Consider the following 54178-nt stretch of genomic DNA (forward strand, 5'->3'; position numbering starts at 1 on the left):
CGGCGCTGCCCACCTGCGGACTGGCGATCACCGAATCGGAGCGGATCCTGCCCTCCGTGCTCGAGCGCCTCGAGGCGCAGCTGCAGCGGCTCGGCATCGAGCGTCCGGTGCTCGTGCGCATGACCGGCTGCCCGAACGGTTGCGCCAGGCCCTACATGGCCGAAGTCGGCCTGGTGGGCAGCGGCGTCGAGCAGTACCAGCTCTGGTTGGGGGGGACTCCCAACCTCACCCAGCTGGCGGCTCCTTATCTGGAACGCATGCCTCTGGCCGAGCTGGAGTCCACCCTGGAGCCCCTGCTTCTGCGCTGGAAGAGCGAGGGTGGTCGCCAGAGTTTCGGCCAGTTCGTCTCCGGCCTCGGGGCCGAGCGGATTCAGGACCTGCTCCCCGCCGCCAGCTGATGGCGGCGCCGTGCCGCCCCGGCCCTGCCGCTCTGCTGGCGGGCTTCGCCAGCCTGGCCCTGCTGGCCAGCGGTTCAGGGATCCCGCCGCTCGAGGCGCGCACGATGCCCCCACGACCGAAAACTCCCGTCAGGCTCTATCAGCCCGACGGTGACACCTGCCGGGAGGAGCACCTGCTCAAGGCCTACCGGAACCAGTTGCAGCAATTTGCGGATCAACCACCGCAGGTGCTGCAGCGCCTGCGTCAGATGCAGCTGGAGCTGGGGGAGGCCAGCTTGAAGCGCTGCGCCAACGAGGGGCTGATCAGCCGTGAGGAGGCTGACCGCATCTGGAGGGAGCTGCAGCGTCAGCCCCTGCCAGGATCCCAGCCGCCATAGATCGCGACGGCCTCCCCCTGCCGCCAGGCCCAGAGCTGATCACCATGGCTGAAATGCCACCACTCGTTGGGGTGCTGGGCGAAGCCGGCGCCGGTCATCACCTCGCGCAGCAGGCAGCGCCGCCGGTGCCACTCCAGCTCACGCTCGCCTGATCCTCTGGCGCCCTCAAGGCGTTGCTCTCGCTTCGAAGGGTCGTAGTGGTCGGGCTCCGAGACCGCCCCGATCGCATCGATCTCGCCGCCCAGGTCGAGCGGTTCGCCGTCACGGGTCGCCAGGGTGAGGTCCACGGCCGCACCGGTGCTGTGGGGAGGCGGTGTGGCCGGATTCCGGCTGGGGGGTGCCCAGAAGCGGCCCACCTCCGCCGTCACCGCCTCCAGCGCGGTGCTGTTCTGCCGAGGGTCCACGCCCAGCCGCCGGCATTCGCTGCTGATGGTGTGCTCCACCATGAACTGCTGAACCTGTACGGGCCGCCAGCCGTCGAAGATGGCCAGACACCAGCTGCTCTGCTGGCGCTGCAGCTCGATCTGGGCCCTGAGCAGGCGTTCCACCACGCCGCGACGCAGCTGGAAAGGGCTGCGGCCCTCCCCGTAGGGGGCCCCCAGCGACGCGTAGGGGTGGGGCTCGAGGCGCAGCAACGCCTCGGGCAGGGGCACCAGGGGTTCGGCGGACTCCTGGATCGGAATCGGGCTCCAGGGCCTGAGCATGGCGGAGCTCACGCGCGCGGGTGGCGGGGACGGCTCAATTCAAGCTGCCGGCTTCCGCCTGTCGCTGTCGTTGCTCGAGCAGCGCCTGGCGCAGGCCAGGGTGCTGCTCCAGCTCGGGATCGAGCTCCAGCAGCCGCCGCGCCAGCGCTCGCGCCTGCTCCAGCACCTCCCCGTCGTCGCTGAGGCTGGCCAGGGCCAGATCGGGCAGCCCCGACTGCCGGGTTCCCAGCACCTGCCCGGGGCCCCGCAGCTGCAGATCCATCTCGGCGATCTCGAAGCCGTCGCTGGAGCGCACCAGCAGCTCCAGCCGCTGCTGGGCCTGCCCTGCCTTGCCGTCGTTGATCAGCAGGCAGTGGGAGGCGGCCGCCCCCCGGCCCACCCGCCCCCGCAGCTGGTGAAGCTGGGCCAGCCCGAAGCGCTCGGCGTGCTCGATCACCATCACGCTGGCCTCGGGCACATCGACCCCCACCTCCACCACGGTGGTGGACACCAGCACATCGCAATGGCCGCTGGAAAAGGCACCGATCGCCTCCTGCTTGCGGGGGCTCGGCATGCGCCCGTGCAGCAGGCCCACCCGCAGCTCCGGGAACACCTCCTCCTGCAACTGGTGGTGGACGGCCACGGCCGAACGCAGGTCCAGGGTCTCCGACTCCTCCACGAGGGGCAGCACCACATAGGCCCGCTGGCCCCGGGCCACCTCCTCGCGGATCAGCTCGTAGGCCTCCTGGCGCTGGCCCCCCCGCAGCAGGCGGGTGCGGATGGGGGTGCGTCCCGGCGGCAGGCCATCGATCTGACTCACCTCCAGGTCGCCGTGCACCGAGAGGGCCAGGGTGCGCGGGATCGGTGTGGCGGTCATGGTCAGCAGGTGAGGCTGCAGGCCCTTGCCCATCAGCCGGTCACGCTGGCGCACGCCGAAGCGGTGCTGTTCATCCACCACCACCAGCCCCAGCCGGGCGAAGGCCACCGGATCCTCGAGCAGCGCATGGGTGCCCACCAGCAGCTGCAGCTGACCATTGGCCAGGTCCTGGAGCAGCTGGCGGCGACGCCCTGCCGGGGTGGATCCCGTCAGCAGGGCCGTGCTCACGTGCAGCGGGCTGAGCCATTCCCCCAGCTTGCGGGCATGCTGCTCGGCGAGCACTTCCGTGGGGGCCATCAGGGCCCCCTGGCAACCGGCTTCGATGGCCACGAGCAGGGCCGCGATGGCCACCACGGTCTTGCCGCTGCCCACATCCCCCTGCAGCAGGCGCGCCATCGGCTGCTCCTGCTCCAGATCGGCCTGAATGTCGGCCAGCACCCGCCGCTGGGCCTGGGTCAACTGGAAGGGCAGCAACTCGAGAAAGGAGGCCATCAGGCTCGACTGTCCCCTGGGCAGTCGAAGGGGCCGCGCCGGGCGCCGGGCCAGCTGCCGGCGCCGTTGCAGCAGGCTGAGCTGCAGCAGCAGGAATTCATCGAAGACCAGCCGGTGGCGGCTGGCCCTGAGTGCCTCGCGATCAGCGGGATCGTGCAACCCGCGCAGGGCCGTGGCTCGATCCAGCAGACCCTCCTGCTGCCGCAGGGCGGCCGGCAGGGGATCACCCCAGTGCGCCGCGGCGGAGAGCACCGTCTGGATGGCCTGGCGCAGACGTTCGGCGCCGAGCCCCTCGGTGAGGGCATAGACCGGCACCAGCCGTCCGATCCGGCGCGAGCGCACAGGGGTGCCCGGGGAGTCGAGCACTTCCAGCAGGGGATCCTGCAGGGTGGGTCCGTAGGGGGTCTGCCGTACCAGGCCGCTGGCGGCCACGCTGCAGCCGGGGGGGAACTGCCGCTGCTGGGCCTTGAGCCAGCCCGGGGAACTGAACCGCTTGCCGGCGAAGAACTTGCTGAGCCGCAACCGTCCGGTGATGTCGTGCACCTGCAGTTCCAGGATCACCAGCCTGGGGTTGCGGGGGCTGGCGAAGGCATGGCAGCGCTTCACCGTGGCCACGATCGTGGCCGTGCTGCCGGGAACCAGCTCCTGAATCCGCACCAGATTGGCGTAGTCGAGATAGTCGCGGGGGTAGTGGCGCAGCAGATCCCGGGCCAGCAGCAACCCCAGGCTGGCCAGGCGCGTGGCGGTTTTCGGTCCGATCCCCGGCACCTCGCCCAGGGGGGTGTCGGGTTGGAGGAGACCGGCCGTCCTGCGGGCTGCCGCGCCCCCGCTGCCGGAGGGCGCCGGCGAGGGGGCCAGCCTCAGTCGAGGGGGTCCGGGTGGGCGTGGAGGATTCAGGCTTCGGCGCAGGCCATGCAGCCGCTCCCGGCAACGCCGCAGCAGCGACTGGCGCTGGGCCTGGGACAGGTCGTCGTAGCGCCTGAACAGGTCGGCCAGGGTGGCCAGGGCGGCCGCTGCCTCTGGCAACCTCTGGATCAGACCCTCAGGGGGCCGGCGGCACTCGCGCTCGAGAAACACGCTGAACCGTTCCCGACGGCCCTGAAGGTTCTCGAAGCCGCGCTCCACCTCCAGCTGCAGCGCCTGCTGCAGGGTGGTGATCCAGGTCCCGTGGTCCTCGGAGGACCCAGCGGCGGGACCGGGCGACTCGCCCGGGGTCAGGCCGGGGCCTGGGGGCTGGACTGGCTGTCCTGCATCCACTGCTGTTCCGCTTCCAGGGCCCGGGCCCGCCGCTGCCAGTGGCGGTACTGCTGAGCCATTTTGCGCACGCTGGCCCGTCGCTGCTCCAGGCGCTTGCGGCAGGTGCGCAGGCGGGGTTGCTCGTATTCGATGTCGCCTGTGCGCAGCAGCACCCCAAGGGCCTGCACCTGCGCGGGAGTGTCGGGGGTGCCGAAGGGCAACTGGATCTTCAGCAGGTTGGCCGGGGCCGGCAGGGCCTCCAGCTGTCCCTGCAGGACAGCGTCGAGCAGGCTCAGGGGCAGCAGGCTGCGGGTGAGCCCCAGTTTGATCAGATCCAGGTTGATGGCGTGGGACAGGTTGCGCAGGCGCCGCTGCAGGGCACGGTCCAGGGCCTTCCACCACTCCAGCAGCTCCAGGGGCTGCCTCGGCACCAGGCCCGGTTCATTCCGGCTGCCTTCGGGCTCATTCGAGGGTGACTCAGCTGGGTCCGCGCTGTGCGGGCCGCTGAGGCCAGGTCCCTGGTCTTGGGTCTCCCCGGGGTTGGCCATCACCAGCAGGGCGCGCAGGATGTCGGTGGGATCGTCAGCCTCGCCCTCCACCGGATCTGCTCCGCTGTCGTCTTCTCTGTCCTCTTCGACTTCTTCGCCCTCCTCGAGGTCGACGTCCTGGTTCTCGTGCCCGCCGATGTCGTTGGAAGGGGCCTCGAGAAGCTCGCTGAGGCCGGCCAGCGCGGGGATACCAGCGGAGAACAGCTCGGCGGAGAGGGGCAGGTTCAGATCCAGCCGGATCGAGCCGGCCGGCTCCTCACGCTCCTCCTGATCGTCCGTCTCAGGGTCGGATCCGGCCCCGGAGGACATCTGCTCCAGGACCTGGTTGAGGCGCCGTTGCTCCAGCTCCCCCTGGCGCCTCTTCTCGGTCTGAACCTGGCGGGCGAGCACCAGGAGCTGCTCGAGGGTCAGGAGGCAGCCGCAACGGTGGACCAGTTGCTCCAGCCGCCGGGGCAGTTCCTGCCGCTGGAGGTCAGTGAGCTGCTGGTAGCGCTCGGGGACCACCTGGGTGGCCACATGAAAAACGGCCTGCTGAACAGCGTCCAGCAGGCCTTCGCGCAACACCTGGAGGTAGAGGGCCAGGTCGCGGTACAGGTCCCGATGACCCACCGCCAGACTCCGACGAATCCGATCCAGGTGCCCTCGGGCTTCGGACAACGCGGTGGCGCTGGTCTCCAATCGGCTGAGGCGTAGGGACTGAGGAAGGGGAACGCCGGCGGGGCTCAGGCCGCCTTGCCGGTGATGGCGGCCACTTCGGCGGCGAAGTCGGTCTGTTCCACCTCGATCCCTTCGCCGAGGGTGTAGCGGGTGAAGCGACGCACCTGGACGTTTTCGCCGATCTTGCCGGCCACCTGCTTGACCAGCTCGGCCACGGTGATCGAGCTGTCCTTGATGAAAGGCTGCTCCAGCAGGGCCAGTTCCTTGAGGCGCTTGCCGATGCGCCCCTCGACGATCTTCTCCTTCATCTTGTCGGGCTTGCCCGCCAGGTCGTCGCGACCCATCTCGATCTGCTTTTCACGCTCACCCACTGCCGCGGGAATGTCGGTGGTGCTGACGTATTCGACATTGGGGCAGGCGGCAATCTGCATCGCCACATTGCGCAGCAGATCCTGGAAGAGGTCGCCGCGGGCGACGAAATCGGTTTCGCAGTTCACCTCCACCAGCACACCCACCCGTGCCCCGGTATGGATGTAGCTGCCGATGGCACCTTCAGCGGCCGTGCGGCCCGCTTTCTTCTCGGCGGTGGCGATGCCTTTCTGGCGCAGCCATTCGGCGGCTTTGCCCATGTCGCCCGCGGATTCTCCGAGCGCCTTTTTGCAATCCATCATGCCGGCGCCTGTCTTCTCGCGCAGTTCCTTGACGAGCTTCGCTGAGATTTCAGCCATGGGAGGGAGAGGGAGGAAAGGAAGAGTTGGGTTGGTAATCAGGGGTCCCGAACATGCCGGGACCCAGGGGGACCATCAGTCCTGAGGGTGGAGCCGCCTGGCTCTAGCCTTCGTCGTTGTCGTCGCGCTGCTCCTGGTTGCCGTGGCGACCTTCGTTGATCGCGTCAGCAAGGCGACCCAGCACGAGCTGCACGGAGCGGACCGCGTCGTCGTTGCAGGGGATGGGGACGTCGGCGAGGTCGGGATCGCAGTTGGTGTCGAGCATCGACACCAGGGGGATGTCGAGCTTGCGGCACTCGAGCACAGCATTGTTCTCGCGGCGCTGGTCCACCAGCACCACCACGTCCGGCAGGCGGCGCATGTTCTTCAGGCCACCGAGATACTTCTGCAGGCGCTCCAGCTCACGGCGCAGCACGGCCCCTTCTTTCTTGGGGCGCATGGCGATGGCTCCGGAGCTCTCCATCCGCTCCAGATCCTTGAGGCGATCGATGCGGGCACGCATCGTGCTCCAGTTGGTGAGCATGCCACCCAGCCAGCGCTGGTTGACGTAGGCGGCGCCGCAGCGACTGGCCTCGATGGCAATCACCTCGGAGGCCTGTTTCTTGGTGCCCACGAAGAGGAAGCGCTTGCCGCTGCGGGAGGCATTGCGGGTCCACTTGTAGGCATTGTTCATGCAGACGGCGGTCTGCACGAGATCAATGATGTGAACCCCATTGCGCGCGCAATAGATGTAGCGCGACATCTTGGGATTCCAGCGACGCGTCTGGTGCCCGAAGTGGGCGCCAGCCTCCATCATCTCGGAGAGGGTGACAACAGCCATGGTTGGGAAGGGTTTCGGGTTCGCCTCCACCTGCCAGGGATCAGACGCGATGACCCGAAAGGAGGATCACCGGTGCCGACTGAGCACCCGAAACGGACAGGTGTGCGGTTTGTTAAGGACGCTCCAAGCTACCAAACGGTCAGCGAAGGCCTGCAGCGTGCGCCTCTCGGAACAGAGCTCGCACCCCCAGGCGGTTGAGGGGCAGCCGCAGCAGCTCCATGGCCAGAGCGTTGTGGCCGTGGCGAATCAGCCAGGCCAGCAGCGGCCTGAGCGTGCGCTCGTTGAGCAGACCCCCCAGGGTGAGCAGCTCCCAGAGCAGGCGGTGCCACCAGGTGAACTGAATGATGAAGCGCACCCGCCGGGTGGGGTGCTTGCGGTAGAAAACCAGCCCCATGCGGGCCCGTTCCTGCTCGATCCGCACCAGATCAGGCAATTGCTCGAGGCTGAGGGCCGGGTGCCAGTGGTATCCCACAGCCGCCGGGCAGCGCACCAGCTCAACCCCCAGTCGGCGCAGCCGCTCGCCCAGCTCCAGGTCCTCCCAGCCGTAGAGGCGGAAGCCCGTATCGAACAGGCCGGCCCTCTCCAGCACCTGGCGATCAATCGCCACGTTGCCCGTGGCGAAGTAGGCCCAGGAGTGATCGCTCAGCTTGTGGGGCTCGCTGGTGGGATCATCGAAATTGGCGGTGTTGATCACGGCTCCGTAGGTGAAGCAGAGCCGATTGCCGCTCTGCCGCCAGCGGGCCTCCAGAGCCCGGGCATGCTCCAGCAGAAAGGAGCTGGTGACCACCAGATCACTGTCGATGAACACGATCACGTCACCGCGAGCCTCATCCACGCCCCGGTTGCGGCCCTCGGCGGGCCCGCCATGGTCCTGCTCGATCAGGCGCACATGGGGGAATCGCGGGGCTTCCTGCCGCAGCCAAGCGGCGGTGCCATCGGTGGAGCCGTCGTCGACCACCACCACCTCGTAACCCTCCAGCGGAAGGCCCAGCTGCTGATCCTCGAGGGCGAGCAGGGCCTTCTCCAGGATCGGGCGGCGGTTGTAGGTGGGGATGACGACGCTGGGGAACATGGCTGGCGGCCGGTGGGAGTGGGGCATGAAAAAGGGATCCCTCAGGATCCCCACGCCCCGGAGGGCGAAACCAGCGCCAGGCTCAGTCGGCGGCGCCGCCGTTGTTGGCGGTGCCGGTGACGCCGTTGCCGGCCCCTTCACCGCGGCCGTCGTTGCGGAGCTTGCGCTTCTTGAACTTACGGGCGTAGGCGCGGTTGCGTTCCTGTTTTTCCTTTTTCAGATTCCTGCGTTTCGACATGGAATGTCTTGTGCTCTTGAGAGAATCACCAGCCTACCAAGAACGCCCGATCCTCCCTCAGGCGGTCGGCTCAGGCACCGGGGCGGCCATCAGGCGTCCGTCCTCCATCTGCACCAGGCGGTCGGCCACATCCAGGATGCGCGGGTCGTGGGTCACCATCAGCACGGCGCAGTGCTGTTCTCGAGCCAACCGCTTGAGCAGATCCACCACCTCTCGGCCACTTTGCTTGTCGAGGGCGGCGGTGGGTTCATCGGCCAGCAGCAGGCGGGGGTGGGCTGCCAGGGCCCGGGCGATCGCCACCCGTTGCTTCTGGCCCCCTGAGAGTCCATGGGGAAGTTTGTCGAGATGATCGCCGAGGCCGACGGCCCGCAGCCACTCCCGCGCCTGATCACGCCGGGCCCGGTAGCTGAGGTCAGGGAGGAGGTCGGAGCCCATCTGCACATTCTGCTCGGCGCTGAGGCAGCGCAGCAGGTTGTGCCCCTGGAAGATCATGCCGATGCAGCGGCGCAGCTGCTGCCGTTGCTTGCGGCTGGAGCCGTTCAGCTCCTGCCCCAGCACCCGCACGCTGCCCTGCTGGACCTGGCGCAGAGCTCCCACCAGGGTGAGCAGGGTGGTCTTGCCGCAGCCCGAGGGGCCAGTGAGCAGGACCACCTCGCCGGGCTGGATCGTCAGATTCACCTTCTGCAGCACCTGGCGGCGCATCTCCCCGGCGCCGTACCAGTGGCTGAGACCATCCACCTGAACCATCGGCAGGGGGGCTCCCGCCGGGGCGGCGCTCGAGCGCTGCGGTGAAACGGAGGTGGTCATGGCGGCGCCGGGCAAGGGTCAGAAGATCTCGGCTGGGTCGGCATCCGCCAGGCGGCGCATTGCCATGCCGGCGGAGCCCATGCACATCACCAGGATCAGAGTGAACACCGTCACGGCTCTCGGGGTGTCCATGCTGACCGGCAGCCGGGTGGCCGATCGGACAAGGGCGTAGAGGCCCTGGCCGGCGGCATAGGCCGGCAGATAGCCCAGCAGGGCCAGCAGCAGACCCTCCCGGGCCACCACCCCCAGGAGGGTGGACAGGCGGTAGCCCATCGCCATCAGGGTGGCGTACTCGGGCAGGTGATCACTCACATCGCTGTAGAGGATCTGGTACACGATCACGCAGCCGACGATGAAGCCCATGGCCGCCCCGAGCGTGAAGATGAAGCCGATGGCCGTGCTGCTGCGCCAGTAGTCCTTCTCGAAGTCCATGAAGCCCTGCTTCGTGAACACGTTCACGTCTTTGGGCAGAGAAGCCTTGAGGCGCCGGATCACCACCTCGGGATCCGCTCCGGGGCGCAGGCGGATCAGTCCCACTTCGATGCTGCCGGGGGGGGTGTTGGGCAGCAGCTGCAGGTAGGTCTCGCGGCTGGTGAGAATGTTGCCGTCGGCTCCGAACGAGACCCCGAGAGCCACCAGGCCTCCGACCCGGACACGCTTGCCGCCGATCTCGCTCTCCACGGTGCGGCCGTCCCGGAACCATTCGGCCACGGGACCGAACTCGGGCCGGGAGAGTTCATCGAACAGCACCCGTCCCCGCTGGTTGAGCACCTTGGCCTTGGACGCCAGGGCGGGATCGGTGAAAAGAGGATCGCCCGGCTCGAAGCCCAGGGCCAGGATCGAGCGGGTGCTGCGATCTTCAGGATTGCGCCAGATCACCAGATTCCAGTGCACCGGCGTGATGCCGGCCACGTCGGGATCGGCCAGGGTCTGGACCAGGCGCCGACGGGGGAAGCCCTCCATGCTCACCGAACTGCTGGAGCGGGGGCTTAGCAGCACCAGATCGGTGTCGAACAGCTTGTGCACCGTGACGCTGGCGTCGAACAGGCCGTCGCGGAAGCCGAACTGCATGAACATCAGGATTCCGGCGAAGCTGATGCCCGCCAGGGCCACCGCCAGCCGGGCCGGTTGCCGGGTGAGCAGCAGCCAGGCCAGGGGAATCCGGCGCCAGCTCCAGATCTCGCGCAGCCCCGGCAGCCCGCTCATGACTCGAAGCGGATCACGGTCTTGAGGCCGGCTCGGTCCCGGACCCGGGGAATGTCGGCCGGATCGAGGGCGAGGCGCACCTCGACGATGCGGGCATCGGCATCACCGGTGGGGTCGGTGGAGAGCACATCCCGTTGGCGCACCTGGGGACTGATCCGGATCACCCGGCCGTTGAGTGTGCCGCTGAAGCCTCCGTGCTCACTGGTGATGGTCGCCCGCTGACCCAGCTGAACTCGGTTGATGTCGCTCTCGTACACCTCGGCGAGCACCTCCATCTGGTCGCTGGCCCCCAGCTCGAGGATGCCGTCATCCCCCGGACGTTCACCCACCCGGGCCTGAAGGCTGAGCACGGTGCCGCTGAACGGGGCCCGCAGCTCGGTGTTGACCAGATCGGCTTCGGTTTTCACCAGTTCGTCCTGGGCTTCCCGCAGGTCTCCCTTGAGTTCCACCAGGGTGAGTTCACGGCTTTCCAGGTCGGCTGCCGGTGTGGCGCCCGCCTTGGCCAGCTGGCGGTAACGGGAGATTTCCCGCCCCAGCAGGGTCACCTGGTCCTGGAGGTTGGCGATGCGGCTCTGCAGCAGGCGCCGCTGGGCCTGCAGGGCTGGACCGGTGTCAAAGGTGGCCAGCAGCTGACCGGCCTGCACCCGCTCACCCTCCTCCACCAGCATCCGGGTGATGCGGGGACTGCCGCCGATGCCGGTGATCGGGGCGGCCAGCCTGCGGATGTCGCCTGCCGGCTCAAGCCGTCCGAGGGCCGAAACCGCTTCGAGCTTTCTGGGCTCGGAGGTGGTCTGCGGTGAGGCCACCGGTTGGTTGCCCAGCTGGCCGCGGAGGATCAGGGTGATGGGCCCAGCCAGCAGCAGGGTGACGGCGGCGCCGATCAGCAACGGTCGGCGTCCCAGCCGGGTCATGCCGGAAAGTCGGGATCGTCGAACAGCAGTTGTTCGATGTAGCGATCCGCCCAGCTCGGGTTGAACGCCTTCTCCAGCACACGGCGAGTCTTGTCGTTTCGTTTCTGTTGCTGGCAATATGAGAGCTGCCCGTGATAACGAAGAACCGTAGCGGGGTCGTCGCTGCTCCGCTCCGGCATGCTCGCCACGGCCTGGCCCATCACCCCCAGCAGACCCGCCACCTCCTCGAGGAACCAACCCTCCTCCTGGGCCGTCACAGGCCGCACGAAACGCACGTGTGGGGAAAAGATGCTGCCCCAGGCAGGCAGCTCGCGCGGCTGGCTGTAGGGGTGTCTGGGCAGATCCTCCAGGCCCGCCACGATGGCCTCAGGCAGACCCTCGCGGGTGGGGGAGAGATCGGCGATCGCGGCGGACACTCCAGCCTGGGTGGCGACGATGTCGGCCCCGAAGACTGGCAGGTCGTAGCGCGGATCCGGAAAGAACACGCAGTGCAGGATCTGCAGACCCGCTCCGAGTCGTGCGGTCTCCAGGTGCAGCTTGCGCAGGCCGCGGCAACGGCGCAGCTCATTGCGGATGAACAGCTGTTCGCCGTCGAGGCTGCCGCTGATCGCCTCCAGATCCGCCTCGATCGCCAGGGGGACCAGCTCAGGCAGATCGCTCCAGCTGCTGCGGATCCTGTCGGCCAGCGCGTCCACCAGGGGATGCAGGCCGGTTTCGGGGGGGCGCTGTTCGGGGCTGGGGGCGGGGACGGTGGAGGTCACGGGGCAGCCTCGGCCAGCAGAATGAAGATCCTGCCACGTCCGTTCGGCGCTCCCGTTGCCCCAATCTTTCCGCCCCCCGCTCCAGGCTGCCGACAGCTTCGAGGATCCCCGCCTGCTGCGTCTCCCCAACGGGGTGGAGGTGGTGAGCCTGAATCAGGAGCAGGCTCCCCTGGTGTGCCTTGATTTCTGGTGCCGGGCCGGCAGCGCCGGCGAAGGGCCAGACCAGGCGGGGATGGCCCACTTCCTGGAGCACATGGTCTTCAAGGGCAGCGAGCGCCTGGAGGCGGGGGAATTCGATCGTCGCGTCGAGTCCCTGGGCGGGAGCAGCAATGCCGCCACGGGCTTCGATGACGTGCACTTCCACGTGCTCGTGCCACCGGAGGGGGTGGCCGAGGCCCTCGACCTGCTGCTCGATCTGGTGCTGAAGCCGCGCCTCGACCCCGGCGACTTTCAGATGGAGCGCCAGGTGGTGCTGGAAGAACTGGCCCAGAGCGAGGATCAGCCCGAGGAGGTGGCCTTCCAGCGCCTGCTCTCCCTGGCCTGTCCCCAGCACCCCTACGGACGTCCGATCCTGGGGGATCGTTCGGCGCTGAAGGCTCAGAACCCCGAGCGCATGGCGGCCTTCCATCGCAACAGCTACCGGCCCAGGCGCTGCAGCCTGGCCCTGGCCGGTGCGATTGATGGCCTGGTCCTCGACGATCTGCTGGCGGGCAGTGCCCTGGCCGATCTCGAACCCGTGCCCTCTTCCGCCCTTCCCGGGGCCCTGCCACCGCCCGCCGGCCCTGACCTGGCGCTTCGCCCCGGTGTCCATGAGCTGCGGCTGCCACGGCTGGAGGCGGCCCGCCTGCTGATGGCCTGGCAACTTCCCGCGGCCGCCGATCTGGAGGCCGTGGCCGGCGCCGATCTGCTCACCAGCCTGATGGCGGAGGGCCGCCGCAGCCGCCTGGTGCAACGCCTGCGCGAGGACCGGCGGCTGGTGGAGAGTGTCGACCTGGATCTCAATGTGCTGGAGGCCGGCAGCCTGGCCCTGCTGGAGGCGGTCTGCGCTCCCGAGCAGGTGGCGGCGGTGGAGGAGCAGATCGCAGAGGTCTGGCGGGAGCTCTGTTGCACCCCTCCCGCGGAGAGTGAGCTGGAGCGCGCCCGCCGTCTGGTGGCGAATGGTTACCGGTTCGGTCTGGAGTCGGCGTCCTCGGTGGCTGGTCTGATCGGTCACCAGTGCCTCTGGGGGCGACTGCAGCCGCTGCGCCATCCCCTCGAGCTGCTGCAGCGCTGGAGTGTGGAGCGCCTCGGCGCTGAACTCCTGCCGTTGCTGGCCCCCGAGCGGGCCTGCCGTCTGCTGGCCCTGCCCGCATGAGCAGCACCACAACCACAACCCTGCCGCCCCTGCCCCAGCCCGAGCGCTTCCAGCTTCCTGGGGGCTGCCCGGTGTCGGTGCTGCGCCGCGGCGGTCCCGCGATCCTCTCCGCCAGGCTCTGGATCCGTGGCGGCAGCGCCGCCGACCCCCCGGGCCAGCGTGGTCGCTCCCAGCTGCTGGCGGGTCTGCTCAGCCGCGGCTGCGGCGAGCTCAGTGGTGATCAGCTGGCCGATCTGGTGGAGGGTCTCGGCGATGACCTCCGCTGCGAGGCCAGTGAAGATGCCCTGGTGATCAGTCTGAAGTGCGCCAGCGACGACGCGCCGACTCTGCTGCCCCTGCTGGAGGCGATGGTGCAGCGCCCCTGGCTCGATCCCGATCAGATCAGTCTCGAGCGGCAACTCAACCTGCAGACCCTCGCCCGCCTGCGCGAAGACCCCTTCCAGCAGGCCCACGACCTGCTGCAGTCCCATCTCTATGGTCAGGGCCCCTATGGCCACGACCCCCTCGGGGTGGAGGAGGAGCTGGCCGGGCTCGACCGTTCCCGGCTGCTGGAGGCCGCTGCGGACCTGGGCGGCCAGGGGGCGGCCCTGGTGCTGGTGGGTCGCCCCCCCCGGGATCTGGAGCAGCTGCTGCATCCGGCCGATGCACCGATCTGGACCGCCCGGCCCCCGCTGGCGCTGCCCGGCCAGCAGGGGGAGGCCTCCCCGGCCCTGGTGCGGGAGGAGCAGGACACCGAACAGCTGGTGCTGCTGCTCGGTGCCAGCACGGTGCCGCTGGGCGATCCCCGCTCCCTGGCCCTGCGTCTGCTGCAGTGCCACCTGGGGGTGGGCATGTCGAGTCGTTTGTTCGTGGCTCTGCGGGAAGAGCACGGCCTGGCTTACGACGTGGGGGTGCACGCCCCGGCCCGTTGTGGTGCCTCTCCCTTCGTGTTTCATCTCTCCAGTTCCGCCGAACGGGCCACTGAGGCCACCAGGGAGTTGCTCTCCGAGTGGCAGCGCCTGCTGGATCAGCCCCTGAGCGAGTCCGAACTGGCCCTGGCCCTGGCCAAGTTCCGCGGCGCCTCCGCCGCTGGCCGCCAGACCTGCGGTCAGATCGCCAGCCGTCAGGCGATGGTGCTCGGCCATGGCCTCGGTTGGTCCTACGCCGATGACGCCCTTCGACGCGCCGGGAGCCTCGATCCCGCCACGCTGCACGCCGTGGCCCGGCAACTGCTGGGCCGGCCGAGCCTGAGCCTCTGCGGACCGCCCCAGGCCCTGAACGCCGCCGCGCAGGTCTGGGGCGCTCACCCGCTGGGCCGCTCGTCACCGGAGCAGGGGGTGAGCTGATCGGAGTCCAGCAGGAAGGTGCCACGCCGGAAGCGCACCGCCAGCTGGTTGATCGCCCTGAGTCCCATCACCTGGCCGACTTCGTCGGCGTCGACCAGGTCGGGGGGACGCAGCATCGGCATCGGATCGGCCGTCTTGAGGTACGACAACCGGGCCGTGATCCGCACCAAGTCGCCAACGCTGAAGGCTTGGGCCTCCGGTTCCGAGGGCGTCACGGCGGGTTGGTCGGGGGAGCTCATCGCCACCGCTGTTCAGCTGGCCTCCACTACAGCAGGATGGGGGCAGCCAATCACCCTTCATGTGCGGGCCTTAGCCAACTGGAGCGGTGCCCTCGTGGGGTTGCTGCTGATCGTCATGGGTGGTCTGATCCAGGCCGCCATTCCCCTGCCCCTGGCCGGGGGAGGCCTGCGCCTGCTGGATCTGCCCGTCACCGCTCAGGTCCCGGCCCTGCTGCTCACGGCCCTGGTCTGCGGCCCCAGGCCGGCCCTGCTGGCGGCGGTGGCCTACCTCAGTCTTGGCCTGCTGGTGCTGCCGGTGTTCCATTCCGGCGGTGGCATGGCCTACCTGCTAGATCCGAGCTTCGGTTTCCTGGCCGGCTTCGTGCCGGCCGCCTGGGTGAGTGGTCGGCTGGCCCGCCAGGAGGGGATGGGGCAGTTGCTGGGTCTGCTGGGCGCGGCCTGCTTCGGCCTGGTGGTGATTCAGCTGTGCGGCATCGCCAACCTGTTGCTGGGGGCCCTGGCGGGGCGCTGGAGTGCCGGTCTGCCCGATCTGCTGATCGCCTACAGCCTGGGGCCGCTGTTGTCCCAGCTGGTGCTCTGCTGCGGTGTGGCGGTGCTGGCCTGGCCCCTGCGCCGGATCCTGCTGGTGGAACCATGAGCCGGGCGGTCAGCTCCGCTCGCCGCCACGCCTGGTCGGTGGCCGCGTTGGTGCTGGTGCTCGACCAGCTCACCAAGGCGTGGGCCTCGGCCGTCCTGCCGTCCGGCCTGGCGGAGCCGCTGCTGCCGGGGCTGTTGCGTCTGCGGCTGGTGTTCAACACCGGGGCTGCCTTCAGCCTGTTCACCGGTGCAGCCGTCTGGCTGGGGGTGGTGAGTCTGGCGGTGGGGCTGCTGCTGGTGGTCTGGATCCAGCGCCATCCCGAGATGCCGCGCTGGCAGTGGCTGGGGCTCGGATCCTTGCTGGGAGGGGCCGTGGGCAATGGCATCGACCGCTGGCGTCTCGGCGGTGTCGTCGATTTTCTCGAGTTCGTGCCTGTTCAGTTCCCGGTGTTCAACGTCGCCGACGTGGCGATCAACGTGGCGGTGGTCTGCCTGATCCTCGATCTGTGGGAGGGACGCCCCCGTGAGCGCCGTTGAGGGCCTGAAGCGGCAGCTGGTTCAGCTGCAGCGTCCTTCGGGTGCTCAGGTGGAGATCCACCTTGCCGGCCAGCCCTCCCGACGGGTGCCCCTCCATGGCGGCGTGGTTCGCCTTGGCCGTGACCCTGGCCTGGAGCTGACCCTCGACCACCCCGCCGTCAGCAAGCAGCACGCCCGGCTGGAGCTGGTGGGAGGCCACGACTGGTTGATCCGTGACGCCGGCTCCACCAACGGACTGTTCTGGCGTGGCCGGCGCATCCGGGAGCTGCTGCTGCGGGATGGCGATGTGGTCCGTTTCGGTCCCCCGGCGGAACCCGGCCTGCCGGAGCTGGTGTTCGAGCGCCAGCCGAGCCCCCGCGGGCTGCGGCTTGCCCGCGGGGCCAGTCTGGCCCTGGCGGGTCTGGCTTCGGGAGGGGTGCTGCTGCTGGGGGTGGCCTGGCTGTGGACCCCGGTGCGGGGCAGCCTGGCGCCGGTGCGGGGCCCGCTTGCCCTCTACGACCGGCTCAATCGCCCCCTCAGTTCGGCGGATTCCAGCGAGCACCGCGAAAACGACGCGCTCTCCGATTTCCCCCCGGTGCTGGTGGACGCTCTGCTCGCCAGTGAGGACAGCCGTTTCTGGTGGCATCCGGGGGTGGACCCGATCGGCACCGTACGGGCGCTGGCCACCAACGTCCTGGGCGGGCGCGTGCTCGAGGGTGGCAGCACCCTCACCCAGCAACTGGCCCGCAGCCTCTATCCGGAGCAGGTGGGCCAGGGGGAAACCCTGATCCGAAAGTGGCGGGAGCTGCTGGTGGCGCTGCAGCTGGAGGGCCGTTTCAGCAAGGGCGACCTGCTGCTCAGCTACCTCAACCGGGTGTATCTGGGGGTGGGATGGGGCTTCGAAGATGCCGCCCGCCACTACTTCGCCAAACCTGCGGCCCAGCTCAGCCTCGAGGAAGCGGCGTTGCTGGTGGGCCTGCTGCCCTCCCCCAATGGCCACGATCCCTGCATCAACCCCCAGGCGGCGCTCGAGGCCCGCAACGTGGTGCTGCTGAAGATGGCTGACAGCGGCCGACTGAGCGCCGACCAGGCCCGCCGTTCCCGTCGCAGCCCCATCCGGCTGGGCAGCCAGGCCTGCCGCAGCGGAACCCGGCGGCCCGCGCCCTACTACATCGACCAGGTGCGACTCGACCTGGAGCGACTGCTGGGGGCGGATGTGGCGGAGGAGGGAAATTTCCTGGTGGAGACCTATCTGGATCCGTCGGTGCAGCAGGTGGTGGAGCGGGAGCTGCGCCGTCGCCTGGCGGCTTCGGGGTCGCTGGGGGTGACGCAGGGGGCCGTCGTGCTGCTGGACAGCCGCAACGGCGGCGTGGTCGCCATCGCCGGGGGGCGTGACTACCGCACCAGCCAGTACAACCGGGCCAGCCAGGCCTTGCGTCAGCCCGGCAGCACCTTCAAGCTCTTCACTTACCTGGCGGCCCTGCAACGGGGCATCGGGCCGGGCGAGGCCATCAGCTGCAGCCCTCTGAGCTGGGGCGGACAGTCGTTCTCCAGTGGCTGCTCGGGCAGCCTCAGCCTGCGCCAGGCCTTCGCCATCAGCAGCAACACCGCGGCCCTGCGGCTGGCCAGGCGGGTGGGGCTGGACGCGGTGGTGCAGCAGGCTGAGGACCTTGGCATCAGCTCCAGCCTCAGCCCGGTGCCGGGCCTGACCCTCGGCCAGAGCGAGGTGCGCCTGATCGAGCTCACAGCCGCCTATGCCGCCGTGGCCAACGACGGGGTCTGGCACGCTCCCACCACGATCCGTCGCCTCACCGACGCCGAAACCTGCGGGGGTCTCAGCAGCGACAGCTGCCGCAGCCGCAGCAGCGACGGCGATCAGCCGAACCGGGCCATCCAGGCCGGGCGCAGCGTGCTCAAGCCCGAGGTCGCCCGCACCATGCAGGGGCTGCTGCGGGCCGTGGTCCGCTCCGGCACGGGTCGGGCGGCGTCCGTCGGGGGGCAGGAAGGCGGCAAGACCGGCACCACCAACGGAGCCCGTGATCTGCTTTTCATCGGGTATGAGCCTCGTCGTCACTGGGTGATGGGCATCTGGCTCGGCAACGACAACAACAGCCCCACCCGCAGCAGCAGTGCCCTCGCCGCCGCTCTCTGGGGCGACATCATGCGTCAGGCCTCCCCCAGCCCTGGCACTCCCGCGGCAAAGCCCTGATGCCTCGCCTGCGGCTCTGGATCTGGCTGGCGGTGGCCCTGGCCGCGATCGTGGCCCTCTCGCTGCTGCTGCAGGCCTTCAACAGTCTGGTGTGGCAGCTCAGTTACCTCCTGCCGCCAGCCCTGGTGGGCCCCCTGCTGCTGCTGGTGCTGGGCGGCGGCGGCGTGCTGCTGCTGCGCCTGGCCTGGCCCTGGCTGCGGGCCTGGCGCACCCCCAGACAGGTGCCTGGCCCTGGCCAGGGCCCCCTTCCCGCCCCCAGCAGTCGCCAGGAGGCGGTGGGCCAGCAACTGCGGGCGATTGATCCTGTGCTGGAACGGGTGCGGGATCAAGTCGCCCGCGAAGCTCTGCGCCAGGAACGCGACCGGGTCGAGGCGGAGCTCGCCCGGGGCGATCTGGTGCTGGTGGTGTTCGGCAGCGGCTCCGCCGGCAAGACCTCCCTGATCCGCGCCCTGCTCGATCAGGTGGTGGGCCAGGTGGGGGCGGCGATGGGGTCCACCACCACCTGCCTCACCTATCGGTTGCGTCTGAAGGGGCTTCAGCGGGGGCTGCAGCTGGTGGACACCCCGGGCATTCTCGAGTCCGGCCGCGACGGCCAGGAGAGGGAGCTGGCGGCCCGTCAGCAGGCGGCCCGGGCCGATCTGCTCGTGCTGGTGGTGGATGGTGATCTGCGCGCTGCAGAATTTCAGGTGTTCGAGGCCCTCGCCAGCCTGGGGAAACGGCTGGTGCTGGTGCTGAACAAGTGCGATCTGCGCGGCGAGGAGGAGGAGCGGCGACTGCTGGCCCTGCTGCGCCAGCGCTGTGCCGGCAGGATCACCCCTGACGATGTGATCCCCGCCGCAGCGGCCCCCCAGTCGATCCCCAGGCCCGGCGGCCGGCCCCTTCAGCCTGGTCCGGAGGTGGACGCCCTGCTGCGTCGCCTCTCGGCGGTGCTCCACCAGGACGGTGAGGAGCTGATCGCCGACAACATCCTGCTGCAGAGTCAGCGCCTCAGCGACGCCAGCCGCGCCCTGCTCTCGCGCCAGCGTCGCCAGGACGGGGAGGCGATCATCGATCGCTACATGTGGATCGGTGCCGGGGTGCTGGTGGTCAATCCGTTGCCGGTGGTGGATCTGCTCGGCACCGCGGCCGTGAATGCCCAGATGGTGGTGGAGCTGGGCCGGGTCTACGGGGTGACCCTGACGCGGGAGGCGGGGCAGGATCTGGCCCTCTCGGTGGGGCGCACCCTGGCGGGCCTTGGGGTGATCAAGGGGGGGCTGGGGTTGATCACCACGGCCCTGAGCCTGAATCTGCCGGCGCTGGTGGTCAGCAAAGCTGTGCAGGGGGTGAGTGCCGCCTGGTTGACGCGCATTGCGGGCCTCAGCTTCCTCACCTATTTCGAGCAGGGTCAGGACTGGGGTGACGGAGGTCTGCAGGAGGTGGTGCAGCGCCAGTACGACCTCAACCGGCGGGAGGGAGCGTTGCGCGGGTTTCTGGAGGTGGCCCTGCGCCGGGTGGTGGAACCACTGCAGCGCCGGCGGGACCGGCAGTTGCCTCCACGCCCAGGGCCTCGGGGGGAGGGGGCTGGAGGGGGCCCCGGGCATCGAGCACCGTGATCAGACCGAGATAGAGCACACCGATCAGGATCGAGACGACTCCGGTGACGATGGCCACCCAGCGTCCGCGCGGGTTGGTCTGGGGCTGTTGTTGGCTCATGGAGGTTGTGGTGTCATGGCTGGGTTGGCCCCGGGCTCCCGGCCTCCAGTGACCGCCCGACCACCGCGGCGAGGCGCTCGAGGTGCTCCGGTTGGGTGTGGGGATTGCCCAGCACTGCTTTGAGATGGTGCCGCCCCTGGTAGCGGGGACGGGAGAGCATCAGGTCATGGGCCAGCAGCTGCTGCCGGCAGCGCTCCGACCAGCACTTGCAGCCTTCCGCATCCAGCTGGCTGGGCCGGAAGGCCAGCAGGTGCAGCGGGCCGCTCAGCAGGGTGAGCTGCTGCGGGTCGAGCGTCTCGTGCAACAGCTGCTGCAGGCAGCGCCGCCGCTGAATCGCTCCTTCGATCACGGCTTCGATGCCATCGAGGCCCAGCTGGCGCAGGCCGAGCCACAGTTTGAGGATCTCCGCGCTGCGGGTCCCCTGCAGCCCGCACTCGCCGCCATGGCCCCCTTCGCGGCTGAGCTCCATGTAGGGCAGGCCCGTGGCGAAGCTCCGCTCCAGAGCCGAGGGGTCGGCCAGCAGCAGCAGGGAGGAGGTCTTGGTGATCCCCAGCAGTTTCTGGGGGTTGATCGTGAGCGAATCCGCCAGCCCCAGGCCCTCCACCCGCTGGCGATGACGCTCACTCAGGCCCAGCACTCCCCCGATCGCCGCATCGACGTGCAGCCAGACGCCATGGCGGCGGCAGACGGCGGCGAGCTCCACCAGGGGGTCCACGGCTCCGCGCACCGTGGTGCCGGCCGTGGCGACCAGGGCGATCACCGGAACGCCGGCTTGCGCGAGGTCCGCCAGGCTCTGGGCCACCACCGCAGGCTTCAGGCGACCATCGCCGTCGAGGGGGAGCCGCCGCAGGGCTCCGGCCGGAAGACCCATCACCATCACCGCCTTCTCCAGCGAGGTGTGGCTGTCCTGGCCGCAGAGCACCACGGCCTGGGGTGCGCCGCGCAGGCCGCGGCTCTCCCGGGCGGTGACCAAGGCCATCAGATTGCTGAGGCTGCCGCCGCTGGCGGGCACTCCGCCGGCGGCGTCGCCAAGGCCCAGCCGCCGGCCCAGCCAGCCGCACAGACTCTGCTCCAGTCGGCTCAGCGATGGCGAGAGCTCCTCGGCCAGCAGGTTGTTGTTCAGTCCGGCGCAGATCAGATCTCCCACCAGCGATGCGCTCAGGGGAGGTGGATCGAGGTGGGCCAGAGCGCCTGGATGGTTGGGGTTGTAGGCCCCCTCCATCACGAGGTGCAGATCGGCGAGCAACCTCTCGGCGCCGAGGCCGTGGCCTTCCGGCTCCACAGCCGGCAGCAGACTCAGCCCCGGCAGGGGAGGACGGCTCAGCGCCGAACCCAGCCAGTGGCAGAGCTGATGGGAGGCGTCCTGCAGGAAGGCCTCCAGATCCGCATCGAAGCCATCCGGCGCGGCGAAGGGTGGGGGGTCGAGCGCCCGCTCCAGGTGAGGCGAGACGGCCAAGGGCAAGGCGGTCGGGGCCCTCATTCTCTCTTGTGATGTGCGTGCCCCGGGGGCCTTCCGGTGATGGGCTGTCAGTCTCGGGGGGGTCCTGCGTCACAGCAGTCGTCGGTGTCGATGCCCTCTCCAGCCCCGCTGCCCGTCGGCAGCCAGCAGCTCTGGATGGAGCGCTTGCTCAGGGTGGCGAGCCGGGCGGGAGAGGCTGGTGAAATTCCCGTGGCCGCGGTCGTTCTCGACTCAGCCGGCCGTGCCCTGGGCTGGGGAACGAACCGGCGGCACCGGCAGCAGGATCCCCTCGGCCATGCCGAACTGGTGGCCATGTCCCAGGCTGCTCACCTGAGAAACGACTGGCGGTTCAATTCCTGCACCCTGCTGGTGACCCTGGAGCCCTGCCCGATGTGTGCGGGCGCCTTGATCCAGGCCCGCATGGGACGAGTGGTGTTCGCTGCCGGCGACCCCAAGCGCGGAGCTCTGGGGGGCTGCCTGAACCTGGCCCTCGATCCCAGCGCCCATCACCACATGGAGGTGGGCCAGGCGGCGCTGAAGGGTGAGGCCAGGGAGTTGCTGGAGGACTGGTTCAGGCGCCGTCGGCGCCGTCAGGCAACGGTGGCAAACGGCTGGGACTGACGGAAGGCGGGTAGTTCCGTTTCCAGCAGGTTGAGCAGCAGGTCGACGTTCTCAGGCTGGCTGTTGTACCCCATCAGGCCGATCCGCCAGACCTTGCCGGCAAGGGCTCCAAGCCCACCGCCCACCTCGATGCCATGGGTGTTGAGCAGGTGGAGCGCAAAGGCCTTGCCGTCGATCCCCTCGGGAATGCGCACCGTGGTGAGGGTGGGCAGGCGCAGGTGCTCGGGCACGTGGAGTTCCAGTCCGAGGCGCTCCAGGCCCGCCCAGAGACGTTCGGCGTTGCTGCGGTGTCGGCTCCAGGCGTTCTCCAGGCCCTCTTCGGCGAGCAGGCGCAGGGCTTCGCGCATGCCGAAGTTCATGTTCACCGGAGCGGTGTGGTGGTAAACCCGGTTGCTGCCCCAGTACTGGTTGAGCAGCGACACATCCAGGTACCAGTTGGGCACTTTGCCGGTGCGGGCGGCCAGCTTGGCTTCGGCACGCTCCCCCATGGTGAAGGGGCCGAGGCCAGGAGGGCAGCTCAGCCCCTTCTGGCTGCAGCTGTAGGCGAGGTCCACCCCCCAGGCATCGAGATGCAGGGGCACGGCTCCCAGGGAGGTGACCGTGTCGAGCAGGAGAAGGCAGTCGTAGCGGCGGCAGAGCTCACCGATCCCTTCCATCGGCTGGCAGACGCCGGTGGAGGTTTCGGCATGGACCATCGCCAGGATGGCCGGTCGGTGGGTGTCGAGGGCCTGCTCGATCTCCTTCAGCGTGAAGGCCTCACCCCAGGGCCGCTCGATCGTGGCCACCTCGGCCCGGTAGCGACCGGCCATGTCCACCAGCCGCAGACCGAAGTAGCCCTTCACCGCCACCAGCACCTTGTCGCCGGGCTCCACCGTGTTGGCCAGGGTGGCCTCCATGGCGGCACTGCCCGTGCCGCTCATGGGGATGGTGAGGCGATTCTCGGTCTGCCAGGCGTAGCGCAGCAGATCCTGAACCTCTCCCATCAGCTCGATGTAGAGCGGGTCGAGATGGCCGATCGGGGTGCGAGCAAGCGACTGCAGCACCGTGGGGTGGGCATTGGATGGCCCTGGGCCGAGCAGAAGACGGTCGGGGGTGGCGATCGGCCCCAGCTGCAGGCGATGGCGGTTGCTCACGGCGGTCGCCGAGGAGGTGGAAGGGGAGGAGGACAGGGTGACCAAGGCCTGCAGCGCAACGAAGGAACGGTGTACGTCAGCCTAAGCAGAGGGCCATCGGCTCCTCAGCCGACCCTCAAATCGGAGGCGGCCAGGCCGCGGGCCATGTGCTCGAACGGGACCTGGATCAGATCCACAGGCTCCAGGCCCGCATCCGACAGCCGCTCGGCCAGCACCTCCCCCAGCAGCACGATGCTGCGCACCGTTGGACCGGTGGGCACACCAAGGCTCTTGTAGGTGTCGTCGAGGCCGTTGAGCACCCGCTCGTTGAGGATGGTGGGATCGTCGGCCACCAGCGCGTAGCTGGCATAGCGCAGGAAATAGTCCATGTCCCGCAGGCAGGCGGCCAGCCGTCGGGTGGTGTAGGCGTTGCCGCCGGGAAGCAGAAGCTCGGGGTCCTGCTCGAACAGGCGGCGGCTGGCGTCCCGCACGATCTCCGCCGCCTCCCGATTGATCATCTCCACGGCCGCCAGGCGCACCTCGGCCTGTGCGTGGTACGTGGCGATGCGGTCGATCGCCGCACGATCGAGATAGCGCCCCAGCTGGTCATACCGGCCGATCAGGCCGGTGATGGCATCGCGCATGACGTTGAGATCGTCGCACCTGGAGCGGAAGCTAGCACCCGTGTTTGGCCAAAACCCTGTCCAGCCATGGGATCTGGCCAATCTGACAGAAACGGTTACGCATCCTGGCCCCATGGCGGCTCCCTGGGGTTGTCCGGATTGAGGGTTACAACGGTTACCGGAGGCTGCCTGTCCCGGTCGGACGATCGGCCGCGGCGGTCGCCCTCCGGTGCCTGCAGCCTCCGCCCCCTCCAAACCGCCTCTGCCTCCCCATGGTCAGCTCAGCTCAGGATGTGCTTCGCCGGATCAAGGACGAGGGTCTCGAGCTGATCGACCTCAAGTTCGCCGACCTCCATGGCAAATGGCAGCACCTCACCGTCTGCGCCGAGATGCTCGATGAGGAGGCCTTCCGCACGGGCCTGGCCTTCGATGGCTCTTCGATCCGCGGCTGGAAGGCGATCAATCAATCGGACATGGCGATGGTGCCCGATCCGGCCACGGCCTGGATCGATCCGTTTTTCCGTCACAAGACCCTCAGCCTGATCTGCTCGATCCGGGAGCCCCGCAGCGGGCAGCCCTATGGACGCTGCCCCAGGGCGCTGGCCGAGCGGGCGCTGGCCCATCTGGCCGGCACGGGCCTGGCCGACACGGCCTTCTTCGGACCGGAACCGGAGTTCTTCCTGTTCGAGGACGTCCGCTACAGCTCCAGCGAGGCCGGCTGCTCCTACAGCGTCGACTCGATCGAAGCCCCCTGGAATTCCGGTCGGCTGGAGGAGGGGGGGAACCTCGCCTACAAGATGAATCTCAAGGAGGGGTATTTCCCATTACCACCCAATGATGTCTTTCAGGACATCCGCAGCGAGATGCTGCTGACCCTGGGGCAACTGGGGGTCCCGATCGAGAAGCATCACCACGAGGTGGCGGCCGCCGGCCAGCAGGAGCTGGGCATGAAGTTCGCGGAGCTGATCAGCGCGGCCGACAATGTGATGACCTACAAATATGTGGTGCGCAACGTGGCCCGCAGGTACGGCCGCACCGCCACCTTCATGCCCAAGCCGGTGTTCGCCGACAACGGCAGTGGCATGCACGTGCATCAGAGCCTCTGGAAAGGGGGGCAACCCCTGTTCTTCGGTCTGGGCACCTACGCCGACCTCTCCCAGACGGCCCGCTGGTACATCGGCGGTCTGCTCAGGCATGCCCCCAGCTTCCTGGCCTTCACCAACCCCACCACCAACAGCTACAAGCGCCTGGTGCCCGGCTTCGAGGCACCTGTGAACCTGGTGTATTCCCAGGGGAACCGCTCGGCGGCCGTGCGCATCCCCCTCAGCGGCGACAACCCCAGGGCGAAGCGCCTCGAGTTCCGCACCGGCGATGCCATGGCCAACCCCTACCTGGCCTTTTCAGCGATGCTGATGGCAGGACTCGATGGAATCCGCCAGCAGATCGATCCTGGCGACGGAATGGATCTGGATCTGTTCGAGTTGGCTGCCGAGGACCTGGAGCATGTCGCCACGGTGCCCGCGTCGCTCAGCGGCGCCCTGGAAGCCCTCGAGGCCGACAAGGACTACCTGCTCGCCGGGGATGTGTTCAGCGACGACCTGATCAGCAACTGGATCGCCCTCAAGTACGAGGAGGTGCAGCAGTTGCGGCAACGACCCCATCCCTACGAGTTCAGCCTGTATTACGACGCCTGAGCTGGGCCAGGGCACTGGTGTGGAGGTGGCGGGCACGCTCCCGCCGGCGAGCCCAGGCCCGCTGCTGCCCGACGACTTCCCGGCGATCGCCGGGGTCGTGATGGAGGGTGATCTGGGCCAGTTCGGCGGCATGGCGTCGTCGCTGGCGGCGGTGGGCCCGTGCCCAGGCCAGGAAGGTGGCGTCGATCTGTTGACTGGATGCAGGGCCCATGGCCGGAGCTCCCGATGACCTGGAGCCATTCTGTAGCGGTTGCTACCGGAGCCTGGCTTGTCTTCGCAGGGCTTCACGCCCCTGTGGCGCTCGCAGCCAGGGAATGAATCGGCTGAAATGAAGGGCCCTTGCCGCGGTCTTCCCACCGGCACCCCATGCCCGACACCGTCAGTAAATTCGCCTATCAGGCCCTGCAGCAGGGCAAGACGATCATGGGTCTGGCCCACAAGGAGCTGGGAGCCCGGCTGATGCGTCTGGTCGATCCCCAGGGGGTCCCCAAGACGGTGCCGGTGCCGCCGCAGATGAGCCTGGCCCTCAAGGCCTCGATGGACCGGCTGCTGGAGACCGACTGGCAGGAGGCCGAGAGCGGTCTCTATCCACCCTCCCTGCTCTTTGATGCCCCGTGGCTCGACTGGGCGGCCCGCTACCCCCTGGTCTGGCTCGAGACTCCCCGGCAGTGGAACCGCCGCACCCAGCGCAAGGTGCGGGATCTTCCCAGGCACGTTCGCCTGGAGGACTATCCCTCCTATTACCTGCAGAACTTTCACCATCAGACCGATGGCTACCTGAGCGACCATTCCGCCGCGCTCTACGACCTCCAGGTTGAAATCCTCTTCAACGGCAGCGCCGATGCCATGCGCCGCCGGCTGATCAGCCCTCTGCAGCGGGGGCTGAGGGCCTTCGCCCAGCGCTCTCCTGGTCAGCTGCGCCTGCTGGATGTGGCCACGGGCACCGGCCGGACCCTGCGCCAGCTGCGTGGTGGCCTCCCTGAGATCCAGCTGGTGGGCCTCGACCTCTCCGCCTCCTACCTGCGTGAAGCCAACCGTTGCCTCAGCCAGCTGCCGGGTGAGTTGCCCCAGCTGGTGCAGGGCAACGCCGAGAGCCTTCCCTTCGCCGACGCCACCTTCCAGGCGGTGAGCTGTGTGTTCCTCTTCCACGAGCTTCCCGGTGAAGCCCGTCAGAACGTTCTGCAGGAATGTTTCCGGGTGATCGAACCCGGTGGCGTGCTGGTGCTGGCCGACTCGATCCAGCTGGCCGATTCACCCGAGTTCTCCGTCGCGCTGGAGAATTTCCGCCGGGCCTTCCATGAGCCCTACTACCGCGATTACATCTCTGACGACATCGAAGCCCGCCTCGGCCAGGCCGGCTTCAGCGGGATCAGCGCCCGCTCCCATTTCATGACCCGGGTCTGGTCCGCCACCAAGCCCCTGACTTGAGTGAAGTCCGAGCCTGAGCACATCACTCCCCCTCCTGAGGCAGACCTTGCAGATTCTGAATAGTTTTCACAGACATCTGTGCGCGTTAGACCCATGACCAATCCGTTCCATCTGCGTTGGTTGCAGGGCTGGACTTTTCAGACGGTGCTGATGGAAGGACACGTCCAGATCGAAGCTCACGGCTACGGCATCCGCCTGCGCACCCCTCTTTTGGCAGGGGAGAGTCCACGCGCCGGAGCCGACAGACTGGTGCTTCAGGAGGACCGCCGGCGCCGCTCCCTGCATCACGCCTGGCGTCGGGGCCAGCTTCAGCGCCCCACCCCGGCCTCTGTGGCCGCTGTCCCGCCGCTGAGTGATCCGGCCGTCGACCCCCTGACCCTCCCCGTCCCCCCCAAGGAGGTTCTCTTCGCCAGCGGAGGCCTGTTCTCCGAGGGCAGCCCCTACCTGGTGGGTCTGCTGGAGGAGGCCCCCCAGCCGCTGCTGGCCGTTTAGCGCAACAGCCACCAGGCCAGGAGCATCCCGAGCCCGCCCCAGCGCAGGGCCTTCCAGAGCACCGTCTCCTGCCACCGGCTGGCGCGCAGAGCGGTGGGCAGGGGATCCAGCAACCGTTGACCCAGCTCAAGCCGTTGGTTCAACCGTCGCCAGCTGCTGGAGAGGTCTCCGGGGCTCTCCGCTTCCGCGGCGGACAGCCGCTTCCCCTGAGAGGCCACCGTGAGCAGGGTGGAGAGCCCATGCAACCAGCCGGATCGGCGACGGATCAACCGCTTGAGCGGTCGACGGAATCGGCGACCCGGTCGACGCCGCGAAGGGAAGGCCATCGCGTCAGGATGGATCTTCACCACGTCCTCCGTCCAGTGCCGCTTTCTTCAGCGCCCGCTGCCCCCCCACGGAGCGGATCCCCCCAGACCTGGCCGGATTCCAGCCGCCAGCTGGCGGAGGAGCTCCAGCGGCTGCTGGCCATCGACGGCCGAGACTGGCATGCCCAGAAGGGGCACAAGCCCAGGCGAGCGGCTGAGCAGGTGGCTGCAGCCCTGGTGCATCTGCTCTCTGAGCAGAGCCCGCCCCAGCGCCTTGAGGGTGATGCCCAGCGACGGGCGATCGAACTGCTCGAGCATGGGCTGGCCTGGCTGAAGGGGGACCTGCGCGACCCCGGTTGCCCCAGCCACGGCCACTGAATCAACGAGATTCCTGGTCTGGGGTTCAGACCCGGTGTCGCTGGGCCGCCAGCTGCAGGCGGTTGCCCCGCTCGCTCCAGCGCACGTCGTCGAAGCAGTGGTGAATCAGGAAGAAACCTCTGCCGCAGCAGGCATCACTGCGCTCGGGCAGTTCGTTGGAGCGGGCGCACACCGGCACACCACAGCCCTCATCCTGGATCTGCCAGATCACCCAGTGGGGGGTGAGGATCCGGCGGATGCGCAGGCACTTGCCTGGATCACCGCCATTGCCGTGCCTGACCGCATTGACCAGGGCCTCCTGGAGTCCGAGTTGCAGCTCCGCCAGGTTGGCGGCTGTTTCCATCGGCTCGAGCAGCAGCTCCACCAGTGGTGCGAGCTGCAGGGTGGAGGGAGTGATGAAATCGGTCCACCGCAGCGGAGTGATCAGGCGCCGAAGCATCCACACCAACCAGGGCTGAATTTGACCCTAACGCTCCGTGCCGCCCCCGGCTCAACGGGTGCTGATTCTTTGTTGCACGGCCGGGTGGTTGAGCAGGGCGTCCATCAGCCGAACGCCGCGCAACTGATTGATCAGGGGCATGTGGCCCTCCGGCGCCTCCAGGTTCCACTGGAACGCACTGGGGTAGCGGGTCCAGGTGCCCTCACACTTCCAGCCCAGCCTGGGCCAGAGCTGCTCCCAGCGGCCGTTGCAGGCCCGCAGCAGTCTTCTCTGCACGGAGAATCCGAAGCGGGCCCGTGAGTAGACCACCCAGAGCCGATCGAGGCTGGTCAGATCGAGGGGGGGCATGGGAGCCACCTCGCTGTAATAGACGTAGCCCCGCCGCATCGCTTCAGCTCCGGCCAGCTGCCTGAGCACCTCGCTGGTGATCCGGTCCGCCTGCTCGAAGCGGCGCTGGGCCAGGGCCTCCTGCAGAGAGGCGTAGGAGATGCCGGCATCACTCCCCACTCGCAGCCAACCGTCCGGATGGCCCTCGAGCAAAGCGGTCCTGTGGCTGTCGTCCTGGGCCATCAAGGCCTGAACCCAGACCCCAGCGATCCAGTCGTCCCCCTCGGGATCGTGGCGCGAGAGGGCGTCCAGCAACAGGGGGCGCAGCTCCGGGAGGCGGGCCTCGATCTGGGGAAGCAGACTCCGCCGCTGCCGAGGAGAGCTCGAACCGAAGCGCTCGAGCAGCAGTTCGGCGCTGGCCGTGGCGGAAGCGGGTGGACCGGAAAGCATGGAGTTCGGCGGGCCTGAGCCTGGCCTGCGTGGGCCCACTATGTCAGGCAAGGTCCGTGGGGTGGGGCGCGATGGCGTCGTGGCTGGCGATCGATGCCTTCCTGCAAGGCGAGGGAGCGGTGCTGGATGTGCGTAGCCCGGCGGAGTTCGCCCAGGGGCACATCCCCGGAGCCCGCAACCTGCCCCTGTTCAGCGACCATGAGCGGGCTGAGGTGGGGCTGACCTACAAGCAGCGGGGTTCCCAGCAGGCGGTTCGAGCGGGGCTGGCCCTGGTGGGCCCCAAGCTGGCGGTCCTCGGCGATGGGCTCCTCGCCCACCATCAGGCCGCTGGCGGTGGGCCCCTGCGCATCCATTGCTGGCGCGGCGGCATGCGCTCCGCCAGCATCGGCTGGCTGGCCGAAACCCTCGGGCTGCCCGTACAGCTGCTGGAGGGGGGCTACAAGGCCTATCGCCGCTGGGTGCTGGCCCGCTTCGAGCGCTCCTGGCCCCTGCGCCTGCTGGGGGGGCGCACCGGCACCGGCAAGACCGACCTGCTGCTGGAGCTGGCCCATCGCGGCCTGGCCGTGGTCGATCTCGAAGGCCTGGCCCACCACCGCGGCAGCAGCTTCGGAGGCCTCGGGATGCCACCCCAGCCAAGCAACGAGCACTATGAGAACCGGCTGGCGGCGTCCCTGGATGCCTGCCGTGGGGCCGAGGCGATCTGGCTGGAGGCCGAAAGTGCCCAGGTGGGGCGCTGCCGCATTCCCGCAGGCCTCTGGCGGCAGATGCAGAACGCTGCGGTGCTGGAGATCCGTCGCCCGCTCAGCGAGCGGTTGCGACGGCTGGTGCAGGTGTACGGGGGGCAGGACCCTGAAGCCCTCTCGGAGGCCACCCGGCGGATCGCCCGGCGGCTGGGACCCGCCCGCACCCAGGCGGCCCTGGCGGCGATTGAGAGTCGCGACTGGAGCGAGGCCTGCCGTTGGATGCTCGACTACTACGACCGCTGCTACGACCACGAGCTGGAGCGGCAGCGCAAGCGGCCGGTGGCCGGCGCCAGCCACAGCTCTCTGGAGCTTCACGACTGGGATGAGCGGCGTGCGGCCGACTGGCTGCGGGAGCAGGGTTGGCTGGCCAGCGCTGCTGGAGCCGGCCCGGAAGATCAAGCCCATGTGAACCCTGAAGGCGGGATCGGAGGCTCTGCTTAGGATCGGACTTTGCCCCACCCCGATGACGGCCATTCAGTTCTTTCGCGGGGTGGACGAGCCCGTGGTTCCCGATATCCGGCTGACCCGCTCCCGCGATGGACGAACCGGCCAGGCCCTGTTCGTGTTCGAGCAACCCCAGGCGCTCGCCCCTGAAACCATGGGCGACATCACCGGCATGTTCCTGCTCGACGAGGAAGGTGAACTGGTCACGCGGGAGGTGAAGGCCCGCTTCGTGAACGGCAAACCCAGTGCCCTCGAGGCCACCTACACCTGGAAGACGGAAGAGGACTTCGGCCGCTTCATGCGTTTCGCCGAGCGCTACGCCGCCGGCCATGGTCTCGGCTTCGCCGAGAAGGACGGGGAGCCCGACACCCCGGACGCCAGTCCCGATCCGGGCGCCGAGGGCGAACCCGCAGACGCTTGAAATTCGGGCAGTGGCTGGGCCTGGCGGCCATCATCGCCGCCGTGGCCCTGCTCTGGAACCTGCGGGGGCTGCTGTTGCAGCTGTTTGCCGCCGTGGTGCTGGCCCTGGCGATCTGCACCCTGGTGGGCGCCGTGCGCGAGCGTCTGGGTTGCCCCAGGCCCCTGGCTCTGGTGATCAGCCTGGTGGGACTGGCCATGGTGGTGGTGGTGGGCAGTGCCGTGCTGATTCCTCCCTTCGTGGAGCAGTTCGCGGAGCTGCTGGCCAAGCTGCCCGATGCGGCTGATGTGCTGATCGGCCTGGCGCGCCGGGTGCTCTCCAACGTGAGCCGGATCCTCTATGGCCGCCATGACGGCTCGCTGGAGTGGTTGCAGCAGCTCTGGCCGTCCGAGGGGCCCAGTCCCGAAGTGGTGGCGGGTGGTCTTGGAGGGGGAGCAATGCGGCTGCTGGGCCTGGCCAGCAACCTGGGCAGCGGCACCCTGCAGTTTGTCTTCGTGATAGCGGTGAGCCTGATGCTGGCGGTGCAACCCACCGCCTACCGCGGTGTGCTGGTGCTGCTGGCCCCTTCCTTCTACCGCCGCCGCTTCAGGCGTGTGCTGGATCTCTGCGGAGCGGCCCTCAGCGCCTGGATGGTGGGGGTGGTGATCAGCTCCCTGTTCGTGGCTCTGCTGGCGGGCGTCGGCCTGTCGCTGCTTGGGGTGAAGCTGGTGGTGGCCAATGCCCTGCTGGCGGGCCTGCTCAATGTGATTCCGAACGTGGGTCCCACCCTGAGCACGGTGTTCCCGATGTCGGTGGCTCTGCTCGACGCCCCCTGGAAGGCCCTGGCCGTGCTCGGCCTCTACGTGGTGGTTCAGCACCTGGAGAGCTATGTGATCACCCCATCGGTGATGCACGCCAAAGTGCACCTGCTGCCGGGCCTCACCCTCACGGCCCAGTTCCTGTTCACGATTCTGTTCGGACCGCTGGGGCTGCTGCTGGCTCTGCCGATGGCCGTGTGCGTCCAGGTGATCGTGCGCGAGGTGATCATCCACGACATCCTGGATCCCTGGAAGCGTCAGCGCCTGTCCCCATGAACGGCCGTGCCCTGCTGGGGACCCTCGCCCTGGTGCTGCTGGCGCTGCTGGTGTGGGAACTGCGCTGGGTGCTGCTGGTGCTCTTCGGGGCCGTGGTGCTGGCCGTGGCGCTGGACGTGCCGGTGAGCCTCCTGCGCCGTCGCCTGCCCCTGAACCGTCCCAGCGCCGTGGCCCTGGTGATGGCGGCCCTGGTGGTGGTGGGCTGGAAGGTGTCCGACCTCTTGCTTCCTGAACTGTTGCAGCAGGCCAACCAGCTCACCCAGTTGCTGCCCGTGCTGTTGCAGCGGCTGGGGGACCTGGCGGGAGGCTCCACGGCCTTTCGCGGCCTCGAAGACAGGCTGCTGGAGCTGGCCACCTGGGAGAAACTGCAGCCCCTGGGCAGTCAGCTGCTGGGGGTGGCCGGAGGCGCCGCCAATTCCACCATCCAGATCCTGCTGATGGTGCTTCTGGCGATCCTGCTGGCCCTGGATCCAAGGCCGCACCAACGGCTGGTGCTGGCCGCCACGCCCCAGTTCTGGCGCGGTTCGATGCAGTCGCTGCTGCGGGAGTCGCGCCAGGCGCTCGGCGGCTGGCTGGCAGGGATGACGCTCTCGGCGGTCACCGTGTTCCTCCTCACCTGGGCTGGTCTGGCCCTGCTTCAGGTTCCCCTGGCCCTGCTGAGCGGACTGGTCTGCGGTCTGCTCACCTTTGTGCCCACGATCGGCCCCACGGTGGCCACGCTTCTGCCCCTGGCGGTGGCCCTGCTGATCTCCCCTGCCAAGGTGGTCCAGGTGCTGATGCTGCGGCTGCTGCTGCAGAACGCCGAAGCCTTCGTTCTCACCCCCCTGCTGCTCAGCCGCACGGTCAACCTGCTGCCCACCGTGGCCCTGATGGCCCAGTTGAGCCTGGGCGCTCTGCTCGGCCTGCCCGGAGTGCTGCTGGCTCTGCCGCTGGTGGTGGTGCTGCAGGTGATCTCTCAGCGCGTGCTGGTGGAGCAGATGATGGATCGCTGGACCTGATCAGCGGTAGTGGCGGATCAGACTGGGCGTGAGCACCAGCACCGCCACGGCCAGGGGATGCTGCTGCATGGCCGTCACCAGCGACGACCAGGTGAAATGGTCAAGCAGGAGCCGCAGTTCCGACCTCAGATCCCCGAGCGCCAACAGGACCAGCAGCAGTGGGATCAGCGGCGGGACGCGCGGCATCAAGCCACGCCCGCTGGCGTCGCCCCATTCCCGGCACTGGGTCCGACGAAGCCCTTGCCACTGAGCAGAGGCAGCAGGGTGGGGGCCAGGCCGATGCTCGACCAGCTGCCCACGCTGATGCCGAAGGTGAGGGCCACGGAGAACCAGAACAGACTGCTGCCGCCGAAGAAGAGGATCCCCAGCAGGGGCAGCAGCGTGGTGAGGGAGGTGTAGATCGAGCGGGTCAAGGTGGCATCCACGGCCACGTCCACCTGCTCACTGAAGGGAGCTCCCCCCAGGTTGGCCTTCTGCTCGCGGATCCGGTCGAAGACCACCACGGTGTCGTTCACCGAATACCCGGCCACGGTGATCAGGGCCACGGCGAAGAGGGAATCCACTTCGATTCCCCGCAGCAACCCGAGCCAGGCGAACAGCCCGGTGGTGATCAGCACGTCGTGGGCCAGGCAGAGAATCGCCAGAAAGGCGAACACCCTGTCGTAGCGGAGCGTGATGTAGAGGGCGATGGCCGCGAAGCTGACCAGCAGGGAAATGAGGCTGCTGCGCAGCAACTGCGCCCCCAGGGTGGGCCCGATCGTGTCAACTGAGGTGCCGCCGTCCTTGAAGGGCCCCAGGCTGGCGGCCAGCTGCTGGATCACGCTGGTTCCCTGCCCGGCGCTGAGGCTGGGCAGACGCAGCTCGATCGAGCGACCCTGGTCGAGCACCTGCACCGGAGCGCCAGCGAGGCCTGGCGCTGCCTGACCGTTCTCAGCGGGAAGCTGGAGGGTTCCGAGACTGGCGCTCACCTCGGGCACGGTGATCGCCGAGCAGTCGGGCTCGCAGGCCCTCTCCATCTGGATTCGGGTGCCACCGGTGAAGTCGAGGCCGGGCTTGAGCGGCGCGCCGATGGCGGGGTTGAGCCAGCAGAGGGCCATGCCGATCAGGCTGATCAGGCAGGCCACGACCGAACCCCACCAGGCGATGCGCCGGTGGCGCGTGATGCGGAAGTACTGGATCGGTGCTGAGGCGCCCGATCCCGACGGGGAGGAAGTCATGGATGCTCAGGCGGCTGGCGAGGGCCGCTGGCGGCTGGGCAGGAAGTAGCTGGGGCGCCGCAGGGTGGGGTAACTCATCATCAGGCGCAGAAGCACGCGGGTGCAGGAGAGGGCGGTGAACAGGCTGAGCAGCAGACCGATGCCGAGGGTGACCGCAAATCCCTTGACCAGGCCGGTGCCCAGGGCGAAGAGGGCGATGCAGCTGATCAGGCCGGTGACATGGCCATCGAGGATTGAGGAGAAGGCCAGGGAGAAGCCGCCGTCGATCGAGCGGATCAGGGTGTTACCGGAGCGAAGTTCCTCCTTCACCCGCTCGAAGATGAGCACATTGGCGTCCACCGCCATGCCGATCGAGAGGATGAATCCGGCGATGCCCGGCAGGGTCAGGGTGACGGGAATCAGGGCGTAGCTGGCGAGGTTGAAGAGGGCATAGAGGCTGAGAGCCACCACGGCCACGGCTCCGGGGAGCCGATAGACCACCACCATGAACACCGCCACCAGGGCCAGGCCTGCCAGGGCCGCCACCAGGCTGGTGCGGATGTTCTCAGCCCCCAGCAGGGGGCCGACGGTGCGCACCTCGAGGATCTTCACCGGAAGGGGCAGGGAGCCCCCCCGCAGTTGAACCTCCAGATCGCGGGCTTCCTCGGCTGTGAAGTTGCCGGTGATGCTGGCGGCCCCACCGGTGATGCCGGCCGCGGCGAACTCCTGGCTCACGGAGGCTTCGCTGATCGAGCGACCATCCAGGACGATGCCCAGCAGCCTGTCGCTGCCCGCAATCGACTGGGTCAGGCGGGCAAAGGCCTCACCCCCCTGGCGGTTGAAGGTGAGCGTCACATCCCAGCCCGTGCCGGTCTGCTGCTGCTGGCGGCCAGCGGTGACCAGGTCCTTGCCGGTGAGGGCCGCCGGCTCGTAGAGGGACACCACCCGTTTGTTCACCTCCTCGAGCAGGGCTTCGATCTGCTCGGTTTCGCCGGCCCCTTGAGGCACGGAGACCCCGAGTTCTCGCAAGGCCCTGGCCAGATCTTCCTCCGGAAAGCTGGGCGTGGCGGCCGGCGGTTGTCCTGGCGGGGTGGTTGGAGACGGATCCGGTGTCGTGCGCCTGCGGCTGAGGTCGAGCACCGACTGGGCCTGGCGCTTCAGCCGCAGCAGCCCCTGCATCTCCTGCTCGGTGCCGGGCTTCTGGGCGCGGAATTCGAGCAGGGCCGTGGTGCCGAACACCTTGGCCGCCCTGGTGGGGTCCTGTTCGCCGGGCAGTTGCAGCACCAGCTGGTCGTCTCCGATGGTCTGGAGGGTGGATTCGGCCACTCCAAGGCCGTTCACACGGCGGTCGAGCACCTCCTTGACGGCCTCCAGCTGCTCCTTTCTCACTGTTTTGATCGCACCCGCGGGCATCACCTGCAGGGTGAGCTGGCTGCCGCCGCGAAGATCCAGCCCAAGCTGCAGGGGAAAACTGAACAGAACGGCCCCGGCGGCGATCGCCAGGGCCAGGATCAGGGCGAACAACCCCTGCTGGCGTGCCATCTCAGATCGTGCCTGCCTTGAGCTGCCGGGCCGCCTCGACGATCTGCCGGGGCTGGATGATGGTCAGATTCTCCAAGGCGCCGTTGTAAGGGGTGGGAATGTCCTGGCTGGAGAGGCGCACGGGCCGGGCGTCGAGATCGTCGAAGCAGTGCTCGGTGATCAGGGCCAGCAGTTCGGCGCCGATGCCGCCGGTCTTCATGCACTCCTCCACCACCAGCACCTTGTGGGTCTTGCGGATCGATCGGGTGATGGTCTCGAGGTCGAAGGGCTTGAGGCTGACCAGATCGATCAGTTCCACACTGACGCCATCGGCCTCGAGCTGCTCCACCGCCTTGAGGCAGTGGTAGCGCATGCGTGAGTAGGTGAGGATCGTCACGTCCTTGCCCTCGCGCACCACCTCGGCCTGGTCGAGGGAGCAGATGTAATCCCCTTCGGGGATGTCCTCGCTGAGGTTGTAGAGGAGCACATGCTCGAAGAAGAGCACGGGGTTGTTGTCGCGGATCGCGGCCTTCATCAGCCCCTTGGCATTGGTGGGGGTGCTCACCGCCACGATCTTGATGCCGGGGACGGCGTGGAAGTAGGCCTCCAGGCGCTGGCTGTGCTCTGCGCCCAGCTGGCGCCCCACTCCACCGGGGCCGCGCACCACGGTGGGAATGGTGTAGTTGCCGCCGCTGGTGTAGCGCAGCATCCCCATGTTGTTGGAGATCTGGTTGAAGGCCAGCAGCAGGAAGCCCATGTTCATGCCCTCCACGATCGGGCGCAGGCCCGTCATCGCGGCCCCGACGGCCATGCCGGTGAAGCTGTTCTCGGCGATCGGGGTGTCCAGAACCCGCAGTTCGCCGTACTTCTCGTAGAGATCCTTGGTCACTTTGTAGGACCCGCCATACTGGCCGACGTCCTCCCCGATCACGCACACGTAGGGGTCTCGGGCCATCTCCTCGTCGATGGCGTCACGCAGGGCGTTGAAGAGAAGGGTCTCGGCCACGAACGGTGTGCGAACCCGGCAGGTGCCGGTGGAGCGGCCAACTTATCTCAGGCGACGGCTCGCGGGAGCTGACCGGTGGGCTCACCCACCGGCGGCGAACGTGGCCAGCAGCAGCACCGAGAGCAGCATGCCCGGGGAGAGCAGCAGGGCCAGCAGGCCGAGGTCGTGGGGAGTCATGGCGGTAACGGGCTGGCCTGAAGACTAGGAAGGCTCGCCCTGGTCCACCGGCAGCAAGCTGCGAATGAAGACAAGGGTCAACCCCAGGGCGACGAAAGCGAAGGTGAAGGTGGCCAGAAAGCTCATGCCCACCACCAGGGTCTTCATGGCCGTGCCGATGCTCTGGGCGAAGGGCTTGCTGTAGTGGGGGGGATGCAGGCTGTACCAGGCCACCACCCGCTGGCTCAGGCCCAGGCAGACCCAGGCCAGCAGCCCGCTGGTGAGGGCGCCGGAGAGAAAACTGAGCGGACCCTTGCGGGGTGCGCCCGGCTGTGACTCGATGGGCTCCGGAGCGCTCATGGGGCCTCGTCTGGTTGCAGAATCCTGACGCCCATGCTGCTGCAGCGGCAGCACCAGGCCTCGAAGCCCCCAGCGGCCAGGGCATCCCCGAGCTGACCACGGGCCGCTTCGGCCCGCTCCAGACCGGCGAAGAGGGCGAACAGGCTCGGCCCTGACCCACTCATGGCCACCGCCAGGGGATCCCTGGCCTGACGCAGCAGGCTCAGCCCCAGACGCACACTCTCCTGCTCCGGCTCCACCACCGCCTGCAGGTCGTTGCGCAGGGGCGGCAGGCCCCGCTCCCCCCGCAGGGCGGCCAGCAGCGCTCCGCCGCGCAGGCTCTGCCGACGCTGCTCGAAGTCGCTCTCGCAGGCGAGATAGAAATCCCCCCTGAGCTCACGGCAGCGGCCGTAGGCCCAGGGGGTGGAGACACTGGCGGCTGGATCCTTGATCAGCAGCACCGCCAGGTCTTCGGCCCCCTGGGCTCCCACCCCCTGGGGGCCAGCCTCGGGCAGCTTCACGGGCTCGAGGATTTCCCCCCGGCCGAAGCAGAGCTGGGTGCCGCCGGTCAGGGTGAAGGGAACATCCGAACCCAGCTCCCCCGCCAGCAGTCGCAGCTCGTCGGTGTCGAGCTTCAAACCCCAGACCTGGCTGAGCCCCAACAGGGCAGCGGCCCCGTCGCTGGAGCCCCCGGCCAGGCCGGCGCCGATCGGGATGCGTTTCTCCAGCTCGATCGTGGCCCCCAGATCAGGCCTGCCGGCGTGCTGCCTGAGGCACTCGGCGGCCCGCACCACCAGGTTGCCTCCATCGGTGGGGAGGCGGCTGTCCTGGCAGCGCAGCAGGATCGCGCCATCGCTTCGGGGCTCGATCGCCAGGCGATCGGCCAGATCGAGGCTCTGCATCACCATCGCCAGCTCATGGAAGCCATCGCCCCGCAGCCCGAGCACCTCCAGATGCAGGTTGATCTTGGCCGGTGCCTCCACCAGCAGCGGAGCCGCGCTGATGTCCTGGAGCAAGGGGTCAACCATGGGACGGGTCATCGGGGAAGGGGGAGAACGACATGGCTGGGTTCTCTGCGGTGGGACCCAGCTGCCGGGTCAGCTCCACCCACTGCTGCGGGGAGAGTTCCTGGGGCCTCTGCTGCAGGACAACCCCGGCGCGCCCGGCCCGCTCGGCCAGCTCCCCTTCGCTCCAGAGCCCGGCCAGGGTGTTGCGCAGCATCTTGCGCCGGGCGGCGAAGCAACGCCTGAGCAGGCCCTCCAGCCGCCCGGCCAGCTCGGGCTGAAGCCGCCCTGATGGCGGCAGCGGATCGAGCACGATCACCTCCGACATCACCCGGGGGGGTGGCTGGAAGCAGCGCGGGGGAACGGTGCAGACCGAACGGCAGCTCGCCAGCAGTTGCAGGCGAACACTCAGGGCGCTGAAGGCGCTGCTGCCGGCCACCGCCCGGATCCGCTCACCCACCTCCTGCTGCACCAGCAGCACGAGCCGCCGGTAGGGAACGGCCATGGGGCGGTCGAGCCGACCCACCAGCCGCTCCAGCAGGGGCCCGGTGATGTTGTAGGGGATGTTGGCCACCACCTTGTCGGCCAGGGGCAGATCCAGGCGCAGCACATCCCCCTCCAGCAACTGGAACCTTCGATCGCCTGCGAAGCGCTGACGCAGGCCCGCCACCAGGTCGCGGTCGAGTTCGATGGCCTGCAGCTCCGCCAGCGGCGTGGCCAGCAGCCGCTCCGTGAGGGCTCCGCGGCCAGGACCCACCTCGAGCACGCTCTCCCCGGGCTGCAGGTCGGCCGCCGCCACGATCCGCTCGAGCACGGTGGCATCGGTGAGCCAGTGCTGACCGAAGCGCTTGCGGGTGCGGTGGCCCCCGAAGGACATGGGCGTGGACGGGTGGAACACCCAGATTGCCCGGCCGGGTTGCCGATCCCTGGCTAGGTCTGGAGCACAGACCTGCCTGGCCGCGATGCGCCCCGTCCAGATCCGCTCCTTCCTCCCCTCCAGGTCAGCCATGGCCTGGTTGCTGCCCTGGGGCCGGGGCCTTGCAGCTGCGGTCCTGCTCTCCCTGGTCGGGCTGGCGCCGGCACGCTCCGGCAGCGTCAGCGCCGACTCCGTCTGGGACAAGGGCAATGCCCTGCAGAGGGCCCGGCAACTGGTGCCGCGGGGGGCCGTACCGGGGCGGCATCGCTGTCAGGAGATGACGGTGGGCATGGGCAACTACCGCTACCGCTGCACGGTGGAGTACAGCCAGCCCGAGCCGCTGCAACCGCTGCAACCGGATGATCCTCAGCCGTCCCCCTGAGCCGTTTCCAGTCCCTCCAGGCGCAGCCAGCGCACCGGACCCGCCGCTGGCGGCAGGGGCACCAGGGCGCAGACCACCTCCAGGGGCAGCTGGGCCTGGTGGGGGTGTTCGGCCAGCCAGCAGCTCAGGGCCCTGGCCAGACGTCGACGCTTGACGATTCCCAGGGCAGCCACGCCCCAGCCATCGGCGCCACAGCGCCGGCGGCCCTTCACCTCCACCACCAGCAGCCGGCCGGGTTTGGCCACCACCAGGTCGAGACGTACCATAGCCCTAAAAACAACAACCGTGATGACCGCTCGAGCCCGCCGCTGCTTCTCCTACGCACGGGTCAGCTCAGGCCATCAGGCCCAGCGGGGGGACGGCATCCAGCGTCAGGTGCAGCAGGCTGACGCCTGGGCCGCTGCCCGTGGGCTCACCCTTGATGACAGCCTCGCTCTGGTTGATCCAGGCCGCTCCGCGAGCAAGGGTCATCACCTCAAGGAAGGTGCTGCCCTGCATCGCTTCCTGGCCGCCGCCAAGGCTGGCGACCTGGGCGCATCGCCAGTCCTGTTGATCGAGGACTTCACCCGCCTCTCGCGTCTGGAGCCGCTCGACAGCCTTGATCAGATCGTCTCGCCCCTGGTCCGCGCTGGCGTCGAGATCGTCACTCTGGAAGATGGCGCCAGCTACACCCTGGAGCGCCTCAACCGCGATCCGTCCTGTCTAGTGGTGCTGGTGGTGAAGTCTCAGGCCGCCGCCGACTACGCCCGCAAGCTGAGCGGTTACATCACCCAGCGCCGCGCCGCCAATCGGGCCGACATCCTCAACGGCAAGCCTGTCTGCATCGGCTGGGCGCCGTCCTGGATCGAGTGGAATGAAAAGGGGCAGCGTTGGCAGTTCACCCCTTACGTCGCCACGGTCAGGCGGCTGGTGGAACTGAGCTGGGAGCACGGTCAGCAGGTGACCTGCCGGACGCTCAACACCGAAGGGCATCTCAGCCCGGCGGGACTACCATGGTCACAGCGCACTGTTGCTGCTGTCCTGCAAAGCGCCGCCATCCATGGCGCCAGGCGGGTGTCTGCCCCGGGCCACGCTGATGAGGTGAAAGCCTGGCGGGCTGAGTGCGCCCGCCTGACTGAGCAGAACAGGACCGGCGCGGACCTGCCACCGAAGCCCAAGCGCACCTACTCCGAGGCGGCAGACACCTTCCCCGCCATCCTCACCGCCGAAGAACACGCTGCCCTGTTGGCAACGATGAAGGCACGTGTTGCCAGCCCGCAAGAAAAGGGTCGTCGTGATCGGGTGCACTTCATTGGCCAGGGCATCACCACTTGCACATGCGGCGGCCCGATTGGTGCTCGCAGTGTGAAACCCCGCAGACGTAGCGGGGTGAAGGGCGAACAGCGTTACGTCTACTTGATATGCCGCGCCAGGGAACGCGGGCAGACCGGCTGCAGTGTGCCGCCGATAAGGGTTGAACCGGTCCATGCCGCCCTGCTCACCCGCCTGCGGGGTGATGCACTGGCGCAACTGGTTGATGGCGGTGGTGATGGTCACCTGGCGGCGCTGCTGGCCCGCCAGGGGCAACTCACCTACGAGCTGGCGCAGGTGGAGAGCCGCGCCGCCAATGCCGCCGCTGCCCTGCGTGATCGGGCCATGGCTGGTGCTGCGGCGGTGGCGGTGTATGAGCAGGCCGTCGAGGAAGCAGCGGCTGCCGTGGTCGCCACCAAGGAGGCACTGGCGGGGGTGGCGGCAGAGATCCGCGCCATCCAGACCCAACCATCAGCAGGCGCCGCAGCCGAACAAGTCCAGGGAATGCTGCAGGACTTTGCTGCCGGTGATGACACACCAGAACAGCGACGAACGATCAACACCCTGCTCAGGCGGCTGGGGGTGCAGATCCTGCTGGATGCCAAAGGACAGCGGATGGCCTTGGTGGTTGGTGATGGTGAACCTGACTGGCAGCCGCTGGTGCCTGGCATGGCGCTGCAGAACCTGCAACGCGGGCAGGCCGACACCGACTACGCCCGCCCGCAGGTCGAGAGCATGGAGCAGCTGCTGGCGAAGGTGGCGGAAGCCGTCGCCAGCGGTGGGTCGGCATGGGTGGAGCTGCCTGGTGGCGGGCGGGTTGAGATCGGGCCTGACGGGCAGGTGACGGCCCGCTGATCAGGCCTTGGCGCGGCTGGCGGCCACACGGCAGCGGGTGGAGCAGAACTGGGCGGTGGACCGCTTCGGCGTGAAGCTGGTGCCGCAGTGCTCGCAGGTGATCGGCTGCTTCTCTTGGCGATGCTTGGCGCGGTGGCGGGCGACACGTTGGCGGTTCAGGGTCGCGTCACGGCAGCACCGACATTCGCCGTCCGAGGCCAGCTCGGTGCTCTCCGCCTGAAGGCTCCGCAACTCATTGCGCTCAATGATTCGCAGCCGACTGGCGAAGGTTTCGCCGCAGGTCTGGCAAGCGGCCAGGTGGAAGACGTAGGTGGTGGTCATCTCAAACCTTGAATCGCCCTCCGCGAAGTCGTCGATGACGGAGATGTAGGTGGGGTGGACCTTGGTGGCCGTCGGCCAGCAGGTAAGGCGCTCCAGCTGGGCCAGGAGTGCCCCCTGCCGCCGCCCGAGCTGGTTGGCCATGAAGTAGCTGCGTGCGTCCATGCGTGGCCAGGTTGCCCCTGGTGTCATTACCCCTTAGCGTAACGGGGCAGTGCTGTTACGTCAAGAGGTAACGGCACCAGGTACTGGCCGAGCCCTTGGAGTCATTACGGCTTGGCGTAACACCATCCCCTGTTACGTCAAGGGGTAATGGTTCCAGGGTGGATTGGAAATCCACGCCCTCGGCCAGCACCCGTTCAGCCACCTTCCACAATTCTTAACACTCTCATCCCACACCCCTAGTGCAACCCTGCATCACATTGATAGTGTGCACTAAAGCATTGATGTGTGCCTTAGACATGCACTGATGCAGTGATAGCTGTGACACAACAGTTGCAGGGGCAGCGGTGTCAGCGGGCGGCGGGCGATTGCAGCGGCTGAATGTGACGTAGGGTCCGTGGAGTCGCCGCCAAACCCGCATGGCATTCGCCCCGCCCCCGAACAAGCAGCAGGTCACGATCCGCTTCCAGCCCACCCTGCTGGAGAAGCTCAATGCCGCCGCTCAGCGTTCTGAGCTGGCCCGCGCTGAATACGTCCGCCGCATCGTCGAGCGCGCCCTTGAGCATGAGCCGCTGCCCGTTGTGCTCACGGACTGACCCGCCGGCATTGAAAAGGGGCAGGTAGCCCCGCCCCCTGTCCACCCCTGTCGCTGCCACTTTCCAGGGCAAACAGCGGCAGGGATCACTGAGCAACAAAGTGAGTTTAGCCGATTCCGACTCCAGTCAGCGCAGTGGCGCAACAGTCGGAATCGTTTCAGACAGTGATCTGCAGGCAATGCCGCTTGATTGGCGGTTCGTGCCCGTCAAGGACAAGCATCCTGCGGATCTTCATGGCAACAAAGACCCCAAGGACTGGTTTGATCGCTTCCAGTTCGATGCTGACTTCTTCCTTGAGCTGAACGGCAACAGACCTGAAGCCCTTGGTCTGCTCACTGGCCCCGTCAGCGGTGTGCTGGTGGTGGATCTTGATGATCACGGCTGGCCTGAATCGTTCCAGAAGGAAAGCGGCCGCACTGTTGATGATTTGCCCAGCACCATTGCCTGGTCAAGCGGCAAACCAGGACGATCAGGTCGCGCTCTTGCTGTGCCGCAGGAGTGGTGGCCATACCTGCGAAACCGCAGAGCGTTCAACTCAGAGGATGGACGCACCCTATGGGAACTGCGCTGGGATCGTCACCAGGCCGTCATCTGCGGCAGGCATCCACAGACAGGCGCCTATCACTGGCTGGAAGGCTGCAGCCCGCAGGAACTTGGCGACCCAGCTGAAGCGCCGGAATGGTTGCTGGAACTGTTGCTGCAGGAGCAGTTTGATGACAAGGCACAGCCTGAACCAACTGAAGCTGATGCCATTGAGGCGCTGCAGATCATCGGCTTCCTGCCGCCTCTGGAATACCAGGACCATGACTCCTGGCTGAAGGTCGGCATGGCATTGCATCACCTTGGCTGTGATGTGACGCATTGGGTTGAATGGTCAAGGGCCATGCCAACCTTTGATGAGAAGGAATGTCATACCCGCTGGAAGTCATTCGGAAAATACAAAGGCCGCAAGATCGGCATGGGCTCCCTACTGAAGTGGGGAGCGAAGCACGGGTACGCCAGGAGCAGATCGACAAGACCAGGCCCTACCTACCAACATGATCGCCATATTGCTGTTGCCGAAGGTGAAGCGGTTGCACCGCTCATTGCCCGTGAGTTCCAACGGCTCAGAGCCCAAGGGCCACCCATTGTCATCCTGCAAGACCCCTGCGGCTCAGGTAAGACCAAACATGCCCATGACATCAACAGGGCTCTGGCCACACTGCCTGACATCAAGCATGTGGTTTACGTCAACAGTAGCTATCGCAATCTGTCATTCCCTGCGCTGAATCGTTACGTCAAGCCTCCTGCCAGGCATCGTGATGTCGTGGAAGTTGAAGTGAAGTTTGATATTGTCCATCGCACCCGCAGGCGTGACCAGAAAGACGACGACCTGCCCGTTGTCGAGAGCGCCACCTGTCATTACGCCTGGAACCTTGGTGACTTCAAGCGGCAGGGTGCAAAGACAGGACACATCAAGGGCTTCTGCAATGCCTGCCCACGCAAAGCAACCTGCAGCTTCATCTCTGAGCGTGATCGCTTCCTTGCGTTCTGGCAGAAGGGTCGCACGCAGTTCGTTCGCACCAACATTGACCTGCTGCCCTTTGTTATCAGCACGCTCCCTGATGAGCTGAAGGCCAAGACTGTCATCGTCTTTGATGAAGCCAATTTGATCAGCAAGGCGCAGAGCATCAAGTATGAGATCGTCTATGAGCGGTTTGATACCTGGCTGCAATACCTGAGGAATGATGGGCGCTTCAGGAATGATGAACTGGCCCGTACTCTTGTGGAGCAGCTGCGCGACCTGGAGATCAACACGCCTAAAAACAAGCGTTATGGCCTTGATCCTGCTGATCTCAAGGAGTACATGAAGGATTGGATCGAAGCGTTCCGCGCTATCCATGGTGATCAGATCCCCGAACACTGGGCTGATCTCGCCACTGAACCAGTTGAGTCGCCGGATGACGTACACCCCGAACAGGAATCACAGCTCACTTCCCCTCTCCTGTTCCCTGCTGTTGCAGGTGCCCTTCTGGGCTTTTATGGCGCCATCCGCTCCGATGATCACCCTCAGGGAAAGGTCGAGCCACGCATTGCCCTAACCGTCCCATCTGATGCCCTGCAGCGTCTCATCCAGAACGTTGCAGGCGCTGTCGTTCTTGATGCCACTACGGACCCTGCTCACACTCTCTCCTGCCTCTCTGCTGATCCCGACGTGCCAGCCGCCACCCTCGCCACCAGAGCCGATACAGGCATTGACCGCATCCAGTTCATTCAGATCCCATGCCTTGGCGCTCTTACTGCCAACCGCCGACCTACCCAAACGCAACGCCGTAATGCTCTCGCCGCTGCTATCGAAGATCACATCAAACACAAGTACATCTGGGAAGGACACCCCCTGCCGCATGGACGGACACCATCTGTTGCCGTCATTGACCAAGGAAGTAAGGCACGCTCAGGTGACCTCAAGTGGCACGTTGATAATCGTGGCTCCAATGCTGCACGCTCCTGCGCTGCTCTCATCTGCTTTGGCCTGCCCTGGATCTCCATCGGTGATGCCAAAGCTACGTTCACCGCTCATTACCCTGATGCCACTCAACAGGACTTTGATGCTTGGTATCTCAAGCAGGTCGGTGAAGAACTGATCCAAGGTATCCATCGACTCAGGCCCATTGACCTTGATGCCGATGATCAGCTCCAGGTCTTTCTCGTCACCAATGCCGATCTCTCTGGCATGGGCATCGACATCACACAGGCCAAAGCCGAGGACTTCTCCTGGTTCGCTGCTGACCCGCACCGCCAGACAATCGCCAAGGCCAGCAACGATCTCGACGAGCTTTTCGGTCAAGGCGCCTTCCAGGTCACGCAGGCTGCCTTCTGCACCGCCTCAGGGACGCCTAGGAGCACCCTCAAGGCCGCCTTGCAGGCCTGCGGCATGTCCTGGGCTGATCTGCTGCTGCTGGCGCCCTGGAGGGCCGCTGACGCTGAGGACGCTGCACGACCCCGCCCACGCGGACGGCCCCGCAAGCTCCAGATCCATCCAGCAGTGGCCTGGCTGGCTGCTCAACCTGCTGGTTTCTGGGCCAGAAAATAAATACCCCGATTTGGGCCAGGACTGCTTTGTGTAGTAGTAAAGCAGTCCTGGCCCACTGGCAGTGATTTGTTTGTACTAGCGCAGGGCTTCACCACAAAGCAGTCCTGGCCCAAATGAGGGTATTTAATTGCTGCTGCTGAAAGTGTGCCCTTGTTGAGAACTGTTCTCAGTCCTTGGCGCCCCCCGGGTGACCGCCTTCAGGCCGGCTCCAGTCGCATCAAGGACGCCATCGACCAGACAGGCATCGTCCCCTGGTGCGTCGGTGCCAGCCTCACCGCTTACGATGCCCTCAAGGGCCACGGCATCTCACGCATTCAGATCGACCTCGCCCTGGAGCAGCTGCGACGTGAAGATCAGGCTGACCAAGCTGAACTGTTCTGACTTGCCCGGCCACCCGTGATTAGCTGCGGCAGAATGATGGCTATGGCAGAGACAAATCGGACACGACGCGGTAGAACCAACCCTGTAAAGACCGATAAGGGCACATATGGCAGTGAGCTGAAGACCCTTGATCGAATGCAGGAAGTGTGGGCACTTCGCATCCGGGGCTACAGCTTCCGGGCTATTGCAGCGCAAATGGGCATCAGTCCCAACACTGCTTGGCGTGACTGTCAGGAGGCACCTGATGGTGTGGCACTGATGGATGACACGTCCATCGCCCGCAGCCAGCTACTTGGTGGACACCGCATCCTGCTCAATCACCTGCTGAGTGAGATCGAGGAGCAGCGCCAGAACGGGCAGCGGGTGGTGGAGCTGGCGCCTGATGGCACGCCTGTCCGCACGACGGTGAAGCCGATGGACGCCAAGCTGATCGGCGAAGCCGGACGCTGCCTGGACCGGGCCGCCAGGTTGCTTGGCTTGCTCGACGGCCCCATCGAGGGCAGTGGCGGCAACCAGGTCACAAACATCACGTTGGCCGCGCCCAGCGATGGCTGCACCTTCGAGCAGCGCTGGTCCAGTACCAACACCACCACAGTGGACGCCACGGCCACGGAGAGCCCCTCAGAGAGCCCCACAGGTGCCATTCAGGGCAGCTCAGGGGTGGACTCCCCCGCCCAGCCCTCCTGAGGGCGGCCAGAGGGGCATTCACTTCGGCGGCAGCAGGCCCTCCTCCACCGCTACATCCAGCATCCGCTGCGCCTTGGCATCAGCGACGCCACGGGCGTACCGGACAGACGGTCCAGGGCTGGGTGACCGAAAAAGTCAGCTGACGGATTTCGGTCAGCACCCTGGCCGCACGGACGCCCCTGCTATCAACCGCCAATCAATGCCAGCGCTGCCAATTCATCATTGGGCGTGACATCAACGTATCGAGCAAGCTGGTCTAGTGATGCGTGACCAGTGAAGCGTGAGATTGTCCGCAGGCTGGCACCACCCTGCGCCATTGTTGTAGCCAGACTGCGCCTGAAGCTATGGAGACTGATGCCAGTCGGCAGTTCAAGTCCATTCAATGTCTGCCGTAGTGCTAGGTCAGCCGCCTGTCTGGTCATAGGTTCAGCCAGGCCGAACCTGCCAGGGAAGGCTAGATCCTTTGGCCTTGGCTGCCGTCCATGCCTTTGTGCCCAGTGTTCACGATAAAGTTGTAGTTCTGCATTCAAGCGTTCGCCAATCTTCACTTCACGGGTCTTGCGTGTTTTGGTGGTTTGCTTGACAAACACGATGTGATCATCATGTATGGCACCCCAACGCAGCTTGAGCGTTTCTGTGACACGGCTGCCTGTCCAGCGCATGACTGCCCACAGGCAGCGCTGTTCAGGTGATGGAGCCGCATTCAAGAGCCGCTCCAGGTCATCGGGTGTGAGGGTGCGTGCCTGACCGCTGCCATTGGTCTTGGGCATGATGCCGACTTGTCTGCTGAATCCCATTCAGCCTACGACAAGTCAAAGCATTTAACAGGTGATCTGAGGGATTGTGTCAACGTCAAGTCGGCCATTCAAGGCGAGCCACTCAAGGCGACGGCTGGCACGGGCCGGCGTCCAGCGTGGCTGCTGCCTGAGCTGGCGGTAGCCGCCCACCTGTGCCGCCTGCGGGCCAGCACCCCGCCTGCCCGCCTGGGGGGTGCCTGCCTGCCCGCCTGGGGGTGCCTGAGCCGCCGCCTGCCCGCCTGCCCCTCAGCGGTACACCTGCCACTCTGACTTGTCTGCCCGTTGACCTTCTATCTAATACGACAAGTGGACTGTTACAGAGGCGGTCTGCCTGGTAGTCGCAGCTCCCACAAAACGACAAGTCGGCTGTAGATTGGAGGGGACCTGGCGGAGACATTCGACCTCCCCCGCCAGGGAGCCCCAAGCCATGACTACCACTGCGACCCTCGGTCAGATCGACGTTGACGACCTGGAGGCAGGCTTCAGCGTCAGTATTCGCACGCTCCGGTCATCTGACCTGGCGGATGCCTTGCTGGGTGAATTCGACCGTCTGGGCTTCGGCCCAGCCATGGAGAGAGATCCGCTCACCTTTCAGCTTCAGCGTCTTGCCTGCTTCTCTACCCAGACCATCGAAGACCTGCCCGACGATCTGGCAGAAACAGCCGGCGAAACAATCGAGAACGCCATCGACACACTGAACGACCATGCACCGGACGGCTGGCACCTTGGCTTCTCTGAAGGTGACGGCTCCGATCTGTGCTGGCAGCCGGTGAGCCTGCGGGCTCAACTCCAGGCTGTTGGCAGCCGTTGGGTTGCTGACGACTGGGACAAGCGCAGCCAGAACGATGCCATCGACGACATCATCGAACGCTTCGATGATTGCCCAGAATCCTTGCAGGACTTTGACCATTCCGACTGGGTCAACCTGGCGGAGTGCTACACGCGTGATCTGTTGCGCCGTTGGGATCAGCAAGAGTCGGACATCCGCGAACTGTTCGACGACTACTGCGAGGCCATCGGCTGCACCAGTGCTCTGGAAGCGCTGGAAGGCCAGACCATCGAAGATCCCGACGACATGGCAGCCGCCTACGTCAATCTGGCGATGACCTGGGGAGCCCGGCTGCTGCTGGACGAGATCAACCCTGACCGCTGATCTGTCATGGATCACCCCCAAGATCAGCTCACCACCGCCGCCGAACTGCTGACCGATGGCGTGCCGCGCAAGGATGCAGCCGAGCGCCTGGTGGAGCAATACGGCATCAGCACTGCCAGCGCTTACCGACGGCTGGCAGCCGCTGAGTCTGACGCCGGCGCTGAGCAGTCCTGCCGTCAGTGCTTCGACCTGGGCGAGTTCATCGCCGAGCAGTACGTGCAGCTGGTGCGCGGTGCTGCTGATGATGAAGCCAAGCTCAACGCACTGGCCGGGCTCACCTCAGCCTGCAGCAAGCTGAAGCTACGGCACCTCAGCTTCGACCCCTGAGAATCACGATAATTCTCACGCCCAGGCGGTCCACATCGGGCCGCTTTTTTTGACCTGGTGGGCAGGATGGGAACCCACCATCACACCACAGGTGGGCACGATTGACCCGGGGTATGGTAGCGATTACCCAACCGCCAGGTACCAGTCCCACCAGATCCCCAACCAATACATATCACCTATCAACCTACCTGTAGCACAGCAAGAAGGGGGGTAGGGGCTCAATTTCTGAGCGCCGCAATACACAAGCCCGCCCACGAAAGTACCCTAAGTCTATGTTTCCCAGCCCGCAAGTTCTCAGCTAGGGTGAGCCCAACAAGTTTGTGGCCGATGGTCAGCACTGCACCTCCGGGTCCAATCCAGCAGCAGGTACTGGAGCCGAACAAGCTGCAGCAGCTGATGCTGGATGTGCCGTTGGATCACATCCTCGTAGCGGCGACAGCGAAGGCAACAGGCAAGACCTTCGGCATTGTGCTGCTGGTCATCAGGGACGCAAAGATCCTCAAGGATGAGTACCACTGCCTCATCACTCGTAGCACATTCCAAGCGCTTCAAGAGCTGCAGACGCTGCTCTACAAGTATCTGACGCTGGCCTACCCGGGCACCACATGGAACGCGGGAGAGAACACATTCCGCATTGGAGGCAAGTCAGCACCGTACGGCACATGTGAGCTGGCCTATTCCGCCAGCAGCCCTTTAGAGCAGATCAGGGCACAGAACAGGCTGCAGGGCCGCAGTAAGTGCGTGGCCATCCACGACGAAGTGGGTGTGATGCCTTCACCTGACTTCTACGACACCCTCGCCGGCATCATCAGAGCAAAGCCTGGGGTACAGACGCGGCAGGTGTTCCTGGCCAACCCCGGAGGCCCTGGGCATGTCTGGCTGAAGGAGAGGTTTGCGCTACCTGCTGGGCTGCCTGGGCCGATGCAGCCAAAGCGGTTCTGGAGCGCCACCTACGAGAAGTGGGTGGTGTTTGTCACGGCCAACGCCAGCATCAACCCGCACATCGACTGGGAGGCATACAAGCGCAACGTCGAGCTGATGGCCGGGGGAGACCCGGCGATGCTGGCGGCGCTGCTGGAGGGCCGGTGGGATCTGGACCTGGGCGGGTCGTTCTTCGCCAGCTGCTGGAGCCCGACGCGGTGCCGTGTGGACATCAGGCCCGGGCAGATCAACCTCAAGACGCACAGCCCCAGGGCCTTCGTGTGCGGCGACTTCGGCTACAGCGCCCCGAGCTGCTTCTTTTTGGTCGTCCCTGATCCGCCGTTCATCGACTGCCCGAAGGGAAGCCTGCTGCTGGCTGATGAGCTGTATCTGGCAGCGCCTGGTGCTGGTGGGCGTCGGGACTGGCGGCGGGGGCCGTGCCTGAGTTCAGCGGAGCAGGCAGGGGTGCTGCGGCAGTGGCTGCAGCGGTGGGGTGTGGAACCTGAGGATCTGAAGGTCCTGGCGGATGACGCGGTGTTCAACCGGACCGGCAGTGAGAAGGGATCAACGGCTGAGGACTTCAGGGCCGGCGGTGTGCGGCTGCTGCCGGCGGAGAAGGCACGCACCCCCATGAACGTGGGCCTGGCGATGCTGAGAAACAGACTGAAGGCCACCGGGGTGGATCACGAGCGCCCGTGGCTGATGTGGAGCGTGGCGTGCGAGGGCCTGGAGGCCACCATGCCGAGCCTGCCGACGCACCCCCGGGACGTGGAGGTGATCGCCGACGGCACTGGAATTGACCATGCCGTGGATGCGGTCAGGTACGCGGTGGCCTGGTATGGCAGCAGGTACACGAGTGGCTCCACGAACTACAGGGTCTGGTGATGGGGCTGCGTAACAGCCTCAACTGGTCCGACACCGCCCTGTTGGCCCAGCAGGAGGCCTTGGCCCGACTGGCTGAGCCTGGTATCCGTCAGCTCAACGAGAACCGCCGCAGAGAGGCCTTGAGGCTGCGTGAGCTGTGGAGTCCGCTGGCTCCTCGATGCTGCGTGCGGCTCACCGAGCAGGCCTCTCGCCGATTCTATGGAGAAATTGTCTGCCGGCCTTCTGGCGTTGTGCCCATCGACGGAATTCTGGAAAGAGTCGAGGGTGAGCACGGCCTGATCCGTATCTTCTGGGTCTACCGAGATATCACCGCCCGAGGGGGCAACAAACCCATCAGCGAGTTGGTCAGGGCTCACCGCTCAGAGATCGCAGCCAGGCAGCCGGAAGGGATCAGCGTGTGGGATGCCCGCGACATAGGGAGGGGGGCAGTTGCCCGTGCGGAGCGGCTCGAGCAGCCAAGCCCGACCCAGCCAAGCAACTACTGGTCGGACATCTGAACCAGCTGCTCAATGAATGTGCTCGGCGGGCCGCGGAAGTACCGAGCCGACAGAAGTTCTGGGAGTAGCTGGTAATTCGTAGCGCTCATCACTGGCTTTAGAATCAGGCTGTGAACAACCCAGACATGCCTGCAACCGGCAGCCACAGCAAGTGCGTCTTCGCCCTACGGCGCACTTCTGAGCGACAGGCTGTTGAGATCAAGCAGGAAACTGTTCTGAGTTACAAGCAGGCGCTGAGGTGGCCACGATGAGCGAATACGGTGAAGCTCTGGATCTCTACGTCAAAAGCCGAGAGCAGCTGGTCCTCGAAGCACTGGAGCCTGTGGTGGTCAATGCCATCGGGAAGCTGGAAGAGTTGATCGCCGCACTGCCTGGTGGCGATCTGGAGCGTGAATCGGCACTACAGCGACTGGTGGCAGTGAATGGGCCAGCCGAAGCCATATTGGCCCCCATCAATGATGCGCTGGCGAGTGAACTGAGCAGGGCCTTGGCGACATCAACGCCTGAAATCCGCCGCCGTGCTGCGGGGCGCCTGCCTGGCAGCCGCACCGATTTTCCGCAGCTGGATGCAGCGATGCTGCTGCGAGCGGTGGAAGTGGACGGCAAGAGCCTGGCGGACTGGACGAAGCGAACCAGCCCCTCCCGCTGGATGGAGCAGCTGCTCCGGCGGGTGGAGACCGCCACCAGGGCTGGCTGGGAGCGTGACCAACGCGCTCGTGCACTGGCCAGTGAAGCGGCCGCCGCCATCAGCGCCACCGTTCGCAATGCCTTGCAGGTCACCGTGGACAGCGCCTTCTGGCAGCACGCACAGACCCAGCAGGAGATCACCTGGCGCACCGCACCGTCAATGGTGCAGCCAAGGGCCTGGCAATGGGTGACAGCAGCTGATGAAGGGGTGTGTTCAATCTGTCGGCCACTGCATCTGCAGATAGCAGCTGATCGCACTGCCTTCCCACCGATCCCTGCTCATCCACGTTGCAGGTGCAATCTGGAGCCGCTGAGCTAGGGATGCTTGTGAAAGCCCCACACTCAAGGGGTAACAGTTTTAGTCAGAAGTCTTGATCTCACCCCCGAGAGCAGCAGCACGATCTGGCGTTCTGGATCGAGGGGTATTACAACCGCGAACGCCGCCATTCAACGATCGGCTACGTCAGTCCGATCGACTACGAGCAGCGGTTCATCGCGACCTCTACACTTGCTCCTGTGAACCCCTGATCAGTGTCCACGAAATCGGGGGAACCCCACAGTGCAGAAGTTGGTGGATAAGGTGCTGGCACTTATGGAGGCCAGTTCACCTGACGGGTGACTATTACGACCAGGCGCTCCTTGCAGGCAACTCAAACTCACTGGAGCTTCGCCCTCAGTGCCGCCCTTACGCGCTCGGCATACTTGTATATGTCACCAACAACATCTATCGGTACTTGCCTAGGCTCGGTTTCATCGAAAATCTCTACCTTCTTCTGTGAGCCATTAAAGTAAAGCCGTACAACGGCCTTCCAGCTATTCTGGTCAAGCAGTACATTGCAGTAGGTTTTGGTATCCTTCTCGGAGAGGCGGCTGGGATCAATCTCTGCGGCGCAGATAGCCCGTACAATGTAGAGGCCCTCCAGTTCCTCTGGCGTGGTGACGATGCCATCATCTGGTACTTGCTCTTCCTCGACTGGTGGGTGCTCCTCTGCAGTCTTCTCACGGGCCATGGCCTCGCTGAGGCGGTCATTGATCCGATCGTTGATGTAGAGCTTAACGGCATCGAGCACGATCGGCTTGAACTTTTCAAGTAGCTGGCCGCTGATCCGTTCAGCGGAATGGACACGCCGCGTCATCTCGCGCACCAACCATTCGCTGGGGTCTGTCAACTCGGCACGTATCTGCTCCTTGACGCCACGAAGGTACTTAAGCCTCTCAGCAGCAGAGAGCAGCTTGTCAAGGTCGAACATCGACTTGGAAAGCTGCTTGATCTGATCGAGCGGGGCACTGCGCAGATCGAACAGGTCGACTTCTGCAAAGGGCTTAGTGTCCATCTTATTCTTATCGTCCAAGTCGCTGAAGAACCTGAACAGACGCCCGTTGGTGAGGATTCCAATCCTTGCCCTGGTGGCATGAAAATACCGGGCGAGCTGCCCCATCTCGGCATCTTTTAGGTCAAGTGTGTAAGGCTTGGCTTCGACCAGGATCTTTGGCTCGCCGTTTTCCAGAACGGCATAGTCCACACGCTCACCCTGCTTGATGCCTGGCAGGTCTGCGGCGAATTCCGGCTTGACCTCCATCGGGTTGAAGATGTCGTAACCGAGTGCCTGCAGGAATGGGGCGATCAGGGCCATCTTTGTGGCCTCCTCGTTGGTGAGGCTCGGTCCTGCCTGCTGAGCACGTGCAGCGAGTGTCTGAAGGTGGTCGATCAGATCCATTTCCCGGGAGGTATTGCGAAAGAACAGAAGATTGACCCTCGTAGCTTGCACCTGCATCTCCCTTCACGCAATCTCTTTGGGTCTGGCTTAATCTCCTGTCGCGACGTGGGGCTTTTCATGCCGGGGCGCTCTTGATCCCTCGCTGCTCAGTTCTCCACAGGATCCAGCCCCGCAAGGACGGTGACGCTGCCCTGGCTACTCACCACCTCGACCCCATCGCTCCGCCGCGAGAAATGCCCGAGGTTCCGATCGGCTTTGCCCTGGCCGTCCTTGCTGAAGATCTCCACCGCGCCATTGTTCCAGAACACGTAAGTGCTGCGGTAGCCGTCAGCCCAACGCACGTTGTAGACGGTGTGGCCGTTGCTGTTGGTGAGGGCGCTGGCTTCGCAGGGCAGTTCCTTGGCGCTGGCATCGCGGTAGCTACGAAAGGTACAGGGCTCCCAAACAGATCCATCTCTAGAGCTAGCCGAAGAGGAGGGGCTAACTGTCTCCTGTGGTGGGAGCGGCCGCTCAGCGGCAGACCTCTCAGGGGGCTGGATCTCAGCGGGTGCACGAGCCTCCGTTTCATTGGTATCGCGGCGGCTC

59 protein-coding genes and 1 pseudogene (1 of these 60 cut by a window edge) are annotated in these 54178 nt (G+C 66.6%); 29 read left to right on the forward strand and 31 right to left on the reverse strand.

What is annotated here, in order from left to right:
• Positions 1-398, forward strand: the 3' portion of a protein-coding gene (sir, locus tag FPZ61_RS08910; protein ID WP_185466202.1) for a sulfite reductase, ferredoxin dependent. It extends 1465 nt beyond the left edge of the window; the window shows 398 of its 1863 coding nt (coding positions 1466-1863); its start codon lies beyond the left edge, outside the window; it ends in the stop codon at positions 396-398.
• Complete coding sequence (locus FPZ61_RS08915; protein ID WP_185466204.1) at positions 398-775, forward strand: hypothetical protein; 378 nt, start codon at positions 398-400, stop codon at positions 773-775. The genes sir and FPZ61_RS08915 overlap by 1 nt, the downstream gene beginning before the upstream one ends.
• Here FPZ61_RS08915 and FPZ61_RS08920 read toward each other — a convergent pair.
• From FPZ61_RS08920 to FPZ61_RS08970, 11 genes are all read right to left on the reverse strand, one after another.
• Positions 745-1479, reverse strand: coding sequence for a M15 family metallopeptidase (locus FPZ61_RS08920; RefSeq protein ID WP_185466305.1), 735 nt, complete (start codon positions 1477-1479; stop codon positions 745-747). The two genes, FPZ61_RS08915 and FPZ61_RS08920, sit on opposite strands and share 31 nt — an antisense overlap.
• Before the next feature lie 34 nt (positions 1480-1513).
• On the reverse strand, positions 1514-4084 hold the full coding sequence (gene recG / locus FPZ61_RS08925; protein WP_370594278.1) for an ATP-dependent DNA helicase RecG: 2571 nt from the start codon (positions 4082-4084) through the stop codon (positions 1514-1516).
• Positions 4042-5268, reverse strand: a complete 1227-nt coding sequence (locus FPZ61_RS08930) for a hypothetical protein (protein WP_185474805.1) — start codon at positions 5266-5268, stop codon at positions 4042-4044. The genes recG and FPZ61_RS08930 overlap by 43 nt, the downstream gene beginning before the upstream one ends.
• Before the next feature lie 65 nt (positions 5269-5333).
• On the reverse strand, positions 5334-5996 hold the full coding sequence (tsf, locus tag FPZ61_RS08935) for a translation elongation factor Ts (RefSeq protein WP_185466208.1): 663 nt from the start codon (positions 5994-5996) through the stop codon (positions 5334-5336).
• Between the two features lie 103 nt (positions 5997-6099).
• Positions 6100-6816, reverse strand: coding sequence for a 30S ribosomal protein S2 (gene rpsB, locus FPZ61_RS08940; RefSeq protein WP_185466210.1), 717 nt, complete (start codon positions 6814-6816; stop codon positions 6100-6102).
• A 139-nt stretch (positions 6817-6955) separates the two neighbouring features.
• Positions 6956-7888 carry a glycosyltransferase family 2 protein gene (locus FPZ61_RS08945; RefSeq protein WP_185466212.1) on the reverse strand — a complete coding sequence of 311 codons (933 nt, stop codon included), beginning with the start codon at positions 7886-7888 and terminating at the stop codon, positions 6956-6958.
• Between the two features lie 82 nt (positions 7889-7970).
• A complete protein-coding gene (locus tag FPZ61_RS08950) occupies positions 7971-8126 on the reverse strand; it encodes a hypothetical protein (RefSeq protein ID WP_011293689.1) in 156 nt (51 codons plus the stop codon).
• Between the two features lie 57 nt (positions 8127-8183).
• Positions 8184-8873, reverse strand: coding sequence for a DevA family ABC transporter ATP-binding protein (locus FPZ61_RS08955; RefSeq protein WP_185466309.1), 690 nt, complete (start codon positions 8871-8873; stop codon positions 8184-8186).
• Positions 8874-8951: 78 nt separating this feature from the next.
• Positions 8952-10139 carry an ABC transporter permease DevC gene (gene devC / locus FPZ61_RS08960; protein WP_185466214.1) on the reverse strand — a complete coding sequence of 396 codons (1188 nt, stop codon included), beginning with the start codon at positions 10137-10139 and terminating at the stop codon, positions 8952-8954.
• Positions 10136-11050, reverse strand: a complete 915-nt coding sequence (locus FPZ61_RS08965; protein ID WP_185466216.1) for an HlyD family efflux transporter periplasmic adaptor subunit — start codon at positions 11048-11050, stop codon at positions 10136-10138. Before FPZ61_RS08965 ends, devC begins: the two co-directional genes overlap by 4 nt.
• Positions 11047-11811 (reverse strand): phycocyanobilin:ferredoxin oxidoreductase, encoded by a 765-nt coding sequence (locus FPZ61_RS08970; RefSeq protein ID WP_185466218.1) that lies wholly within the window; start codon positions 11809-11811, stop codon positions 11047-11049. Before FPZ61_RS08970 ends, FPZ61_RS08965 begins: the two co-directional genes overlap by 4 nt.
• 55 nt (positions 11812-11866) lie before the next feature.
• Between FPZ61_RS08970 and FPZ61_RS08975 the strand changes: the two genes are divergently transcribed.
• Both FPZ61_RS08975 and FPZ61_RS08980 read left to right on the forward strand, forming a co-directional pair.
• On the forward strand, positions 11867-13165 hold the full coding sequence (locus tag FPZ61_RS08975; RefSeq protein WP_185466220.1) for a pitrilysin family protein: 1299 nt from the start codon (positions 11867-11869) through the stop codon (positions 13163-13165).
• On the forward strand, positions 13162-14490 hold the full coding sequence (locus tag FPZ61_RS08980) for a pitrilysin family protein (RefSeq protein WP_185466222.1): 1329 nt from the start codon (positions 13162-13164) through the stop codon (positions 14488-14490). The genes FPZ61_RS08975 and FPZ61_RS08980 overlap by 4 nt, the downstream gene beginning before the upstream one ends.
• Here the strand turns inward: FPZ61_RS08980 and FPZ61_RS08985 are convergent.
• Positions 14448-14729 carry a DUF3148 domain-containing protein gene (locus FPZ61_RS08985; RefSeq protein WP_185466224.1) on the reverse strand — a complete coding sequence of 94 codons (282 nt, stop codon included), beginning with the start codon at positions 14727-14729 and terminating at the stop codon, positions 14448-14450. The genes FPZ61_RS08980 and FPZ61_RS08985 overlap by 43 nt on opposite strands.
• A 61-nt stretch (positions 14730-14790) precedes the next feature.
• Here FPZ61_RS08985 and FPZ61_RS08990 point away from each other — a divergent pair, with 61 nt between their 5' ends.
• From FPZ61_RS08990 to FPZ61_RS09005, 4 genes are read left to right on the forward strand one after another with little or no spacing between them, the layout of a single operon-like run.
• A complete protein-coding gene (locus FPZ61_RS08990) occupies positions 14791-15366 on the forward strand; it encodes a biotin transporter BioY (protein WP_185466226.1) in 576 nt (191 codons plus the stop codon).
• A complete protein-coding gene (gene lspA, locus FPZ61_RS08995) occupies positions 15363-15842 on the forward strand; it encodes a signal peptidase II (protein WP_185466228.1) in 480 nt (159 codons plus the stop codon). Before FPZ61_RS08990 ends, lspA begins: the two co-directional genes overlap by 4 nt.
• Positions 15829-18030 (forward strand): transglycosylase domain-containing protein, encoded by a 2202-nt coding sequence (locus FPZ61_RS09000; RefSeq protein WP_185466230.1) that lies wholly within the window; start codon positions 15829-15831, stop codon positions 18028-18030. Before lspA ends, FPZ61_RS09000 begins: the two co-directional genes overlap by 14 nt.
• Positions 18030-19622: a YcjF family protein gene (locus tag FPZ61_RS09005; protein WP_185466232.1), complete on the forward strand. Its 1593-nt coding sequence runs from the start codon at positions 18030-18032 to the stop codon at positions 19620-19622. The genes FPZ61_RS09000 and FPZ61_RS09005 overlap by 1 nt, the downstream gene beginning before the upstream one ends.
• 113 nt (positions 19623-19735) lie before the next feature.
• Here FPZ61_RS09005 and FPZ61_RS09010 read toward each other — a convergent pair whose 3' ends face one another.
• Complete coding sequence (locus FPZ61_RS09010; RefSeq protein ID WP_185466234.1) at positions 19736-21202, reverse strand: pyridoxal-dependent decarboxylase; 1467 nt, start codon at positions 21200-21202, stop codon at positions 19736-19738.
• A 90-nt stretch (positions 21203-21292) separates the two neighbouring features.
• Here FPZ61_RS09010 and FPZ61_RS09015 point away from each other — a divergent pair, with 90 nt between their 5' ends.
• On the forward strand, positions 21293-21802 hold the full coding sequence (locus FPZ61_RS09015) for a nucleoside deaminase (protein WP_185466236.1): 510 nt from the start codon (positions 21293-21295) through the stop codon (positions 21800-21802).
• On the opposite strand, the gene FPZ61_RS09020 is transcribed toward FPZ61_RS09015, so the two are convergent.
• A complete protein-coding gene (locus FPZ61_RS09020; RefSeq protein WP_221629886.1) occupies positions 21772-22980 on the reverse strand; it encodes an alanine--glyoxylate aminotransferase family protein in 1209 nt (402 codons plus the stop codon). The two genes, FPZ61_RS09015 and FPZ61_RS09020, sit on opposite strands and share 31 nt — an antisense overlap.
• A gap of 59 nt (positions 22981-23039) precedes the next feature.
• Entirely contained in the window at positions 23040-23558 is a 519-nt protein-coding gene (locus tag FPZ61_RS09025) for an allophycocyanin subunit beta (protein WP_185466238.1), read from the reverse strand.
• Positions 23559-23809: 251 nt separating this feature from the next.
• Here FPZ61_RS09025 and glnA point away from each other — a divergent pair, with 251 nt between their 5' ends.
• A complete protein-coding gene (gene glnA / locus FPZ61_RS09030; RefSeq protein WP_185466240.1) occupies positions 23810-25231 on the forward strand; it encodes a type I glutamate--ammonia ligase in 1422 nt (473 codons plus the stop codon).
• Here glnA and FPZ61_RS09035 read toward each other — a convergent pair.
• Positions 25209-25442, reverse strand: coding sequence for a hypothetical protein (locus FPZ61_RS09035; protein WP_185466242.1), 234 nt, complete (start codon positions 25440-25442; stop codon positions 25209-25211). The two genes, glnA and FPZ61_RS09035, sit on opposite strands and share 23 nt — an antisense overlap.
• A 155-nt stretch (positions 25443-25597) precedes the next feature.
• On the opposite strand from FPZ61_RS09035, the gene FPZ61_RS09040 reads away from it, so the two are divergent.
• Both FPZ61_RS09040 and FPZ61_RS09045 read left to right on the forward strand, forming a co-directional pair.
• Positions 25598-26659: a class I SAM-dependent methyltransferase gene (locus FPZ61_RS09040; RefSeq protein WP_185466244.1), complete on the forward strand. Its 1062-nt coding sequence runs from the start codon at positions 25598-25600 to the stop codon at positions 26657-26659.
• 93 nt (positions 26660-26752) lie between these two features.
• A pseudogene (locus FPZ61_RS09045) lies at positions 26753-26965 on the forward strand (copper-binding protein); the annotation flags it as partial.
• Between the two features lie 182 nt (positions 26966-27147).
• On the opposite strand, the gene FPZ61_RS09050 reads toward FPZ61_RS09045, so the two are convergent.
• Entirely contained in the window at positions 27148-27498 is a 351-nt protein-coding gene (locus FPZ61_RS09050; protein ID WP_370594279.1) for a hypothetical protein, read from the reverse strand.
• Between the two features lie 15 nt (positions 27499-27513).
• Here FPZ61_RS09050 and FPZ61_RS09055 point away from each other — a divergent pair, with 15 nt between their 5' ends.
• The gene (locus FPZ61_RS09055; RefSeq protein WP_370593417.1) at positions 27514-27834 is read left to right on the forward strand and encodes a DUF6439 family protein; all 321 of its coding nucleotides are present in this window, start codon (positions 27514-27516) and stop codon (positions 27832-27834) included.
• A gap of 25 nt (positions 27835-27859) precedes the next feature.
• On the opposite strand, the gene FPZ61_RS09060 is transcribed toward FPZ61_RS09055, so the two are convergent.
• On the reverse strand, positions 27860-28273 hold the full coding sequence (locus FPZ61_RS09060; protein ID WP_185466252.1) for an ATP-binding protein: 414 nt from the start codon (positions 28271-28273) through the stop codon (positions 27860-27862).
• Between the two features lie 51 nt (positions 28274-28324).
• Positions 28325-29050: a GUN4 domain-containing protein gene (locus tag FPZ61_RS09065; protein ID WP_185466255.1), complete on the reverse strand. Its 726-nt coding sequence runs from the start codon at positions 29048-29050 to the stop codon at positions 28325-28327.
• A 71-nt stretch (positions 29051-29121) separates the two neighbouring features.
• Between FPZ61_RS09065 and mnmH the strand changes: the two genes are divergently transcribed.
• Genes mnmH through FPZ61_RS09085 form a run of 4 tightly spaced genes read left to right on the forward strand, consistent with a single transcriptional unit; the run spans position 29122 to position 32726 of the window.
• A complete protein-coding gene (gene mnmH / locus FPZ61_RS09070; protein ID WP_185466257.1) occupies positions 29122-30234 on the forward strand; it encodes a tRNA 2-selenouridine(34) synthase MnmH in 1113 nt (370 codons plus the stop codon).
• A 22-nt stretch (positions 30235-30256) separates the two neighbouring features.
• Positions 30257-30658 carry a photosystem II reaction center protein Psb28 gene (psb28, locus tag FPZ61_RS09075; protein WP_185466259.1) on the forward strand — a complete coding sequence of 134 codons (402 nt, stop codon included), beginning with the start codon at positions 30257-30259 and terminating at the stop codon, positions 30656-30658.
• A complete protein-coding gene (locus FPZ61_RS09080) occupies positions 30655-31728 on the forward strand; it encodes an AI-2E family transporter (protein ID WP_185466261.1) in 1074 nt (357 codons plus the stop codon). The genes psb28 and FPZ61_RS09080 overlap by 4 nt, the downstream gene beginning before the upstream one ends.
• Positions 31725-32726 (forward strand): AI-2E family transporter, encoded by a 1002-nt coding sequence (locus tag FPZ61_RS09085; protein WP_185466263.1) that lies wholly within the window; start codon positions 31725-31727, stop codon positions 32724-32726. The genes FPZ61_RS09080 and FPZ61_RS09085 overlap by 4 nt, the downstream gene beginning before the upstream one ends.
• Here FPZ61_RS09085 and FPZ61_RS09090 read toward each other — a convergent pair whose 3' ends face one another.
• The 7 genes from FPZ61_RS09090 to rsmA all read right to left on the reverse strand — a co-directional run bounded on the left by FPZ61_RS09090 (position 32727) and on the right by rsmA (position 38825).
• Positions 32727-32912, reverse strand: coding sequence for a hypothetical protein (locus FPZ61_RS09090; protein ID WP_185466265.1), 186 nt, complete (start codon positions 32910-32912; stop codon positions 32727-32729).
• Entirely contained in the window at positions 32912-33943 is a 1032-nt protein-coding gene (gene secF, locus FPZ61_RS09095) for a protein translocase subunit SecF (RefSeq protein WP_185466267.1), read from the reverse strand. The genes FPZ61_RS09090 and secF overlap by 1 nt, the downstream gene beginning before the upstream one ends.
• 6 nt (positions 33944-33949) lie before the next feature.
• Complete coding sequence (gene secD, locus FPZ61_RS09100; RefSeq protein ID WP_185466270.1) at positions 33950-35464, reverse strand: protein translocase subunit SecD; 1515 nt, start codon at positions 35462-35464, stop codon at positions 33950-33952.
• Position 35465: 1 nt separating this feature from the next.
• On the reverse strand, positions 35466-36449 hold the full coding sequence (locus FPZ61_RS09105; RefSeq protein ID WP_185466272.1) for a pyruvate dehydrogenase complex E1 component subunit beta: 984 nt from the start codon (positions 36447-36449) through the stop codon (positions 35466-35468).
• Between the two features lie 201 nt (positions 36450-36650).
• Positions 36651-36965, reverse strand: coding sequence for a DUF3082 domain-containing protein (locus FPZ61_RS09110; protein ID WP_185466274.1), 315 nt, complete (start codon positions 36963-36965; stop codon positions 36651-36653).
• Positions 36962-37972: a 4-(cytidine 5'-diphospho)-2-C-methyl-D-erythritol kinase gene (gene ispE, locus FPZ61_RS09115; protein WP_185466315.1), complete on the reverse strand. Its 1011-nt coding sequence runs from the start codon at positions 37970-37972 to the stop codon at positions 36962-36964. Before ispE ends, FPZ61_RS09110 begins: the two co-directional genes overlap by 4 nt.
• Positions 37965-38825, reverse strand: coding sequence for a 16S rRNA (adenine(1518)-N(6)/adenine(1519)-N(6))-dimethyltransferase RsmA (gene rsmA / locus FPZ61_RS09120; protein WP_185466276.1), 861 nt, complete (start codon positions 38823-38825; stop codon positions 37965-37967). Before rsmA ends, ispE begins: the two co-directional genes overlap by 8 nt.
• An 85-nt stretch (positions 38826-38910) precedes the next feature.
• On the opposite strand from rsmA, the gene FPZ61_RS09125 reads away from it, so the two are divergent.
• Positions 38911-39246, forward strand: a complete 336-nt coding sequence (locus FPZ61_RS09125; RefSeq protein ID WP_255441498.1) for a hypothetical protein — start codon at positions 38911-38913, stop codon at positions 39244-39246.
• Here FPZ61_RS09125 and FPZ61_RS09130 read toward each other — a convergent pair.
• A complete protein-coding gene (locus FPZ61_RS09130; RefSeq protein ID WP_185466278.1) occupies positions 39231-39512 on the reverse strand; it encodes a YraN family protein in 282 nt (93 codons plus the stop codon). The genes FPZ61_RS09125 and FPZ61_RS09130 overlap by 16 nt on opposite strands.
• Before the next feature lie 22 nt (positions 39513-39534).
• On the opposite strand from FPZ61_RS09130, the gene FPZ61_RS09135 reads away from it, so the two are divergent.
• Complete coding sequence (locus FPZ61_RS09135) at positions 39535-41391, forward strand: recombinase family protein (RefSeq protein WP_185466280.1); 1857 nt, start codon at positions 39535-39537, stop codon at positions 41389-41391.
• On the opposite strand, the gene FPZ61_RS09140 is transcribed toward FPZ61_RS09135, so the two are convergent.
• On the reverse strand, positions 41392-41874 hold the full coding sequence (locus tag FPZ61_RS09140; protein ID WP_185466282.1) for a hypothetical protein: 483 nt from the start codon (positions 41872-41874) through the stop codon (positions 41392-41394). It lies immediately after the preceding gene.
• A gap of 416 nt (positions 41875-42290) precedes the next feature.
• On the opposite strand from FPZ61_RS09140, the gene FPZ61_RS09145 reads away from it, so the two are divergent.
• The 4 genes from FPZ61_RS09145 (at position 42291) to FPZ61_RS09160 (ending at position 46608) form a co-directional block, all read left to right on the forward strand.
• A complete protein-coding gene (locus tag FPZ61_RS09145; RefSeq protein WP_185466284.1) occupies positions 42291-42467 on the forward strand; it encodes a CopG family transcriptional regulator in 177 nt (58 codons plus the stop codon).
• A 100-nt stretch (positions 42468-42567) separates the two neighbouring features.
• On the forward strand, positions 42568-45540 hold the full coding sequence (locus FPZ61_RS09150) for a PriCT-2 domain-containing protein (protein ID WP_185466286.1): 2973 nt from the start codon (positions 42568-42570) through the stop codon (positions 45538-45540).
• 150 nt (positions 45541-45690) lie between these two features.
• Positions 45691-45921, forward strand: a complete 231-nt coding sequence (locus FPZ61_RS09155; protein WP_185466288.1) for a hypothetical protein — start codon at positions 45691-45693, stop codon at positions 45919-45921.
• Between the two features lie 258 nt (positions 45922-46179).
• Positions 46180-46608 carry a hypothetical protein gene (locus tag FPZ61_RS09160; RefSeq protein WP_185466290.1) on the forward strand — a complete coding sequence of 143 codons (429 nt, stop codon included), beginning with the start codon at positions 46180-46182 and terminating at the stop codon, positions 46606-46608.
• Between the two features lie 185 nt (positions 46609-46793).
• Here the strand turns inward: FPZ61_RS09160 and FPZ61_RS09165 are convergent, their stop codons facing one another.
• Positions 46794-47378 (reverse strand): tyrosine-type recombinase/integrase, encoded by a 585-nt coding sequence (locus tag FPZ61_RS09165; protein WP_185465356.1) that lies wholly within the window; start codon positions 47376-47378, stop codon positions 46794-46796.
• Positions 47379-47832: 454 nt separating this feature from the next.
• Between FPZ61_RS09165 and FPZ61_RS09170 the strand changes: the two genes are divergently transcribed.
• The 6 genes from FPZ61_RS09170 to FPZ61_RS15885 all read left to right on the forward strand — a co-directional run bounded on the left by FPZ61_RS09170 (position 47833) and on the right by FPZ61_RS15885 (position 52403).
• Complete coding sequence (locus tag FPZ61_RS09170; RefSeq protein WP_185474806.1) at positions 47833-48558, forward strand: hypothetical protein; 726 nt, start codon at positions 47833-47835, stop codon at positions 48556-48558.
• A gap of 6 nt (positions 48559-48564) precedes the next feature.
• The gene (locus FPZ61_RS09175) at positions 48565-48885 is read left to right on the forward strand and encodes a hypothetical protein (RefSeq protein WP_185474807.1); all 321 of its coding nucleotides are present in this window, start codon (positions 48565-48567) and stop codon (positions 48883-48885) included.
• 327 nt (positions 48886-49212) lie between these two features.
• Complete coding sequence (locus tag FPZ61_RS09180) at positions 49213-50691, forward strand: hypothetical protein (protein WP_185474808.1); 1479 nt, start codon at positions 49213-49215, stop codon at positions 50689-50691.
• Positions 50691-51188: a hypothetical protein gene (locus FPZ61_RS09185; RefSeq protein ID WP_185464671.1), complete on the forward strand. Its 498-nt coding sequence runs from the start codon at positions 50691-50693 to the stop codon at positions 51186-51188. The genes FPZ61_RS09180 and FPZ61_RS09185 overlap by 1 nt, the downstream gene beginning before the upstream one ends.
• 247 nt (positions 51189-51435) lie before the next feature.
• A complete protein-coding gene (locus FPZ61_RS09190) occupies positions 51436-52194 on the forward strand; it encodes a hypothetical protein (RefSeq protein ID WP_185464670.1) in 759 nt (252 codons plus the stop codon).
• A gap of 95 nt (positions 52195-52289) precedes the next feature.
• A complete protein-coding gene (locus FPZ61_RS15885; RefSeq protein WP_370594281.1) occupies positions 52290-52403 on the forward strand; it encodes an IS3 family transposase in 114 nt (37 codons plus the stop codon).
• Positions 52404-52531: 128 nt separating this feature from the next.
• Here the strand turns inward: FPZ61_RS15885 and FPZ61_RS09195 are convergent, their stop codons facing one another.
• Both FPZ61_RS09195 and FPZ61_RS09200 read right to left on the reverse strand, forming a co-directional pair.
• On the reverse strand, positions 52532-53593 hold the full coding sequence (locus FPZ61_RS09195; protein WP_185464669.1) for a type I restriction endonuclease: 1062 nt from the start codon (positions 53591-53593) through the stop codon (positions 52532-52534).
• Positions 53594-53739: 146 nt separating this feature from the next.
• Positions 53740-53934 (reverse strand): hypothetical protein, encoded by a 195-nt coding sequence (locus FPZ61_RS09200; RefSeq protein WP_185464668.1) that lies wholly within the window; start codon positions 53932-53934, stop codon positions 53740-53742.
• Positions 53935-54178 lie beyond the last annotated feature (244 nt).

Origin of the sequence: Synechococcus sp. BSA11S (genome assembly GCF_014224355.1) — a bacterium.
Classification (GTDB): Bacteria; Cyanobacteriota; Cyanobacteriia; order PCC-6307; family Cyanobiaceae; genus Regnicoccus_A.

What these genes read in the sequence shown, in the direction of transcription:
- FPZ61_RS08915 (WP_185466204.1), top strand. Translation starts at nt 398, where the DNA reads ATGGCGGCGCCGTGCCGCCCCGGCCCTGCCGCTCTGCTGGCGGGCTTC.
- FPZ61_RS08920 (WP_185466305.1), bottom strand. Translation starts at nt 1,479, where the DNA reads ATGCTCAGGCCCTGGAGCCCGATTCCGATCCAGGAGTCCGCCGAACCC.
- tsf (WP_185466208.1), bottom strand. Translation starts at nt 5,996, where the DNA reads ATGGCTGAAATCTCAGCGAAGCTCGTCAAGGAACTGCGCGAGAAGACA.
- rpsB (WP_185466210.1), bottom strand. Translation starts at nt 6,816, where the DNA reads ATGGCTGTTGTCACCCTCTCCGAGATGATGGAGGCTGGCGCCCACTTC.
- FPZ61_RS08945 (WP_185466212.1), bottom strand. Translation starts at nt 7,888, where the DNA reads ATGTTCCCCAGCGTCGTCATCCCCACCTACAACCGCCGCCCGATCCTG.
- FPZ61_RS08950 (WP_011293689.1), bottom strand. Translation starts at nt 8,126, where the DNA reads ATGTCGAAACGCAGGAATCTGAAAAAGGAAAAACAGGAACGCAACCGC.
- FPZ61_RS08955 (WP_185466309.1), bottom strand. Translation starts at nt 8,873, where the DNA reads ATGGTTCAGGTGGATGGTCTCAGCCACTGGTACGGCGCCGGGGAGATG.
- devC (WP_185466214.1), bottom strand. Translation starts at nt 10,139, where the DNA reads ATGAGCGGGCTGCCGGGGCTGCGCGAGATCTGGAGCTGGCGCCGGATT.
- FPZ61_RS08965 (WP_185466216.1), bottom strand. Translation starts at nt 11,050, where the DNA reads ATGACCCGGCTGGGACGCCGACCGTTGCTGATCGGCGCCGCCGTCACC.
- FPZ61_RS08980 (WP_185466222.1), top strand. Translation starts at nt 13,162, where the DNA reads ATGAGCAGCACCACAACCACAACCCTGCCGCCCCTGCCCCAGCCCGAG.
- FPZ61_RS08985 (WP_185466224.1), bottom strand. Translation starts at nt 14,729, where the DNA reads ATGAGCTCCCCCGACCAACCCGCCGTGACGCCCTCGGAACCGGAGGCC.
- lspA (WP_185466228.1), top strand. Translation starts at nt 15,363, where the DNA reads ATGAGCCGGGCGGTCAGCTCCGCTCGCCGCCACGCCTGGTCGGTGGCC.
- FPZ61_RS09005 (WP_185466232.1), top strand. Translation starts at nt 18,030, where the DNA reads ATGCCTCGCCTGCGGCTCTGGATCTGGCTGGCGGTGGCCCTGGCCGCG.
- FPZ61_RS09010 (WP_185466234.1), bottom strand. Translation starts at nt 21,202, where the DNA reads ATGAGGGCCCCGACCGCCTTGCCCTTGGCCGTCTCGCCTCACCTGGAG.
- FPZ61_RS09015 (WP_185466236.1), top strand. Translation starts at nt 21,293, where the DNA reads ATGCCCTCTCCAGCCCCGCTGCCCGTCGGCAGCCAGCAGCTCTGGATG.
- FPZ61_RS09025 (WP_185466238.1), bottom strand. Translation starts at nt 23,558, where the DNA reads ATGCGCGATGCCATCACCGGCCTGATCGGCCGGTATGACCAGCTGGGG.
- glnA (WP_185466240.1), top strand. Translation starts at nt 23,810, where the DNA reads ATGGTCAGCTCAGCTCAGGATGTGCTTCGCCGGATCAAGGACGAGGGT.
- FPZ61_RS09035 (WP_185466242.1), bottom strand. Translation starts at nt 25,442, where the DNA reads ATGGGCCCTGCATCCAGTCAACAGATCGACGCCACCTTCCTGGCCTGG.
- FPZ61_RS09040 (WP_185466244.1), top strand. Translation starts at nt 25,598, where the DNA reads ATGCCCGACACCGTCAGTAAATTCGCCTATCAGGCCCTGCAGCAGGGC.
- FPZ61_RS09060 (WP_185466252.1), bottom strand. Translation starts at nt 28,273, where the DNA reads ATGCTTCGGCGCCTGATCACTCCGCTGCGGTGGACCGATTTCATCACT.
- FPZ61_RS09065 (WP_185466255.1), bottom strand. Translation starts at nt 29,050, where the DNA reads ATGCTTTCCGGTCCACCCGCTTCCGCCACGGCCAGCGCCGAACTGCTG.
- mnmH (WP_185466257.1), top strand. Translation starts at nt 29,122, where the DNA reads ATGGCGTCGTGGCTGGCGATCGATGCCTTCCTGCAAGGCGAGGGAGCG.
- psb28 (WP_185466259.1), top strand. Translation starts at nt 30,257, where the DNA reads ATGACGGCCATTCAGTTCTTTCGCGGGGTGGACGAGCCCGTGGTTCCC.
- FPZ61_RS09085 (WP_185466263.1), top strand. Translation starts at nt 31,725, where the DNA reads ATGAACGGCCGTGCCCTGCTGGGGACCCTCGCCCTGGTGCTGCTGGCG.
- FPZ61_RS09090 (WP_185466265.1), bottom strand. Translation starts at nt 32,912, where the DNA reads ATGCCGCGCGTCCCGCCGCTGATCCCACTGCTGCTGGTCCTGTTGGCG.
- secF (WP_185466267.1), bottom strand. Translation starts at nt 33,943, where the DNA reads ATGACTTCCTCCCCGTCGGGATCGGGCGCCTCAGCACCGATCCAGTAC.
- secD (WP_185466270.1), bottom strand. Translation starts at nt 35,464, where the DNA reads ATGGCACGCCAGCAGGGGTTGTTCGCCCTGATCCTGGCCCTGGCGATC.
- FPZ61_RS09110 (WP_185466274.1), bottom strand. Translation starts at nt 36,965, where the DNA reads ATGAGCGCTCCGGAGCCCATCGAGTCACAGCCGGGCGCACCCCGCAAG.
- ispE (WP_185466315.1), bottom strand. Translation starts at nt 37,972, where the DNA reads ATGGTTGACCCCTTGCTCCAGGACATCAGCGCGGCTCCGCTGCTGGTG.
- rsmA (WP_185466276.1), bottom strand. Translation starts at nt 38,825, where the DNA reads ATGTCCTTCGGGGGCCACCGCACCCGCAAGCGCTTCGGTCAGCACTGG.
- FPZ61_RS09125 (WP_255441498.1), top strand. Translation starts at nt 38,911, where the DNA reads ATGCGCCCCGTCCAGATCCGCTCCTTCCTCCCCTCCAGGTCAGCCATG.
- FPZ61_RS09130 (WP_185466278.1), bottom strand. Translation starts at nt 39,512, where the DNA reads ATGGTACGTCTCGACCTGGTGGTGGCCAAACCCGGCCGGCTGCTGGTG.
- FPZ61_RS09135 (WP_185466280.1), top strand. Translation starts at nt 39,535, where the DNA reads ATGACCGCTCGAGCCCGCCGCTGCTTCTCCTACGCACGGGTCAGCTCA.
- FPZ61_RS09140 (WP_185466282.1), bottom strand. Translation starts at nt 41,874, where the DNA reads ATGGACGCACGCAGCTACTTCATGGCCAACCAGCTCGGGCGGCGGCAG.
- FPZ61_RS09145 (WP_185466284.1), top strand. Translation starts at nt 42,291, where the DNA reads ATGGCATTCGCCCCGCCCCCGAACAAGCAGCAGGTCACGATCCGCTTC.
- FPZ61_RS09160 (WP_185466290.1), top strand. Translation starts at nt 46,180, where the DNA reads ATGGATGACACGTCCATCGCCCGCAGCCAGCTACTTGGTGGACACCGC.
- FPZ61_RS09165 (WP_185465356.1), bottom strand. Translation starts at nt 47,378, where the DNA reads ATGCCCAAGACCAATGGCAGCGGTCAGGCACGCACCCTCACACCCGAT.
- FPZ61_RS09170 (WP_185474806.1), top strand. Translation starts at nt 47,833, where the DNA reads ATGACTACCACTGCGACCCTCGGTCAGATCGACGTTGACGACCTGGAG.
- FPZ61_RS09175 (WP_185474807.1), top strand. Translation starts at nt 48,565, where the DNA reads ATGGATCACCCCCAAGATCAGCTCACCACCGCCGCCGAACTGCTGACC.
- FPZ61_RS09180 (WP_185474808.1), top strand. Translation starts at nt 49,213, where the DNA reads ATGGTCAGCACTGCACCTCCGGGTCCAATCCAGCAGCAGGTACTGGAG.
- FPZ61_RS09185 (WP_185464671.1), top strand. Translation starts at nt 50,691, where the DNA reads ATGGGGCTGCGTAACAGCCTCAACTGGTCCGACACCGCCCTGTTGGCC.
- FPZ61_RS09190 (WP_185464670.1), top strand. Translation starts at nt 51,436, where the DNA reads ATGAGCGAATACGGTGAAGCTCTGGATCTCTACGTCAAAAGCCGAGAG.
- FPZ61_RS09195 (WP_185464669.1), bottom strand. Translation starts at nt 53,593, where the DNA reads ATGGATCTGATCGACCACCTTCAGACACTCGCTGCACGTGCTCAGCAG.